The organism is Methylobacterium sp. E-046 (genome assembly GCF_022829625.1).
Lineage (GTDB): Bacteria > Pseudomonadota > Alphaproteobacteria > Rhizobiales > Beijerinckiaceae > Methylobacterium > Methylobacterium longum.
In genome coordinates, this window is the sequence record NZ_JAKSYP010000180.1 from 1 (window position 1) to 56,321 (window position 56,321).

49 protein-coding genes, 1 other RNA gene and 2 pseudogenes (1 of these 52 running past the window's edge) are annotated in these 56,321 nt (G+C 69.8%); 16 read left to right on the forward strand and 36 right to left on the reverse strand.

Translation table 11 applies throughout. The annotated features are described in order from the left end of the window. Positions 1-456 precede the first annotated feature (456 nt). From MKK82_RS17950 to MKK82_RS17975, 6 genes are all read right to left on the reverse strand, one after another. Positions 457-921 carry a MarR family winged helix-turn-helix transcriptional regulator gene (locus tag MKK82_RS17950; RefSeq protein WP_243986405.1) on the reverse strand — a complete coding sequence of 155 codons (465 nt, stop codon included), beginning with the start codon at positions 919-921 and terminating at the stop codon, positions 457-459. 224 nt (positions 922-1,145) lie between these two features. Further along, positions 1,146-2,282 (reverse strand): alpha/beta hydrolase, encoded by a 1,137-nt coding sequence (locus tag MKK82_RS17955; RefSeq protein WP_243986406.1) that lies wholly within the window; start codon positions 2,280-2,282, stop codon positions 1,146-1,148. A gap of 179 nt (positions 2,283-2,461) precedes the next feature. Next, positions 2,462-3,562 (reverse strand): NAD(P)-dependent alcohol dehydrogenase, encoded by a 1,101-nt coding sequence (locus MKK82_RS17960; protein ID WP_243986407.1) that lies wholly within the window; start codon positions 3,560-3,562, stop codon positions 2,462-2,464. A 46-nt stretch (positions 3,563-3,608) separates the two neighbouring features. Next, positions 3,609-4,025, reverse strand: coding sequence for an ester cyclase (locus MKK82_RS17965; protein ID WP_243986409.1), 417 nt, complete (start codon positions 4,023-4,025; stop codon positions 3,609-3,611). A gap of 25 nt (positions 4,026-4,050) precedes the next feature. Continuing rightward, positions 4,051-4,347, reverse strand: coding sequence for a hypothetical protein (locus tag MKK82_RS17970; RefSeq protein ID WP_243986410.1), 297 nt, complete (start codon positions 4,345-4,347; stop codon positions 4,051-4,053). A gap of 14 nt (positions 4,348-4,361) precedes the next feature. Then, positions 4,362-5,438 (reverse strand): catalase family protein, encoded by a 1,077-nt coding sequence (locus tag MKK82_RS17975; protein WP_243986412.1) that lies wholly within the window; start codon positions 5,436-5,438, stop codon positions 4,362-4,364. 165 nt (positions 5,439-5,603) lie between these two features. Between MKK82_RS17975 and MKK82_RS17980 the strand changes: the two genes are divergently transcribed. The 4 genes from MKK82_RS17980 to MKK82_RS17995 all read left to right on the forward strand — a co-directional run bounded on the left by MKK82_RS17980 (position 5,604) and on the right by MKK82_RS17995 (position 8,976). Next, positions 5,604-6,173: a type 1 glutamine amidotransferase domain-containing protein gene (locus tag MKK82_RS17980; RefSeq protein WP_243986414.1), complete on the forward strand. Its 570-nt coding sequence runs from the start codon at positions 5,604-5,606 to the stop codon at positions 6,171-6,173. Between the two features lie 77 nt (positions 6,174-6,250). After that, the gene (locus MKK82_RS17985; RefSeq protein WP_243986416.1) at positions 6,251-7,333 is read left to right on the forward strand and encodes a catalase family protein; all 1,083 of its coding nucleotides are present in this window, start codon (positions 6,251-6,253) and stop codon (positions 7,331-7,333) included. Between the two features lie 51 nt (positions 7,334-7,384). Next, on the forward strand, positions 7,385-8,290 hold the full coding sequence (locus MKK82_RS17990) for an alpha/beta fold hydrolase (RefSeq protein WP_243986417.1): 906 nt from the start codon (positions 7,385-7,387) through the stop codon (positions 8,288-8,290). After that, positions 8,290-8,976, forward strand: a complete 687-nt coding sequence (locus tag MKK82_RS17995; RefSeq protein WP_243986419.1) for an alpha/beta fold hydrolase — start codon at positions 8,290-8,292, stop codon at positions 8,974-8,976. Before MKK82_RS17990 ends, MKK82_RS17995 begins: the two co-directional genes overlap by 1 nt. 912 nt (positions 8,977-9,888) lie before the next feature. On the opposite strand, the gene MKK82_RS18000 is transcribed toward MKK82_RS17995, so the two are convergent. Then, positions 9,889-11,457 carry an alpha/beta hydrolase domain-containing protein gene (locus MKK82_RS18000; RefSeq protein ID WP_238285767.1) on the reverse strand — a complete coding sequence of 523 codons (1,569 nt, stop codon included), beginning with the start codon at positions 11,455-11,457 and terminating at the stop codon, positions 9,889-9,891. 660 nt (positions 11,458-12,117) lie between these two features. On the opposite strand from MKK82_RS18000, the gene MKK82_RS18005 reads away from it, so the two are divergent. Then, complete coding sequence (locus MKK82_RS18005) at positions 12,118-13,113, forward strand: helix-turn-helix domain-containing protein (RefSeq protein ID WP_238285765.1); 996 nt, start codon at positions 12,118-12,120, stop codon at positions 13,111-13,113. Positions 13,114-13,341: 228 nt separating this feature from the next. Here MKK82_RS18005 and MKK82_RS18010 read toward each other — a convergent pair whose 3' ends face one another. Together MKK82_RS18010 and MKK82_RS18015 are read right to left on the reverse strand one after the other, a co-directional pair. Then, positions 13,342-14,328: an NAD(P)H-binding protein gene (locus MKK82_RS18010; RefSeq protein ID WP_243986421.1), complete on the reverse strand. Its 987-nt coding sequence runs from the start codon at positions 14,326-14,328 to the stop codon at positions 13,342-13,344. A 79-nt stretch (positions 14,329-14,407) separates the two neighbouring features. Continuing rightward, complete coding sequence (locus MKK82_RS18015) at positions 14,408-15,526, reverse strand: metallophosphoesterase (protein WP_238285761.1); 1,119 nt, start codon at positions 15,524-15,526, stop codon at positions 14,408-14,410. 680 nt (positions 15,527-16,206) lie between these two features. Between MKK82_RS18015 and MKK82_RS18020 the strand changes: the two genes are divergently transcribed. The 3 genes and pseudogenes from MKK82_RS18020 to MKK82_RS18030 all read left to right on the forward strand — a co-directional run bounded on the left by MKK82_RS18020 (position 16,207) and on the right by MKK82_RS18030 (position 21,077). Further along, positions 16,207-16,524 carry a hypothetical protein gene (locus tag MKK82_RS18020; protein ID WP_238285759.1) on the forward strand — a complete coding sequence of 106 codons (318 nt, stop codon included), beginning with the start codon at positions 16,207-16,209 and terminating at the stop codon, positions 16,522-16,524. A 23-nt stretch (positions 16,525-16,547) separates the two neighbouring features. Next, entirely contained in the window at positions 16,548-17,756 is a 1,209-nt protein-coding gene (locus tag MKK82_RS18025; RefSeq protein WP_279603102.1) for an efflux RND transporter periplasmic adaptor subunit, read from the forward strand. Positions 17,757-17,903: 147 nt separating this feature from the next. Further along, positions 17,904-21,077 (forward strand): annotated as a pseudogene (locus tag MKK82_RS18030) (efflux RND transporter permease subunit). 28 nt (positions 21,078-21,105) lie between these two features. Here the strand turns inward: MKK82_RS18030 and MKK82_RS18035 are convergent. The 7 genes and pseudogenes from MKK82_RS18035 to MKK82_RS18065 all read right to left on the reverse strand — a co-directional run bounded on the left by MKK82_RS18035 (position 21,106) and on the right by MKK82_RS18065 (position 27,513). Further along, on the reverse strand, positions 21,106-21,843 hold the full coding sequence (locus MKK82_RS18035; protein ID WP_238285756.1) for a hypothetical protein: 738 nt from the start codon (positions 21,841-21,843) through the stop codon (positions 21,106-21,108). A 251-nt stretch (positions 21,844-22,094) separates the two neighbouring features. Next, positions 22,095-22,619, reverse strand: coding sequence for an HAD domain-containing protein (locus tag MKK82_RS18040; protein ID WP_279603103.1), 525 nt, complete (start codon positions 22,617-22,619; stop codon positions 22,095-22,097). 360 nt (positions 22,620-22,979) lie between these two features. Continuing rightward, positions 22,980-23,357: a hypothetical protein gene (locus MKK82_RS18045; RefSeq protein ID WP_238285754.1), complete on the reverse strand. Its 378-nt coding sequence runs from the start codon at positions 23,355-23,357 to the stop codon at positions 22,980-22,982. 288 nt (positions 23,358-23,645) lie between these two features. Next, positions 23,646-24,372: pseudogene (locus tag MKK82_RS18050) on the reverse strand (lyase family protein); the annotation flags it as partial. Next, positions 24,345-24,584, reverse strand: coding sequence for a hypothetical protein (locus MKK82_RS18055; protein WP_238286004.1), 240 nt, complete (start codon positions 24,582-24,584; stop codon positions 24,345-24,347). The gene MKK82_RS18055 and the pseudogene MKK82_RS18050, both read right to left, overlap by 28 nt. 97 nt (positions 24,585-24,681) lie before the next feature. Then, a complete protein-coding gene (locus tag MKK82_RS18060; RefSeq protein WP_238285753.1) occupies positions 24,682-26,448 on the reverse strand; it encodes a monovalent cation:proton antiporter-2 (CPA2) family protein in 1,767 nt (588 codons plus the stop codon). A 126-nt stretch (positions 26,449-26,574) separates the two neighbouring features. Continuing rightward, positions 26,575-27,513 (reverse strand): pirin family protein, encoded by a 939-nt coding sequence (locus MKK82_RS18065; protein ID WP_243986424.1) that lies wholly within the window; start codon positions 27,511-27,513, stop codon positions 26,575-26,577. Positions 27,514-27,998: 485 nt separating this feature from the next. Between MKK82_RS18065 and MKK82_RS18070 the strand changes: the two genes are divergently transcribed. After that, positions 27,999-28,250 carry a hypothetical protein gene (locus MKK82_RS18070; RefSeq protein WP_238285986.1) on the forward strand — a complete coding sequence of 84 codons (252 nt, stop codon included), beginning with the start codon at positions 27,999-28,001 and terminating at the stop codon, positions 28,248-28,250. Between the two features lie 72 nt (positions 28,251-28,322). Here MKK82_RS18070 and MKK82_RS18075 read toward each other — a convergent pair whose 3' ends face one another. From MKK82_RS18075 to MKK82_RS18090, 4 genes are all read right to left on the reverse strand, one after another. Further along, complete coding sequence (locus tag MKK82_RS18075; protein ID WP_238285751.1) at positions 28,323-28,505, reverse strand: hypothetical protein; 183 nt, start codon at positions 28,503-28,505, stop codon at positions 28,323-28,325. 736 nt (positions 28,506-29,241) lie between these two features. Continuing rightward, positions 29,242-29,874: a TadE/TadG family type IV pilus assembly protein gene (locus tag MKK82_RS18080; protein WP_243986425.1), complete on the reverse strand. Its 633-nt coding sequence runs from the start codon at positions 29,872-29,874 to the stop codon at positions 29,242-29,244. A 15-nt stretch (positions 29,875-29,889) separates the two neighbouring features. Then, positions 29,890-30,513 (reverse strand): TadE/TadG family type IV pilus assembly protein, encoded by a 624-nt coding sequence (locus MKK82_RS18085; protein WP_243986426.1) that lies wholly within the window; start codon positions 30,511-30,513, stop codon positions 29,890-29,892. 50 nt (positions 30,514-30,563) lie between these two features. Next, entirely contained in the window at positions 30,564-31,655 is a 1,092-nt protein-coding gene (locus MKK82_RS18090; RefSeq protein WP_238285746.1) for a pilus assembly protein TadG-related protein, read from the reverse strand. Between the two features lie 345 nt (positions 31,656-32,000). Here MKK82_RS18090 and MKK82_RS18095 point away from each other — a divergent pair, with 345 nt between their 5' ends. Further along, complete coding sequence (locus tag MKK82_RS18095; protein WP_238285744.1) at positions 32,001-32,519, forward strand: DUF2059 domain-containing protein; 519 nt, start codon at positions 32,001-32,003, stop codon at positions 32,517-32,519. 115 nt (positions 32,520-32,634) lie between these two features. Here the strand turns inward: MKK82_RS18095 and MKK82_RS18100 are convergent, their stop codons facing one another. The 7 genes from MKK82_RS18100 to MKK82_RS18130 all read right to left on the reverse strand — a co-directional run bounded on the left by MKK82_RS18100 (position 32,635) and on the right by MKK82_RS18130 (position 36,505). Beyond that, complete coding sequence (locus MKK82_RS18100; protein ID WP_238285743.1) at positions 32,635-32,928, reverse strand: hypothetical protein; 294 nt, start codon at positions 32,926-32,928, stop codon at positions 32,635-32,637. A gap of 81 nt (positions 32,929-33,009) precedes the next feature. Further along, positions 33,010-33,379: a transfer-messenger RNA gene (ssrA, locus tag MKK82_RS18105) on the reverse strand. A gap of 261 nt (positions 33,380-33,640) precedes the next feature. After that, entirely contained in the window at positions 33,641-33,856 is a 216-nt protein-coding gene (locus MKK82_RS18110) for a hypothetical protein (protein WP_238285741.1), read from the reverse strand. 5 nt (positions 33,857-33,861) lie between these two features. Next, positions 33,862-34,278 (reverse strand): thiol-disulfide oxidoreductase DCC family protein, encoded by a 417-nt coding sequence (locus MKK82_RS18115; RefSeq protein WP_238285740.1) that lies wholly within the window; start codon positions 34,276-34,278, stop codon positions 33,862-33,864. 22 nt (positions 34,279-34,300) lie between these two features. After that, the gene (locus MKK82_RS18120; RefSeq protein WP_238285739.1) at positions 34,301-34,753 is read right to left on the reverse strand and encodes a cupredoxin domain-containing protein; all 453 of its coding nucleotides are present in this window, start codon (positions 34,751-34,753) and stop codon (positions 34,301-34,303) included. 165 nt (positions 34,754-34,918) lie between these two features. After that, entirely contained in the window at positions 34,919-35,173 is a 255-nt protein-coding gene (locus MKK82_RS18125) for a hypothetical protein (RefSeq protein ID WP_238285738.1), read from the reverse strand. 228 nt (positions 35,174-35,401) lie between these two features. Then, a complete protein-coding gene (locus MKK82_RS18130) occupies positions 35,402-36,505 on the reverse strand; it encodes an SMP-30/gluconolactonase/LRE family protein (RefSeq protein WP_243986427.1) in 1,104 nt (367 codons plus the stop codon). A 472-nt stretch (positions 36,506-36,977) separates the two neighbouring features. On the opposite strand from MKK82_RS18130, the gene MKK82_RS18135 reads away from it, so the two are divergent. After that, complete coding sequence (locus MKK82_RS18135) at positions 36,978-37,199, forward strand: hypothetical protein (RefSeq protein ID WP_238285736.1); 222 nt, start codon at positions 36,978-36,980, stop codon at positions 37,197-37,199. Positions 37,200-37,717: 518 nt separating this feature from the next. Here the strand turns inward: MKK82_RS18135 and MKK82_RS18140 are convergent. Beyond that, complete coding sequence (locus MKK82_RS18140; RefSeq protein WP_238285735.1) at positions 37,718-40,528, reverse strand: hypothetical protein; 2,811 nt, start codon at positions 40,526-40,528, stop codon at positions 37,718-37,720. A 524-nt stretch (positions 40,529-41,052) separates the two neighbouring features. Here MKK82_RS18140 and MKK82_RS18145 point away from each other — a divergent pair. Beyond that, positions 41,053-42,465, forward strand: coding sequence for a peptidoglycan-binding protein (locus MKK82_RS18145; RefSeq protein ID WP_238285734.1), 1,413 nt, complete (start codon positions 41,053-41,055; stop codon positions 42,463-42,465). A 17-nt stretch (positions 42,466-42,482) separates the two neighbouring features. On the opposite strand, the gene MKK82_RS18150 is transcribed toward MKK82_RS18145, so the two are convergent. From MKK82_RS18150 to MKK82_RS18180, 8 genes are all read right to left on the reverse strand, one after another. Further along, on the reverse strand, positions 42,483-43,466 hold the full coding sequence (locus MKK82_RS18150) for an amidohydrolase family protein (protein WP_238285984.1): 984 nt from the start codon (positions 43,464-43,466) through the stop codon (positions 42,483-42,485). A gap of 191 nt (positions 43,467-43,657) precedes the next feature. After that, a complete protein-coding gene (locus tag MKK82_RS18155) occupies positions 43,658-44,857 on the reverse strand; it encodes a hypothetical protein (RefSeq protein ID WP_243986428.1) in 1,200 nt (399 codons plus the stop codon). 619 nt (positions 44,858-45,476) lie between these two features. Next, positions 45,477-46,289 carry a phosphonate ABC transporter, permease protein PhnE gene (phnE, locus tag MKK82_RS18160; RefSeq protein WP_238285732.1) on the reverse strand — a complete coding sequence of 271 codons (813 nt, stop codon included), beginning with the start codon at positions 46,287-46,289 and terminating at the stop codon, positions 45,477-45,479. After that, positions 46,286-47,092, reverse strand: a complete 807-nt coding sequence (gene phnE, locus MKK82_RS18165) for a phosphonate ABC transporter, permease protein PhnE (RefSeq protein WP_238285730.1) — start codon at positions 47,090-47,092, stop codon at positions 46,286-46,288. The genes phnE (MKK82_RS18160) and phnE (MKK82_RS18165) overlap by 4 nt, the downstream gene beginning before the upstream one ends. Beyond that, entirely contained in the window at positions 47,089-47,907 is an 819-nt protein-coding gene (gene phnC / locus MKK82_RS18170) for a phosphonate ABC transporter ATP-binding protein (protein WP_238285729.1), read from the reverse strand. Before phnC ends, phnE (MKK82_RS18165) begins: the two co-directional genes overlap by 4 nt. Then, positions 47,907-48,929, reverse strand: coding sequence for a phosphate/phosphite/phosphonate ABC transporter substrate-binding protein (gene phnD / locus MKK82_RS18175; RefSeq protein ID WP_238285728.1), 1,023 nt, complete (start codon positions 48,927-48,929; stop codon positions 47,907-47,909). Before phnD ends, phnC begins: the two co-directional genes overlap by 1 nt. 202 nt (positions 48,930-49,131) lie before the next feature. Continuing rightward, complete coding sequence (locus MKK82_RS33970) at positions 49,132-49,263, reverse strand: hypothetical protein (protein WP_279603105.1); 132 nt, start codon at positions 49,261-49,263, stop codon at positions 49,132-49,134. A 197-nt stretch (positions 49,264-49,460) separates the two neighbouring features. Further along, positions 49,461-51,215 carry a DUF3369 domain-containing protein gene (locus tag MKK82_RS18180; RefSeq protein WP_238285727.1) on the reverse strand — a complete coding sequence of 585 codons (1,755 nt, stop codon included), beginning with the start codon at positions 51,213-51,215 and terminating at the stop codon, positions 49,461-49,463. A 134-nt stretch (positions 51,216-51,349) separates the two neighbouring features. On the opposite strand from MKK82_RS18180, the gene MKK82_RS18185 reads away from it, so the two are divergent. The 4 genes from MKK82_RS18185 to MKK82_RS18200 form a co-directional block, all read left to right on the forward strand. Then, on the forward strand, positions 51,350-52,120 hold the full coding sequence (locus MKK82_RS18185; protein ID WP_238285726.1) for a response regulator: 771 nt from the start codon (positions 51,350-51,352) through the stop codon (positions 52,118-52,120). 420 nt (positions 52,121-52,540) lie between these two features. After that, positions 52,541-52,756: a hypothetical protein gene (locus tag MKK82_RS18190; protein WP_238285725.1), complete on the forward strand. Its 216-nt coding sequence runs from the start codon at positions 52,541-52,543 to the stop codon at positions 52,754-52,756. A 164-nt stretch (positions 52,757-52,920) separates the two neighbouring features. Next, positions 52,921-55,248 (forward strand): sensor histidine kinase, encoded by a 2,328-nt coding sequence (locus MKK82_RS18195; RefSeq protein ID WP_238285724.1) that lies wholly within the window; start codon positions 52,921-52,923, stop codon positions 55,246-55,248. Next, positions 55,245-56,321 carry the 5' portion of an ABC transporter substrate-binding protein gene (locus MKK82_RS18200; RefSeq protein ID WP_238285723.1) on the forward strand. It continues 549 nt past the right edge of the window, so 1,077 of the gene's 1,626 nt are visible here — the first part of the coding sequence; the start codon lies at positions 55,245-55,247; its stop codon lies off the right edge, out of view. The genes MKK82_RS18195 and MKK82_RS18200 overlap by 4 nt, the downstream gene beginning before the upstream one ends.

The window sequence follows — 56,321 nt, forward strand, 5'->3', positions numbered from 1 at the left end:
CTCTGGCCCTGTGAGATCAGCACATCCGCCTGCCGTAGCTTGGCAACGATCTCCTCAGGCTTCGGGTGTTTTGCCATCTTGTCCGTCCTCCTAGCTCAAAAGCCATACCAAAGGGCGGACCACTTCAATGGGGGCTGATCAAAGCCATGTTGGAGCTCGGGCTATTGCTCTCTCTTGCCGTCGCCGCGGCGGGCATCCGTTCCGGTGGTATAGGCTTATGTTGGGCGAGATCGACCCGGCGAACGTCGGGGCAGTGTAGACGCTACGCTCGGCAAACGCTTGGTCGGCGATCTCGACCATCACAGCTCGGATCGGCCAGTGGCGGGAGGCCGAGGCGCCGACATCGGTGTCGTTCTGGACCAGCAGGATACCAGTGCCATGGGCGTCAACAAGGGGCTCCGGATTGATGGCCTCCCCGGAGGGCGTAGTCTGAGCACCGGTCGTGCAAGCCTGCCGTCACGTTGCCTCGTTCTCGCGTGCCTCGCCAGTGGCAGTAAGGCGGTCGGTCAGATCCTGTAATTCCTTACGAAGGGCGGCTAGATCCCGGTCGGCAAGACCGACACGGCAGACGACGGATTGCTGCGCCACCGACACCTTGGCCTCAAGCCCGATACCGGTCTTCGTCAGGGCGACGAGCACCACACGCCGGTCGGTACCCCGCGCGCGGGTCACGAAACCTGCCGCTTCAAGCCGGTCGACGAGCGGGGTAATGGCATTGGGGCCGAGCCGTAGCCGTTCGGCCAGTGCATGAACTGACCCGCTCCCATCCTGCCACAAGGCCAGCATTAAGAGGTACTGCGGGTAGGTAAGGCCGAGTTCTGCAAGCATGGGGCGGTAGGCGCGCACCACCGCGTTGGTTGCGGCATAAAGCGCGAAGCAGAGTTGGTCGTTCAATAGAAGCCCGGGCGTCTGGGAAGCCATCACCCAACTCCGTTCAAGTCCGAATGATCAGGACGAGGCCCAACGGCCACCCCGACACAGTCTCAGGGAAATCGCCATGAATGTATCGTACGACCATCAGCGCAGATCGCATCCCCCTGCAAAGACGCGTCTTACGTTTGTTCAATGCGGGGTCAGCCCGGATATCATCTGAGCCGACCCCGATGTCACCTCCAAACCTGCTCGCCGGCTTTCTCCACGTCGACCTAGCGAGGCGCCGTCGTACCCGTGACGGTTCCGGCGAAGGCCGTTTTGAGGTCGCCGATCACGGCGTCCTCGGCCTGCTTGGCCTTTGCGACTACGTTGCCCATCCCGAAGAACTCGTGGGTGACGCCGGGATAGTCGCGATAGGTCACCTGCCCACCGGCCGCCTTGAGCTTCTCGGCGAGCATCTTGCCGTCGTCGTGGAGCGGGTCGATCTGCGCGGTCACAACGGTGAACGGCGGCAGCCCCTTGAGATCGGCCTTGCCGACGATGTCGATGCGCGGGTCCGAGCGGTCGGCGTCGTTGCGGACCGTCTGGTCGTAGAACCAGCCCATCATCGGCTTGTCGAGCGGCTTGGCGGACGCGTTGTCCTTGTAGGATGGGGTGTCGAGGTTGGTTCCGGCCATCGGATAGACCGCCACGACCCGGAGCGGCTTCTCGACGTTTCCGTCGCGGGCCGCGATGGCGACGTTGGTCACGAGGTTGCCGCCGGCGGACTCGCCCAGCAACGCGAGCTTCGAGGGGTCGCCGCCGAAGCTGTTGGCATTCGCCAACGCCCATTTGTAGGCGGCGAAGGCATCCTCCTGCTGGGCGGGGAACTTGGCCTCGGGCGCGTGGCGATACTCGACCGAGACGACTACGGCCTTCGCGCCCTTGGCGATGGCGCGTGGCGTCGCGTCGTAGGTGTCGATGTCGGCGATCACGAAGCCGCCGCCATGGTAGTAGACCACCACCGGCAACGGACCGGTGGCACCGTCGGGCGTGTAGATCCGGACCTTCTGCGATCCGCCCGCGGTCTCGTAGGCCAGTTCCTTCGTGCTCACGCCAGCCTCGGGGGCGGTGCTCTTGCCCTGCTCCTTGAGAAGCTCTTTCACGCCATCGGCGGCGCTTGGCTGCTTGCGGGCCTCCTGGGGCGACAGCTTCGGGATCGGCTTCGGGTCGAGCTTCTTCATCGCGTCGAGCACGTGCTTCATGTCGAGGTCGATGTCGGCCATCGGAGACCCCGTCACCGTCGAGACGGCGCCGTCGAGGCGATCCTTCATCGTTGGCGTCTCCTGCGCCCAGGCCGAGGACGCCGTCAGGAGGGCGGTGCCGGCGAGGAGCGCGGCGATGCGATGCGTCTTGGTGCGTACCTGCATGGAAATTCCTTGTGTTGAATCGGATGAATTGGGATCGCTGCTCGATCCTCGACCGCACCGACCACCTCTCTTACCTGCCGTTCCCCAAACCGAGGTCTGGAAAGGAGGCAACATCGGAAGCCGGAACGATGGCCGTTTCCCGCCCGCGGGACGGGCGTGGATTTCGTTGTCCGGCAGCCTCAGGCGGCTTCCATCTCTTGCTTCAGGCTGGCCATGTCGATGACGTAGCGGAAGCGCACGTCGCCTTCCTTCACCTGCTTGTAGGCCTGGTTGATCTCCTGGATCGGGATTACCTGGACGTCCGGGGCGATGCCGTGCTCGGCGCAGAAGTCGAGCACCTCCTGCGTCTCGGCGATGGAGCCGATCAGAGAGCCGGCGAGGCTCTTGCGCTGCATGACCAGCTGCATGTTGTTGTAGCCGGGGATCTGCGCGAGTGCCCCGACGGCGCAGTAGGTGGCGTCGCGCTTCAGGAGCGGCACGAAGGGGTCGACCTTATGCTTCTCGGGAATGGTCGAGAGGATGAAGTCGAAGGTGTTGGCCAGCGCGGCGTAGGCGTCCTTGTCGCCTTCGACGACGCCTCTGGCGCCAAGCTTCCCGGCGCCCGCGACCTTCTCCTTGGAGGTCGTGAACACGGTGACCTCCGCACCCATTGCACGGGCGAGCTTCACGGCCATGTCGCCCAGGCCGCCGAACCCGACGATGCCCACGACGCTTCCGACCTTCACCCCCCAGTGCTTGAGAGGTGAGTAGGTCGTGACACCCGCGCATAGGATCGGTGCCGCTGCCTCCACGGGGAGCGCCGCCGGGATCCTGAGGACGAAATCCTCCTTCACCACGACCACGTTGGAGTAGCCGCCGTATGTGTTGTCGCGGCCATACGAGTTCTCCCCGTCCGGGGCCTGGGCGGCGGGCTTCATCGGACCGTTGTAGGTCGCAAGCCAGCTGTTCGGTCCCTGACAGTAATGCTCCTCGCCCTCCGTGCACGGCTCGCACTTGCGGCAGCTGTCGATCATGCAACCGACGCCGACGAGGTCGCCGACCTTGTGTCGCGTGACGCTCGACCCTGCCTTCGCGACCCGTCCGACGACCTCGTGACCGGGCATGCATGGGTAGACGGTGTTGCCCCAATCGTTCTCGGCTTGGTGGATGTCGGAGTGGCAGACGCCGCAGTACAGGACCTCGATCTCGACCTCGCTCGGCCCCGCCTCCTCACGCTCGAACGCCAGCGGCTTCAGCCCGGTGAAGGAATGCTTGGTGGCGTAACCCAGGGCCTTGATCATGCGTCGTTCCCTCGTAACGGTTCGTGGTCTCGTGGGGCAGGCGGCCTCAGGCGGCGACCGCGCCGATCTGTTTGAGCATCGTCAGGTTGTCCATGAGCGCCCAGTGCTCGGCCAGCATGCCGTCCGCGATACGGAAGTAGTCCATCACCACGATGTCGACCGCCTTGCCGGTCGCCGGGATGCCCTGGAACTCACCGGTGTGACGCCCTTGGAAGCGCAGGCGGGCGAGCACGCGGTCTCCCTCGGCGATGACTTCGTCAATGGGCATCTCGATGTTCGAGAGGCCGCCATGCAGCACCTTGCCGAGCTTGGCGACGCCGGCCGGCCCGCGGACCTCGAAGTCGAGGCCGGGGTCGTGCCGCACGAAGTCCGGGGCAATGAAGCGGTCCCACCACGCTTCGTCCCGGTCGCGGAACGCGACGAAGTACGCCCGCACGAGATCCTTGTTCGATTTCGTCGACATCGTTTTCTCCCCGCCCATCGTCGCCTCAGCGCGCCTCGACCCTGATGCAGGTGAAGGCGATCGGCAGGGCCTTTCCGCCCTCCGCCTTCCGCGTGAACGAGGCGGCGTTGGCGGTGGTCGAGGCGATGGCGTGCTCGACGTTCGGGCTGTCGACCGGCAGCACGTAGTCCCGGCCGCTCCCCACGCCTTTGGTCGGGTCGAACACCCGGATGGTGACGTTGTACGGCTTGAGTTCCGTCTTCATGATGTCCCCTGCCTGGAGTTGCGTGGATCCGATGACGGCGAGCGCCGCCAGGACCGCGCCCGAGATGAGGCCGCGCATCGTCGTCTCCGTTCTCAGCGCCCGGTACCCGGCTCGTGGATCGGGCAGCCGTTGAAGCGCTGGCGGAACTCGGCCGAGTGCTTGTAGGGGGCATTGCGGGCGCGGTTGATGTTGCCGAGCGGGCGGTGCGCCGCGAGGCCGGTCCAGATCGAGAAACGCATCTCCTCGTTCACGGCCTGCACGCGGGCCTCGTCCCAACTGTCCTGGGGACGGGCGGTGATCAGGCCGACCCGCTGGAACGGCGCCTCCTCCTCGTTCCACTCGACGGTGGGGTCCTCGACGGGCTGGCGTTCGAGGTCGCGGCAGAGCTGGACCCGGAACTCCCAGACGCCCTCGATGGCCTCCATCTCGGACTGCACCGTCTCGCGGATCGCATTCGGTCGGCCGGAGGCATCGATCTCGGTGCCGGTCAGCGCGGTCAGGCCCGGTGCGACGGGGGCGACCGAGAACTTGGCGATGTGGTCGCCGTACCGGAACGGCGTGACGCTGTAGTAGGTCTCGCCGAGCGGATCGACGTTCGGCGCGCCGCCGAGCGCGCCGATGGTCGGGCTTTCGATGCCCACGGCCGTCAGGGCCTTGTTGACGCCGCGTAGCACGGTGGAGGCAGCGACCTTCAAGCCCTCCACCCGGTCGGTCGTGCCGGCAAGCATCTTCAGGCTGCCCAGGAATTTCTCGGCGTTCGGAGCCTGGAAGACCTTGCCGTTGACCATGATGAAGTTCTGCGTGGTGCCCTCGGCAACGGGCAGGCGCTCGCCCTTGACGTCGAGGACCTTCAGGGCGAGGCCGCGCGGCAGCGAGACGGCGTCGGGAAGGATGTCGCCGGCGTTGGTCGACATCCGCATGTAGACCTTGTGCTCGCCGGGCTTGGCGAACAGCCCCTGCGCCAGTTCCGGCGGCAGATTGGGATCGATCTGCAGCACGCCCTCCAGGATGCCGTGCGCCTTGGCATGGACGGAGCGGACGGCATGGCCCGAGTCGTCCGCGACCGTCTGCAGGATCGTGTCGAAGGTCTCGTTCAGTCCCTCGATGGTCTTACCTTCGTCAGGCTTCACGACCTCGACGTCGGGGCTATAGCGGACAGGGGCTTGCAAGGCTCGGAACTCCGTTTTCTGCAATTCGGAAATGAACCTCCTTCGTCGTTCCCCGTTCCATCACGCGTGAATGAATTGCCGGTGACGTACCTCCGATGGGGTTCGCCGAGCCGACGGCCGCCACACCGGGAGCGGGTCCGATCCGGCCAGGAAACGGAGAGAGACATGAGCCTGCAAGGACGAAAGATCGCCATCCTGATCGCCCCGCGCGGGACAGAAGAGCCGGAGTTCGTTCAACCGCGCGACGCGGTGACGAAGGCCGGGGCGAGCGTCACGGTGATCGGATTGGAGGGCGGGGAAGCCGAGACGATCAACAACGACCTGGACCCGGCAGGCCGCTACGCCGTCGACGCGACCATCGAGGGCGCCTCGGCCTCCAATTACGACGGGCTCGTCATCCCGGGTGGCTGCGTCGGCGCCGACAAGCTTCGGGCGAGCAAGGCGGTGGTCGCGTTCGTCAGGGACTTCTTCGCCCAGGGCAAGCCGGTCGGCGTGATCTGCCACGGCCCCTGGACGCTGGTCGAGGCTGATGTCGTGAAGGGCCGTACGCTCACCTCGTTCCCGACGCTTCAGACCGACATCCGGAACGCCGGTGGCAACTGGGTCGACCGGGAGGTCGTCACGGACAAGGGCCTAGTGACCAGCCGCAACCCGAAGGACCTGCCGGCCTTCTGCGCCAAGATCGTCGAGGAGTTCGCAGAGGGACGCCATCCCGCACAGGCCCGCAGCGTCTGAGGGGTTTCCTTCCAGAGGTCGGTCGCACGGTTTTGCGGCCGACCCGCGTTGCCCCTCATCAATCACGCGAGGTGACCATGACCTACCTTCGATACGCCCCCGACATCGAGAAGCCTGCCGAAGGCGAGCAGGAGACTATCGACGGGATCATCAAGGGGATGACGCAACAATCCGAAACGGTCGAGGCTCGCGAGCACCATGCCGTGCGCGCCAGCCACGCCAAGAGTTCGGCCTGCGTCACCGGCGAGTTGACGATTGCAGCGGGCTTACCTGCCGAACTGGCGCAAGGGCTCTTCGCTAACCCCGGCACCCACCCCGTCGCGGTGCGCTTCGCGCAGGGGCCGGGCGAGACCCTGGGCGACCGCGTTTCGACCCATCGAGGCATGTCGATCAAGGTGTTCGACGTCCCCGGCGAGAAGTTGCCCGGCCACGCCGTCGAGACCCAGGACTTCGTGCTCGCCACCGGAACCACCTTCCCCTCCGGCACGGCGGCCGGGTTCCTGCGCGACGGCACGGTCATCGGCAAGTCGACCGGGCTTCCGGAAGGGGTCAAGAGCGCGGTCTCCTCGACCATGCGCAACCTCAACCGTGCCTTGCACGCCTTCGGGACGGAGAGCGCGCTCGCCGACTTCTTCGGCCATCCCTACAGCCATCCCCTGGCCGACAGCTACTTCAGCCAGGCGCCGGTCCGCTACGGCGACTACGTCGCCAAGCTCGGGGCCGTTCCGTCGACGGAAAGTCAGCGCGCACTGTCCGAATGGCGCCTCGACCCGCACCAGGACGAGGACGGCTTCCGCCACGCCACGGTCGCCTTCTTCCGAGACCACGAGGTGGTCTTCGAACTGAAGGCCCAGCTCTGGGCCGATGCCGAGCGGCAGCCCATCGAGGACGCCTCGGTTGACTGGCCGGTCTCGATCAGCCCCTACCGCACCGTCGCGACGCTGCGTCTGCCGCGTCAGGATGCCTACGCACCGGACCGGGTTCGATACTTCGACGAGGTGATGACCTTCCGGCCCGCCCACAGCCTCGCAGCACACCGGCCGCTCGGATCGGTGATGCGCGCGCGGCTCCAGGTCTACCAAGCCCTCAGCGCCTTCCGCCATCGCGAGAACGGCGTGGCGGAGGAGGATACCGCGAGCATCGACCGCATCCCGGCCTAGGACCGGCGTTTCGGACGCCGGTGAGCATAGCCCTGCCGAAGGAGGCTCCGCGTGAGCGAGCAACAGGTCAAAACCACGCTTCTGGATGTGAACGTCGACATGGCGGGGCCGGCGGACGGACCTACTGTCCTTCTGCTCCATGGCTGGCCGGACGACGCCACGGCCTGGACGACCGTGGCCGGGCATCTGAACGAGGCAGGCTTCCGGACGGTGACGCCGGAGTTGAGGGGCTTCGGATGTACGCGGTTCCGCTCGTCCGACACGCCGCGCACCGGCAACTCCGGCATCCTGGCCCATGACGCCGTCGACCTGATGGACGTCCTCGGGGTCGAGACCTTCATGGTCGCCGACCACGACTGGGGCTCGAACGCTGCTGAGGCCATGGCGGTCGGCTGGCCCAGGCGTGTGACCCGGATGGCAATGCTCTCGACCCCGTCGCGGCTCGGCGGCATGCCGACCCCGCCGTTCCCGCAGTGCCAGCGCCAGTGGTACCACTGGTTCCAGGCAACCAAGCGCGGCCAGGACGCCGTGCGGGCCGATCCGAAGGGGTTCGGCCGCATCATGTGGAACAACTGGAGCCTGCCCGGCTGGTACGACGAGGCGACGTTCGCGGCGGTCGCCGCGTCCTGGGAGAACCCGGACTTTGTCGACGTCACGTTGCACTCCTACCAGGCGCGCTGGGACGAGGCCGAACCGGACCCGCGCTCGGCCGAGCTTGAGGCGCAGGTGAAGGCGACCAAGACCCTGTCGACCCCGACCCTCTACATCCAGGGCGCCGTCGACGGCGTGAACCCGCCGGAGGCGAGCAAGGACGTACCGTCGAAGTTCTCCGGACCCTTCGAGTTCATCACCCTGGACGGGGTAGGCCACTTCGCCCCGCGGGAGGCTCCGGACGTCGTCGCGGCGGCGCTCGTCCGGCACTTCCGGTCCACGGAGGGCAACGAGGGAGCCCGGTGATGCGTGACGTATGGGACGGCGCGGCGGTCGAGTGGGATTCGGCTGAGATCGAACCCGGCATGCGCCTGCACTACGGCGTAGCCGGCGAAGGCGAGCGTGTTATCGTGCTGGTCCATGGCTATCCCGAAACGGCCTACGCGTGGCGTCGTGTCGTGCCGCTGTTGGTCCGCGCCGGCTTTCGTGTCGTGGTGCCGGACTGCCGCGGCGCCGGGGGGGCCTCGAAGCCGCCGGGAGGCTACGACAAGCATACGATGGCCGGTGACCTGCACGCGTTGCTGTATGGCCATCTCGGACTGACGCAGCCGGTGACGATGGTCGGGCACGACATCGGCATGATGGTCGCCTATGCCTTTGCCCGCCGCTTCCAGGAGCAGACCGAACGGCTCGTCGCGATGGAGGCGCCGCTTCCGGGCACCGATGCCTACCAGACGGCGCTGGGTGATACCGACCGGCTTTGGCACTTCCAGTTCCACCGCGCGCCGGACGTGCCCGAGTTGCTCACCGCCGGGCGCGAACAGCTTTACCTGAGCGTTTCTACCAGGATCTCGCCTACGACACGGAGGCCATCGGTCCGGACGCGATCCAACGCTACGTGCGAGCCTTCTCGCGACCGGGCGCGATGCGGGCCGGGTTCGAGCTCTACCGCGCCTTCCCGGCCGATGACGCGCACAACCGAGCCGAGGTGAAGCGCGACGGGAAGCTCACGATGCCGGTTCTCGCCCTGGCCGGCGTTCAGTGCGCCTTTGCCCCATTCACCGAAGCGATGATGCATGAGGTCTCGGAGGACGTGACGTTCCGGATGACGATCGGCAGTGAAGCGGGACCCTCGACCAAAGTTAAGACAGCGCGTTGTACTTGCTTGGGAAATCGAAGAGGGAGCACGGTCCCGGTCGGCGCCGACCGGGACCCCGCCACCAGACGAAAAACGGTCGTTGGTTGAGAACGTTACCGTCCTTTAGCGAGGGACCCGGTTCGGCGCTTATTCACAGTGATCGCATCCACCTTCAGCCGGCGCGATGGATCGCGGTCCATGCTGATCAGATCTTAGGCTCAGGACGGCGAACCCGGTCCGCATCCGCGATCTGCCCGCCATTCATGTCAGCTGGCAGGCCCGCGTCGGTGACCGGCAGGGCGATGCGCGGCCGGGGGTTACATCGTCGATCGCTTTGCTGAAAATCCCAGGCATATCCCAGGCTCAATCCCAGCAAGCTGTTGGCTTACAAGACTTAGTAGCTTCCGCAGGTACTTGAGCGATACGAGGGTTACTGTCCCCTCAGCTCCACCAGGCTTTCCTGGTGAAAAGTCAGCGCCCGACGCTCGGCAGCGATAGTGCTGCGGCGGCCGGGACTTAGCGGGGCCCACGGGGCTTCCTGCGATCCTCCGGGGCGATCTCGCGACCGGCTCGGGGCCGAGATCGATCGCCGATCCGCAGCCGCCATCGTCGCTTCCCGGGACGTCCGCCCGCGGCCGGTCGGAGACTGGTTCTGTCGTGAGGACGCGGCGCGGGTTCGATGCCCGCGACGGGCGGTGGCCGCCCATAGGTTGGCCTCGCATCGCCATGGCTGAGGCCAGCGTCGCGCGTCCAACAGGGGTGCGGGTCAGCGGGGCGGCCCGGCCTGCGCCTTCTGCTCGACGACCGGGCTCTCGGCAGCCGCGTTGACGATGACGGCTGCATCCTCCGGCAGCAGGAAGCCGTCCGCGACCGCCGCGCGGGCCGCGACGCGGACCTTGTTCACGTAATCCTGCTGATCCGCGTACCGTTCGGCCAGGGACGGGTGCCTGCCGTCGCGCGCCGCCTGAGTCGACGCGAACGGCTGGTACGCGCCGACCAGCGAACACGTGAAGGTCGTCAACGGCGCGTTCTGGCCGCCGTGCACGCCCAACGGTACCGCGATGTCCGGCAGACGCACGCCGCCGATGGGATTCCCGTCCGCGTCGCGCTGCGGCACCTGGACGACGGCCGCGGGGAGGTTTTTCGGCGCCTGAAGGACGCTTGGGTCATCCCTGGCGGGCTGGAGCGGCATCAGCCGCGTGGCGGGGGGCGCCTCGTTGCGTGCGGCCCAGTCGTCCAGCCGCTGCAGCGTCGCGCGGGCGACGGGCGCCCAGTCGAGCCGCCCCGGCGGCAGGTCGCAGGCCGGAGCCTTCACGACGGTGACGTGCGAGGCGCCGGCGACATCGTACATCCGCACGCTCGGCGGGAGCGGCAGGTCGGCGGTGCCGTGCGCGCCGCTCCGGCCGAGGGAGGCGCGCAGCGAGCTGTAGTCGACCGTCGAATTGAGCAGCATCATCTTCGGGGGGACCTCGCCCCGGGCCTCCACCGCGGCCACGATCGCGCCGATTGTGAGCGGGCCGTCATGGACGCCCGGGTAGTCCGGATCGGCGAAGTTCGGCGTCTTGTCGGCGCTCGAGTCCGGCCCGGTGCCCGATCGCAGGATCGGCAGCAGCCCGGCGCCGGAGACGAAGACGTGCAGGCCGTCGAACACCCGGCGCCCCTCCGCGACGTTGAAGCCGTGGAGCAGGAACGTCTTCAGGAAGCGGCCGTCCTGCGACTTGCCGGTGGCCAGCGTCCGGCTGATCGTCCCGGCCAGCGGGTTCGGCGTCCCGGCCGTGTCGGCCGCGGCATGTGCCAGGAAGTCGGCGGCATCGCGCACGATGGCGAAGCCGACGCCCTCGACGAAGCGCCGCGTCCCGTCGGCGTCGGTGAAGGCGGGCAGATCCGCCCCCTGTCCAAGCTCCCAGTACACCTCGGCGACGGCGAAGCCGCGATCCTCCAGGAAGCCGGTGCCGGCATCGAGGGTGCCGGACGGCATGGGGCGGGTGCGCGGGCTGTTGTAGAGCGCATTAGCGTAGGCCTTGCCGCGATTGGGCACGTCGACGAGCAGCGCGCCATTGCCTGCGGCGGGGTCCACGGGGATGAACAGGATGATGCGCGCGCTGTAGGCGACCTGACCGGCGGCCGTGCGGGTCGCCTTGCCGAGATCGGGAATGTCGGAGGCGTCGGGCGCGAGCTCCCCGGCGATGCGCCCATCCAGGCGCACGTAGTCGCCGGCCTTGAACGAACCGTAGGCCTGCCGAGAGGCGATCTCGAGCCGTGTAACCTTGGCCTGCGCAGCGCCGCCGGCGAACGCGAGGACGAGCAGCGCGGCCGCGCGCAGAAGGCTTTTCATGGCGTTCCCCTGTTCCGCACAGCTTGGCGCGACGGCTCGCCGATGGCCAGCGGTTACCGGGCGACGGTCGAGAGGGCCCTGGGCCGGTGATGGCGGCGCCCTGGCGAGAACCGGCCTCGAAGCCCCGGCGGCCGACAGGCCGGTTCGGGCGTCCCAGGATCCGGTCCCGGCCCATGTCCGGCATCGTCGACGGCGCCCTGCCCTTCGAGGAGGGATCAGAGGGCGAGCACGCCGTGAGGGCGAGCCGTCTTCAGGGACCGAGCGCCCGGGACGGGCTTGCCGCTCGGAGCTCCCGAACGAATGTCGCGTCGGTCTGCAATCTGCTCCGGCTTCGTCACAATCGCGCGAGCGCGCCCGCCATCGACTGAGCGCGCACCCGTCTCCGCCCCGAAACGATCCCGGCCGTCGCACCCCGGTCGAAGGGCCGGCCGCAGCGCAACCCCGCAGGGGAGCGGCGCGGGCCCTGCCCCGCCCTCGCCGCCGGTACGGTCGTGCAGATCAGGCCTCCGGGCGGGGCGGCATCCGCAGAGGGGATGAGGACGGGCGCCCCAAGGGCGGACACTGGCGGACGCGACGGGATTGTCACTGCAGATTATATACAATCTAAGGCGGGAACGGCCCGCGCTCCCGCGATCGGGGCAAGTGGGTTCCGGACTGTCGATGCACACGCTCTTCACGACCGCTGGGCTTCATCCACGAAACAGCTTCACGCTCTGGCGGGAAACACTGTTCGACCAGTGCGAGCCCATCGAACAACAGCGTCTCGACGACTCCCCCTTCGCGGCGCGTCTGGAGATCGCCGAAATCGGCCCGCTCGTCATCAGCCGCATCGCGCAGAGATCCGTCCGGAGCGAGGCGACACCCACCACGCTCCGGCGTCGGCGGTCTGAGGGCATGGTCTGCGTCGCCTTCGTGATCGCCGGCGGCACGACGAGCCTTCAGGACGACCGGTGCTCGGTCCAGGGGCCGGGCGACATCGTCGTGCTCGACCAGCGACCCGGCGTCGTCGCGTCGGACGCCGACAGCCAGTACCTGTTCTTCGAATTGCCCCGTTCGCGCCTGGAGAGCGTCCTGGGCCCGACCCGGCTCTACACGGCGCTCACCCTCGAAGCCGATGCCGGCTCTACATTCCTGGCGCAAACGTTCTTTCGCGACCTGATCGGCGTTCGCGACCGGCTCGACGCGGAGGCGGCCGCCCGCATGGCCGAGATCGGCACCGACCTGATCGTGGCCAGCTTCGCCGATCGACTGGCCCGGGAGGTCCCCCGTACCGTCCACGGCAGCGCCACGGTCCAGCGCGCCAAGGCCTTCGTCGAGGCGAACCTCGCGGACCCGAGCCTCGATCCACCGCAGCTTGCCGCCGCGGTCGGCGTGTCGCTGCGCCGGCTACAGGAGTTGTTCCACGAGCGCGGCCGGCACATCTCCGAATACATCTGGGACCGTCGTCTAACGGTCGCCGCCGAGCGCTTGGCCGATCCGGACGGCTTCGCAGTCCCGATCGGGGTCGTGGCGTACGAGTGCGGCTTCACCACCCAGGCGCACTTCTCCCGTCGCTTCAAAGCTCGCCACGGCCTGAATCCGCGTGACTACAGGAGCGCTGCCGTGCTGGCGGATCGCTCAGGCCGCGGCTCCGCGAGCGGTCTGGGCGCGGCCTGAGCGATCCGTCATCGAGGAAGGCACGGCCCGTCGGCCGGAAGCCGCGGGCAGCCGGCCGATGCCCGTCCCTGGACAGGCCCGACGCCGTTCAGCCGGCCCGGCCTGGGATGAGACCGGGCCGGACGACCCCGTCCGCTCGGCGCGCATGCCGCTCGGAGGCGGGCCGGCAGCACTCCAACCGCATCGGAAGCGCGCCGAGGCCACGGGCGTCCCCAGATCGGAGCATCGTCAGAATACCGCGTGGTCGCCACGCTCCGCGGCCGCCTCGCCGCGGATCACGCGGGCGTAATAGTCGAACAGCGTCTCCGACCCCGTCGAAGGGGTGGCCTGGGCATCGTATCGCCCCGTCACCGGATCCAGCACGAGCATGGATTCGGTCGCGTAATAGCGGCCGATCCGCGCGAGTTCGGCCTTGGCGGCCAGGGCCGGCACCCATCGTCCGATCGTCGCCAGCACCGTGACGATCACATCCAGCAGCCTCACCGGGACGTGCGTGAAGCGCGGCTCGCGCCCCAGGAGGGCGAAGAGCCGCTCGCCCTGCGCCTTCGGCGTGATCGCTTCGCCCGGCCCGCCGATCGGCAGCACGCGGTTGCGCCGCTCCCAGTCGTCGAGGCAGTCCGCGAGGTAGCGGCCCAGATCGTCGTCGCTGATCGGCTTGCAGGCCGTCAGAGTTCCGTCGCCGAACACCAGGAACGGCTTGCCGCGCTTCAGGCGATCGATCTGCCCCGAGAGCGATTTGAAGAAGGCCGTCGGCCGTACGATCGTGTAGTCGAGCCCCGAAGCGATCAGCACCGCTTCGAAGGCCAGCTTGGCGTGCTGAAAGGCGAGGCTCGGCTTCTGCACGCAGATCGCCGACAGGAGCACGACCTGCGTCACACCGGCCGCCCGGCCCGCGTGAAGGGCGTGCACCTGCGCGCCGTAATCGATCGCCCAGGCGTCGTCGGGCAATCCGGTTCGCGACGCGAGGCACGAGACCAACACGTCGAACCGCTCGCCGCGGATACCGTCGCGCGCCAGGGACAGGGGATCGGCCAGATCCACGATCCGCTCGGTGGCGCCCGCGACGCCGGCGGTGCCGGCAGGACGCCTGACGAGGCAGACGACCGCATGACCGCGGGACACCAGCGCCCGCACGGTTGCCCGACCGATCGTGCCGGTCGCCCCCAGAACGAGGACGCGGCGTTGTCCCGCCCCCTCCGATCGCTCCGCCGTCATGATCGCTCCATCCCGACGCTTCGCCCTCCGCGCGCGGCGCCCCCACCCTGCGGCGCCCCGCCGGAGGGCCCGGGCGGGGCTACGCGGAGGCCCGCAGGGTGATCCGCGTCAACTCCGAGGGGCGGCCGAGCCGAAGCGCGAAGCCCGGCCACAGCGCGGTGCCGTTGCTGACGTAGAGTAGCATGCCTCCGACCCGGTACGCCCCGGAGACGAACCCCGCATTGCCCCGCGCCACCAGCCTGTCCAAGCCGCGGATCATGCCGCCATGGGTATGCCCGGACAGTTGCAGCCTCACCCCGTGGGCGGCCGCCCGCGCGGCGTTCGCCGGCTGGTGGTCCAGGAGCACCACCGGCGCCTCCGCGGGCGCGCCCGCCAGCGCGGCGGCGAGGTCCGGCCTCGGGTGGCCCGTGGCGCGTGCCGAGCGGTCGGTGACGCCGGCCACCACGAGCGCACCGCCACCGCGCCTGAGGACCATGTGGGCGTTGGCCAGCACGCGGATCCCCAGGCCGGCGAGGTGGCGCATCCAGGCCCCGTAGTCGAAGAAGTACTCGTGGTTGCCCGGCACGGCCCAGACGCCGTCCCGGGCCCGCAGGCCGCGCAGCGGCTCGACGTCGGTCCGCCGGGCCGCGAGCGAGCCGTCGATGAAGTCGCCGGTCACCACGACCAGATCGACCCCGAGGGCGTTGGCACGCGCGACGACGGCCTGCGCCCATCGCATCGGGAACAGGCGGCTGATGTGCAGATCGGAGAGGTGGAGGATCGTGTAGCCGTCGAAGCCGAGGGGCAGGTCCGGTATCGTCACGGCGACCTCCTTCAGCGGCGGCACGCGCACGGCCTGCGACACGGCCGCTGCCGCCAGCGCCACGGCCGCGAGGGCCGCCGCGTAGCGCGCTTCGAGGGGGATCGCCCATCCGCTTCCGGGCAGGACCCCGCAAACCAGCGCCGCGGCATCGAGGGCGAGGAGCATCGGCGCCGCCAGGGCGAGCGCACCGAACGCCCAGTTGAACAGGATGACGACGGGGCGCGGGAACTCCGGCGCGAAGACAGACCCCGAGGAGAGGCGGCTCCAGAGGTGATACTGGGACGCCGCGAGCAGGAGAAGGGTGACGCCGAGCTTGAGCGCGAGCGGCCACGGGCTCGGCCACACGACGCGTGCGGCGACGTAGAGGGCAGGCAGGCTGGGGATCAGTCGGATCATGGGCCGCTACATGGCGAGCGGCATCCGTAAAGCAAAGCTTGCGCCCTGCCCCCCCGGGCGCGGCTTCCATCGCGTCTGCCGCGGTACTCATCCGATGTCGGACTGTCCGGACGGCACCGGTGCGTCGTCCGCCGCGACGCCGAGGCGGCCCACGATGCTCGGCCGTTCGGCAGGACCAGGACGCCGACAGGCGCGAAGGTTGTCGGTTCCCCGGCCGGTCAGGGCGACCTTCGTCCGGCGCAGGCTGCGGGTGCCCTGGCCAGCGGGCTCCAGGCCGGACGACGCGCGTTCCGATCGAAACCGTATACATTGTTATAAGCCGCAGTGTAGATTTACAGCACTAATTCGAGAGTAAATCTTGATCCGGCGCCATAGGAGTGCTCAAGACCATCCGGACATATGCCGACCGAGTTCCTGTCTTTACGGATCATTGAACGCGTAGAGCCATCGGTCGCATGACAAACTACGAGAACAGACGTCGGTAGAAAACCACTGTGAAAAAATATCGTTCACCCTGAGACAAACCGGAAGTTGTGATACCGATACTGAGCGGAGACCGAATCAGGCCTGTCTTGCGCCGAGAGACCGCGACATCGCGGAGCGCAGAAGCTGTCACGGGCTGCCGCAGCTCGGATCGATCGGATTGCCCGATCGGCGTGCGACTCGAAGGCGTATCGACCATGATGATCGCTTTTCCCGCCCTGCTGATGGAGCTGACTTTGGCGGTGCCGGTGGCCGACCGGATGCCGGTCTTCGATGTCGGACCAAGCTGTCGGGCGGCCACGACGCTGATGAGCCTCGATCCCCGACGGCAGAAACTCTGCCTCGCCGACGAGGCGTCGGCGCGCGCCCAGGTGGCCAAGCAATGGGCGCGCTTCCCGTCCGGCGACCGGACACGCTGCACGGCGGAAGCGCAGCTCGACGGCCTGCCCAGTTATGTCGACCTGCTCGAATGCCTGACCCTCGCCCGGGAGGCCAAGGCCGAGGACACGTGGTAGCCGCGGCGGAACCGCGACCCAGGATGGTCCCGCAGCGATCTCAGGGTAAGGGCCAGCCCGTGCCGATCGTGCCACAGCTTCCAGGACTCGCCCGCCTCCTGCTCGGGGCCGCGGTCGCGGCGCTGGCCGCCGGGTGTCGCGACGCCAACCAGTACGTCCCGCCGCCGCCGCCGAGCGTCTCGGTCGCGCAGCCGGTGGTGCGCACGGTGACGCGCTACTTCGAGCTCACCGGCAACACCACGGCGTTCGCGGCGGTCGATCTCGAGGCGCGGGTCCAGGGTTTTCTGGAGGCGATCACCTACACGGACGGCGCCGTGGTGAAGAAGGGCGCGCCGCTCTTCTCCATCCAGCGCAACACCTACGAGGCGCAGCTCAAGCAGGCGCAGGGCGCCCTGGCGGCGCAGCAGGCCGCCCTGGCGAACACGCAGTCCGAGTACCAGCGCCAGTCCACCCTGGGACGGCAGGAATTCGCCTCGCAGGCCCGGGTGGAGGACGCGAAGACCAAGATGGACCAGGCCAGCGCCGCCGTCATGGAGGCGCAGGCCAACCTCGACATCGCCACCATCAACCTCGGCTACACGCAGGTCTCCGCACCCTTCGACGGCGTGGTCACCAACCACCTGGCGGATGTCGGGGCGCTGGTCGGCATCAGCGGGCCGACCAAGCTGGCGCAGCTCGTGCGCATCGATCCGCTCTACGTCTACTTCAACGTCAGCGAGCAGCAGGTGCTGCTGGTCAAGCAGCACCTGCTGGCGACGCAGCGCGGGCTGGGCGACCTGTCCAGGATCCCGGTCGAGATCGGCCTGCAGACCGAGACCGGCTACCCGCATACCGGCAAGCTCGACTACCTCGCGCCGCAGGTCGACCCGTCCACCGGCACGCTGATGGCCCGGGCGCTCATCGAGAACGGCGACCACGCCCTCCTCCCGGGCCTGTTCGTGCGGGTCCGGATCCCGGTCGGCCGCGACGACAAGGCCCTGCTGGTCCGCGACGACGCCATCGGGACCAACCAGCAGGGCAGCTACGTGCTCACGGTCGGAGCCGACGACACGGTCGCCCAGCGGGTGGTGACGCTCGGTCCGCGGGACGGCCGCTACCGGGTGATCGCGACGGGGCTCGCGCCCGGCGACTGGGTCGTCACGGACGGAATCCAGCGGGCCATCCCCGGGGCCAAGGTCGCGCCCCAGAAAGTGGCGGTGGCCTCGTCAGACCCGGCGCCGCCTCAGCGGTGAGGCCTCGGCCCACGGTCCCGGCAGAGCCGAGGCGGCCGAGGATCCGAGGCGCCGATCCTCCCGGCGACCGGCGATCGGCATGCAGACAACCGCAGTCCGCCGATCCGGCGGGCCGCTCCTGAGGGGCCGGCACCGAGGGCCAACGGCATGATCTCGCGCTTCTTCATCGAGCGGCCGGTCCTGGCCAACGTGCTGGCCCTGGTCATGGTGCTGATCGGCGCGGTGTCGCTGCTCACCCTGCCGGTGTCGCAGTATCCCGACGTCGTGCCGCCGACGGTCCAGGTCACCACCCGCTATCCGGGCGCGAGCGCCCGCACGGTGGTCGACACGGTGGCGCTGCCGATCGAGCAGCAGGTCAACGGCGTCGAGGGCATGCTCTACATGCAGTCGACCAGCGCGAGCGACGGCACCTACACCCTCACGGTCACCTTCGCGATCGGGACGGACGGCGATCAGGCGCAGGTCCTGGTGCAGAACCGCGTCGCGATCGCGATGTCGTCGCTGCCGCAGGCGGTCCAGGTCCAGGGCGTCACGACCCAGAAGAAATCCACCGCGGTCCTGCAATTCGTGACCCTGTTCGCCCCCGACGGGAAGTTCGACAGCCTGTTCCTGTCGAATTACGGCGTCATCAACGTTCAGAACGAGCTGGCCCGGCTGCCCGGCGTCGGCAACGTCACGGTGTTCGGCGCCGGCCAGTACGCCATGCGGATCTGGCTCGACCCCGATCTGGTCCAGGCCCGGGGGCTCACCCCCGAGGCCATCATCAACACCGTGCAGCAGCAGAGCCAGGAGGTCACCGCGGGTGCCGTGGGGATGCCGCCGGTCCCGGCCGGCCAGGATTTCCAGTACACCCTCAACGTCAACGGGCGGCTCAACAACGCCCCGGACTTCGAGAACATCGTCATCAAGGCGGACGCGCAGGATGGCGGCCGCATCACCCGCCTGCGCGACGTCGGCCGGGTCGAGCTCGGCGCGCAGACCTACAGCCAGTCCTTCACGCTGAACGGACAGCCCGCCGCCGGCATCGGCATCTACCAGCTGCCCGAAGCGAACGCGCTCACGGTGGCGAGCGCGGTCCGCACCCGGATGACCGAGCTCGCGAAGACCGTCCCGCCGGGCCTCGTCTACGCCATCCCGTTCGACACGACGGCGTTCGTGCAGGCCTCGATCCACGAAGTCTACAGGACGCTGTTCGAGGCCGCCGTCCTGGTCCTGATCGTCATCCTGGTCTTCGTGCAGGACTGGCGCGCCATGCTGGTGCCGGCGACGACGGTGCCGGTGACCATCATCGGCGCCTTCGCGGCCATGGCGGCGATGGGCTTCAGCGTGAACCTCTCGACGCTGTTCGCCATCGTGCTGGCCATCGGCATCGTGGTGGACGACGCCATCGCGATCGTCGAGGGGGTGTCCCACCATATCGACGAGGGCCTCTCGCCCCGGGCGGCGGCCGAGAAGGCGATGGAGGAGCTGTTCGGCCCGATCATCGGCATCACCCTGGTGCTCATGTCGGTCTTCGTGCCGGCCGCGTTCCTGCCCGGCCTGACCGGGCAGCTCTACAAGCAGTTCGCCCTGGTGATCGCCGCCACCGCGCTGATCAGCGCGGTCAACGCCGCCACCCTGAAGCCAACCCAGTGCGCCCTGTGGCTGCGCAAGCCGGTGCCGCCGGAGAAGCGCAACGCGTTCTACCGCGGCTTCAACCGCGTCTACGGCGTCCTCGAGAACGGGTACGCCCGGCTGATCGCCCACATGGTCCGGCGCAGCGGCCTCATGGTCGCCCTGGCGCTCCTGCTGATCGGGCTCGCCGGATGGGGACTGACCCGCCTGCCCACCGCCTTCCTGCCCACCGAGGATCAGGGCTACGTCCTCATCGGCGCGCAGCTGCCGGACGGGGCCTCGAAGGAGCGCACCGACGCGGTGATGCAGCGGATCAGCGCGCAGGCGAAGGCGATGCCCGGCGTCGACAACGTGCTCACCATCAGCGGCCTTTCGGTCCTCGATTCCAACGCCACCCTGCCCAATGCCGGCGTCGCCTACGTGGTTCTCAAGAACTGGGACGTCCGGGCCAAGGCGAAGGGCCAGGACCTGCGCAGCCTCTACGAGCGCTTCAACACGATGCTGGAGGGCGTGGAGGACGCCGCGACCTTCGTGCTCATCCCGCCGCCGATCCAGGGCATCGGCAATGCCAGCGGCTTCACCCTGCAGGTGGAATTGCGCAACGGCGACTTCGACTATCCCCTGCTGGAGAGCCTCGCCCGGACGATCGTCGCCAACGGGAACGCGCAATCCGGTCTGCGGAAGCTCAACACCTCGTTCCGGGCCGGCGTGCCGCAGATCGCGATCGCGGTGGACCGGATCAAGGCCGAGGCGCTCGGCGTGACGGTCGGGCAGGTCTTCTCGACGCTCTCGAGCTATGTCGGATCGTCCTACGTCACGCAGTTCAACAAGTTCGGCCGGACCTTCCAGGTCTACGTGCAGGCCGCGCCGGATTACCGGCTCCGCCCCGAGGACGTCGAGAACCTGAAGGTGCGCGCCGGCAACGGGGCGATGGTGCCGCTCGGCACCGTCGTGGAGATCAAGTCCGTGCAGGGCCCGTCCCTGATCAGCCTCTACAACCTCTACCCGACGGCCACGATCGTGGGCGGGGCGGCGCCGGGCTTCAGTTCCGGGCAGGCGCTGGACCTGATGCAGCAGATCGCCGCCAAGGTGCTGCCGCCCGGCACGGGCTACGACTGGACGGCGATGTCGTACCAGGAGAAGGCCGTCGGCGCGCAGATCTACCTCGTGTTCGGGCTCGCCATCCTCCTCGTCTACCTGGTCCTGGCCGGCCAGTACGAGAGCTGGATCCTGCCGCTGGCGGTCCTGCTCGGGGTGCCGCTGGCGCTCCTGGGCACGGTCGGGGCGCTGCTGCTGCTCGGCGTCGCCAACAACCTCTACACGCAGATCGGCCTGATCCTGCTGATCGCGCTGGCGAGCAAGAACGCCATCCTGATCGTCGAGGTCGCCCGCGAGAAGCGGTAGGCCGGCCTCGACATCGCGGCCGCTGCCGTGGAGGCGGCGCGGCTGCGCTTCCGCCCGATCCTGATGACCTCGTTCGCCTTCATCCTCGGCGTCCTGCCCCTCGTCACCGCCTCCGGGGCCGGGGCCGCGGCCCGCAAGTCGATCGGCATCACCGTCTTCAGCGGAATGCTCGCCTCGACCTGCCTGGCGGTGCTGTTCGTGCCGTCCTTCTACGTCATCCTGCAGCGCATCGAGGAGCGCCGCGCGCGGGGCCGGCAGCCCCTCCAGGGCGGCATGCCCTCGTCGGCCGCCGAACGCATCTGAGGGCGATGGGACCGCGCGGCCGGTGCAATCAGGCGGCCGCGGGCGTCCGGCCACGCAGCTCGCCCCGCACCCGACGCAGGGCATTCGAGAACCGCGCCGTCAGGCGCGAGAGCGGCGAGCGCCACAGGCCGAACCCGTCGTCGCACAACGGGTCATTGACGACGGGACTGCCGTCGCGGCCGACCAGCACGTTGCCGACATTCGGATCCAGCGCGCGCGGAGACGCGGCGCGCAGGCTGGCCACGTAGGCCTCGTAGCCGGGCCACGCAGCCCTGAAGCTCTCCCGGACGCCGTCGAAGCTCGCATGGTCGACCGCGGGTTCATGGGCAGGCCACGCCGCCTTGAACCGGTCACGGACGCCCTCGTCCAGCACGACGCCCGGATGATCCACCAGGACGGCGTGGGCGTAGGCCAGCCACCACGTATCGGGCGTCGGATCCGTCAGCCGTGCGCTGACCGTCATCAGCGCACCGCAGCGGCTGACGTGGAGGTCGTGGACTCGGGGCGCGTGCGGGCCGTCGGAACCCGCGAACCCTCTGCGGAGGAGGGCCACGTAGTCACCGAAGCCGTCGGCCTTGCGGGCGAGGCGAACGACGATGTCCGGGTGGTTCGGGTGCGCGTGGACGGAGCCATGGTAGCCGTAGCCGATCTCGGCCCAGCCGGCGGCGATGAGCGAGGCGTGCGCCTTCGCGGCCGAGCGTTCGACAATACCCAGGGCGGCCAGCGAAGGGCTCGACATCCGGAGCCGGTTTCTGAAACGAAGCATCGCAGCCCCTCCTTCCTGCCGATCGGTGATCCGACGCGACGCGCCCTCAGAGGCTGCACAGGCGCAGCGTCACGGGGGCGGCCGGACGGGCAGGTCCGGCGCAGGTCGGGACGACCCTGTCGATGTCGGGAGCGGCGTGACGCGACCGTCACATCACCGTCATGCAATGAGCTGTGCTCGTCAGAAGTTCAAGTGCTGAGCAAGTTTAAACCGTGGGACGACTTCCGTGCGCCGTCCTGACGCATCGTCCATCAAGCTGCTTTCGCCCGCGCGATGAGTTTTCGCGCGAGGATGCAATCGGCTTCGCGCAGTCCAAGTTCCGGGTCGGGTCGGACATGCCGGCCGGCATGAGCGGCGCCGACCTCGACGTCGTCGAGGACGAGGTACTCCGTGATGCCGTTCCGGCCTGCGTGCTCGGCGATCTCGTCGCCGCGTCTGGCCTGCTCGGCGGGAAGCATTCCGCCCGTCCCGGCATCCCGACTGGTGGGCAGGATCGCGGTCCGCCAGTCGGGGTGGAAGCAGTTCACCGGCAGGCCGGCTTCCACCAGGGTCGGACGACAATCTGCGATCCGCCAGGTCGAGGACACGACGACCCACGCGTCGAACTCCCGCACCAGGGCGGCCACCCGTGCAACCTGGACCGGATTCAGTCTGTCCGTGCCCGCCTGCCGCTGATAGCCGACCGTCGTCACGACGCCGTCCACGTCGAGATAGAGTGTCGGTCGTTTCCCGCCCCTTCGTTCGTCCAAGAGGCCGATCCCGTCCGCTGCAGCCATCCTGTGCCGCCGCTGCACGGCTACAGCGCAACGCTGTGGCCGTCCAGGGCGGATCGGGCCGACCCGCGGGCGGACCAGGACCTCTGCGCCAGCAGCCGGCGCGACGCGTGGCCCCGGTCCCGGGGCGAACGCCGGCACGCCCGCGGCTCCAAAGGCGGACGCGCTCCTTCCGGCCCCGGCCGGCCGCGCGGCGGGTCTTCGGGGCTCGCCGGAGGCGGGGCCATGCCGGCCTTCCGGGACGCTCGGCTCGGGGCCGGAACCGGACGCCGGCGAAGCCACCGTCGCGCCGTGCCCCCTGCGTCCCACGGGGGCCGCGAAGGGCCGCGAAGGGCCGATCGTCAAAGCCCTTGCCGCTGCGCGCTACGCGGCGACGGGCCTGACCACGACGTCCTCGGGGTAGACGAGGGTTGCCATGACGCCGGACCGGATCTGAGCGAAAACCTCGTCGAGATCACCGATCCTCTGCATCAACACGGCACACGACAGGGCGACGACCTGCGGGGTGCACTCGGCCCCGTCCGCCAGGAACTCGCGGATCGCATCCATGTAGGACGCGTTCGCATCCGCCTGCCGCGGGGCGCTCAGGACATGCGCGCAATCCTGCCGCAAGGAGGCAAGCTTGCCGTCCACGACCGAGACCCATTGCCGATCATGGTCGTAGATGAGCCAGCGCACGGATCCCGCAGCCACGGGGGCGAGACCCGCGAGATAGCGCCGAGCGGCCGCGTCATCGAACATGGCGTGAGCCTTACCGTCCGCCGTCCGAAACACCAACGCGTGGTGTAACCGTTTCGGAGCCCGGCCGATCTGCCTCGATCTGCGCCGAACGGGTCATGGGCAGGCGGAGCAGCGACGTCGGCGCCCGCCGCATCGCGGCTCGACGACCGGCAGGCGGGCACCGCGCAACGGCCGAGGCCGGTCGATGGCGGCCCGCCCGCCACCCCGTTCGAGGTCCGCGGACGTCCGGCTCCGGTCGCCAGGTCTGGTTCGGGGCCGGAAGCGGACCTGGCGGCGCCGGCCGCCCCATCAGACGGTCGTGGCGGCCCGTCGCCGTCGGGTCGGCTGGATCATCGCTTCCAGCTCCAGCAGCCTGTTGAGTTCCGCCTCGGTGAGCAGCCCCTCCTCCAGCACGAGGCCGGCCACCGACCGGTTCTCCTTCAGCGCGCGCTGCGCGACCCGCGAACTCGCCTCGTAGCCCAGGGTCGGAGCGAGCGCCGTCACCAGGCCGATCGAGCCCTGAACGAGGGCGCGGCAGCGTTCCCACAGCCGCCGTGAGCATCCGCAGGGAGGAGTGCACGCAGTAGCCGATCGTGGGCTCGAAGGCGTTGAGCTGGAGTTGCCCCCCCTCGGCGCACAGCGTCACGGTGAGGTCCTGCCCGATCACCCTGTAGGCGACTTGGTTCACAACCTCCGGGATGACCGGGTTGACCTTGCCCGGCATGATCGAGGACCCGGGCTGCACGGCGGGAAGCCGGATCTCCCCGAAGCCGGTGCGCGGTCCCGAGGATAGCAGCCGCAGATCGTTGCAGATCTTCGAGAGCTTGACCGCGACGCGCTCGAGGGTGGCGGAGAACAGCACGAACGCGCCGAGGTCCGAGGTTGCCTCGATCAGGTTCGAGGCGAGCACCATGGGCTGGCCGCAGACGCGGCCGAGCTCTTCGACGGCCAGCGCCGCGTAACGCGGGTCTGCGTTGATGCCGGTTCCGATCGCCGTGGCCCCGAGGTTCAGCTCGCGAAACAGCCCGACGATCTCACCGATGCCCCAGAGCGCGTCGGCCGGAACATCGCCGTCACCGAGCAGGTCGTGCTCGGAACGGTCCTGGCGGTCTCCAGCTCCACGGTCCGCACGGTGGCGACCGCGAGCGCGGTGGGCGAGCCCGTCCGGACCGACGCCTCCGCGGCCGTCGTCCCCGTGTCCTGGGTCGTCCCCGTGTCCTGGGTCGTGCTGGGACGCTTCGTGGCCATGAGATCGCTCCCTCACGGAACGCTCGGCCTGTCGTCGCCGGGACCGGCTGGCCCGACCATTGTCACGTAGGCCGGGCTGCACATCCAGAAGGTCGCGCTAACCGGCCCGATGCGCCGAAACGGCGCTGTTGCCATGGATGAGATCGCGGCCGGCGTAGATGCCGCCGACAACCTCGAGGTCGAGCCGCTCTGCGTCGCGGCGGCGAACCGCGTCCATGATCGTGCCGGCGATTTCCGGATCGGCCCCGACCGTCAGGAGCGCCCGCTCGCCCAGGGCCAGCGCCGACTCGGCCGTCTCGCGGATCTGGTAGGCCACGCCCGCCTGGATCAGCGCGACCGCGTGTTCCCGGTCGCGGGCACGGGCGAGGACGGGTACCAGGGGAAACTCAACCTTCGCGATCTCGGCGATGCGCCTGGCCATCGCGGGGTCGTCGACGCAGATCAGGATCGCCCGGGCCGTCTCGGCACCGGCCGCACGCAGGATGTCGAGCCGCGTGCCGTCGCCGTAATAGACCTTGAAGCCGAATCCCTCGGCGATGCGGATGTTCTGGGCGTTCGTGTCGATGATCGCGACGGCGCATCCCTGCGCGATCAGCGGCTGGCTGGCGATTTGCCCGAAGCGGCCGAACCCGACGATCAGGGCGCTGCCGACGAGATCCTCCGGGGCCTCGAGGCCGGCGGTCGACAGCGCAGCCTTGGGCCCGAGCCGGTCGAAGGCAATGACCATCAGCGGCGTGAGCGCCATCGACAGGATGACGGTGGCGGTCAGGACCGCGTTGGTGGTGCCATCGATGATGCCCGCACCCGCCGCCGCCGCATAGAGGACGAAGGCAAACTCACCGCCCTGCGCCATCAGGGCCGCGCGCTCCAGCGACTCGGCGTGCGACGCGCGCAGGGCCCGCGCCACGCCGTAGATGAGCAGGGCCTTCACTGCCATGTAGGCGACGACGCCTGCCAGGATCAGGCCCGCGTTCGCGGCGATCACGGTCAGGTCGAGGGACATGCCGACGCCCAGGAAGAACAGACCGAGCAGGATGCCGCGGAACGGCTCGACATCGGCCTCCAGCTGGTGGCGGAAGCTGGATTCGGACAGGAGGACGCCGGCCAGGAAGGCGCCCATCGCCATGGAGAGGCCGCCGAGCTGCATGGCGAGCGCCGAGCCGAGCACGACGAGGAGCGCCGCCGCGGTCATCACCTCCCGGGCCTTCGCGGCGGCGAGCAGGCGGAACAGGGGGTTGAGCAGCCAGCGCCCTGCGGCCACCAGCGCGGCGACCGAGGCCAGGGCGATCACGACCGCGACGGCGCGCCCCGTCCCGCTCGCCTCGGCCCCGCCCGGCGCCAGCAGCGCAACGACGGCGAGGAGGGGGACGATGGCGAGATCTTCCAGGAGCAGGATCGCGACGATCCGCTGCCCCTTCGGGGTGGCGAGGGCGCCGCGCTCTTCCAGAAGCTGCATGACGATCGCGGTCGACGTCAGCACGAAGCCGGTGCCGGCCACGAAGGCCACGGTGACCGAAAAGCCCAGGGCGATCCCGACCAGCGTGAGGGCGGCGATGCAGGCGCCGACCTGGGCGAGACCGAGCCCGAAGATCGCGCGGCGCATGCCCCAGAGCCGGGAGGGCTCCATCTCCAGTCCGATGATGAAGAGGAACATCACGACGCCGAGTTCGGCCACATGGAGGATGGCGTGGGCATCCGTGAACAGGCCGAGCCCGAAGGGGCCGATGGCAAGCCCCGCCACGAGGTAGCCGAGGACCGAGCCGAGCCCGACCCGCTTGAAGAGCGGAACGGCGACGACGCCCGCCGCCAGAAGGGAGACGACTTGGACGAGATCGCTTCCCGGGCCGGATGCGTCGACAGCCATGGTGTGTTCCGTTCTCTGGACGGGCGACGCCGCCGCCGGGCAGGCGGCGGGACGAGATCAGCCGTGTGCCCACGGAGCCGGCCCACGGGACCGGAAGCGAAATCCGGACCCGACCCCTCGGGGCCTTCAGGGATAGCGGACCGGCTGGGGATCCTCGGGCAGCGGGATGAACTCGGCGTCGTTCGGCACCGTGTCGAACCGGCCCTGGCGCCAATCCTCCTTGGCCTGCGCGATCCGCTCGGGTCGCGAGGAGACGAAGTTCCACCAGAGGTGGCGTGGCCCGTCCATCGGCTCGCCGCCGAGCACCATGAAGCGGGCCGCCTCAGTCGCGCGGACGCTGATGCGGTCGCCGGGCCGGAACACCAGCAGCTGGCCAGGGCCGAAGCCGTCGCCGGCGATCTCGATCACCCCCGCGACCGTGTAGATCGCGCGCTCGTCGTAGGTGGGATCCAGCGGCAGCACGGCGCCCGCCTCAAGGGCCACGTCGGCATAGACCATCGGGCTGGAGGCGCGCACGGGCGAGCGCGCCCCGAAGGCCTCGCCCGCGATCAGTCGGACGGTCTTGCCTTCGCCGGTCAGGACCGGCAGCGCCGCGGCATCGTAGTGCTCGAAGGCTGGCGCCGTCTCCTCGTCCCGGGCGCTCAGGGCGACCCAGCTCTGGATGCCGAACAGCTTCGAGCCGGTCTGCCGGAGGTCCGGCGCGGTGCGCTCGGAATGCGTGATGCCGCGGCCGGCCGTCATCCAGTTCAGCTCGCCCGGCCGGATCGGCAGTTCGGTCCCGAGGCTGTCGCGGTGCATGATCTCGCCGTCGAACAGGTAGGTGACGGTGGACAGCCCGATATGCGGGTGGGGCCGCACGTCCATCCCGGTACCGAGCAGGAACTCCGAGGGTCCCATCTGGTCGAAGAAGATGAACGGCCCGACCATCCGGCACTCGGTCGAGGGGAGCGCGCGGCGCACCGCGAAGGAGCCGAGGTCGCGCGATCGCGGCACGATCAGGGTCTGGATCGCGTCGCAGCTGAAATGGTCGCCCGGGACCGGATCGTCCGCACTGTGCCAGCTCATCGCTCTCGCTCCTCGTTCGACCGATCCCGGCCCGGTGAGACAGGATGCGCCCCGACGGCGCGTCGATGGAAGCACCTTGCGCGATTCCATGTGTCGCGGGAATGGAAACCATCGAAACGCAAGGTTTCCATTTTTGCGTATCATGCCGGCATCCGGCCGTCTTCGGACGCGTTTCGGCCCGCCCCCGAAGGAGCGCCTCCGGGATCTTCCAACGCGTGCCGGGCCGTCAGTCTGCGTCCGGCGACGGCCCGTTCTCGAGGGACTGCGGTCCTGCAGCCTCCACATCCCGATCCTCCGGGATGCCCTTCCTGCGTCGTCCGCGACCCTGATCGCACAGGCGGGGCGCGGGGGGCCGGCCCGCGAGCCGTCGCGAACGCAGCACGCCGAACCCGTCCTGCCGACGCGCGGCGGTGTCGCCTGCGCGCCGGAACATGGATCCCAGCGGTGTGCTCCGGACCCACTCTCGGATCGGCGCGTTGATTGAGATGCACGCCCAGCCCTCCTCCGCTTCCGACCCCGAACGCCTCGCCCTGACGGAGTCGGCTCTGACAGCGGCGGATAGCCTCTGGCGTGCCGAGATGCGCCGGACCTACGGGCCGGACGGGGTGCTGATCTACGCCTTCGCCCCGGAGGGCCAGGGCGATCTCGGCACGCCGCTCCGGCGGACCTATGAGGCGCGCCGGGTCGCGGTCGCCCTGTGGCGGCACGAACGGCAACGGCCGGCGCGGTGCTCCTGAGACGGGGCGTCCGAAAGGCCGGCGGTCGCCGATACCCTCAGGCACAGTTCCGGAGACGCGCTCGGCGCACGCCTACTTGTCGGGCCGCTTGAGCAGTGAGGGACCCCATACGAGGCAGAAGGCCTGCGCGAGGTAGGCGCCCTGAAACGTGGCGTTGATCTCGAGGCCGCGCTTCAGGACTTTGAAGAGGGGTCGCGTCTCGACGGCGCCTTCGAGCCCGACCGCGACGGCGAGAATCACGGAGACGACAATCACGCTGAACCATCCGAGCCAGCGCGCGCAGACCATGCCAATGGTCGCGACGACAATAAAAATCATACCCGCGCTGCCGGCCCCAGACTGCTTCCCCTGCACCTACCTACGCAGTTCAGATGGGGCCGGAAAGGCGCGATCCGCGCACGCCCTTGAATGCTGCGCTGCAGCAATAAATTTTCGCGGCGCGCCTTCAGCTCAAAACAAGTGTAGCCGCGAGATATGAAACGACCGTCAGCAGTGTCGATCCGAGCAATACGACACCGATGCGCGCAGAAAGCGCAGAGGACGGAGGCAATGCTTTGTACCTCCGGCCGACCGCGCGAAGGAACGAAAGAAGAGCGCTCGGATCGGAGGGATCTTTTGCAAGCATGGCAAAACAGAAGCGAAGAGGTTGCGCCGCTCGGTTTGTTTCGGGCGAAATCAAACCTGAGGATAGGCGTAACCGCATGACCCCACGATGAATGCGACAATTCGCACATCCGGATACGGTTCTGAGCATCCGGCTCGCGCCTGACGAGCACCCGGCACGGCATCGGTGTCGCCCCGAAAGAGACGGCTGACCGGGCGAAAGGGTTCCCGATCGGGCGTGCGGTTGACCCGGCACGGGTGCCCTCGGCGCCGCGCGGCATCCCGGTACACCGGGAGCGCGGTCTGTGCCGGCCGCAGAAGGCGATTCAGGAGGCGATCCACCGTCGTCCCGGGCCGGCAGGGCGCGCCCCCCGGGCCGGCGCGGGCATCAGCCACAGGCCTTGCCATTCGGGAGGACCACCTCGTTGTAGGTCGATTTGGCCGTCTGGCCGCCCCGCACCGGCCAAGGCACGGCGGCCTTGAACGTGAACTGGTTGTTGGCCCCGCCCACCAGCCGCATCACGCCGCTCCCGAACAGGGCCGGGTACGGCACGCTCACTTCGGCCAGGACGTAGCGCATCCCGGCGAGTTGGAAGCCCTCCGGCACCTTCAGGTCGGTTGCCGCCCCGACCGATCGCGCGGTGCCGGTGGCCGTGGCGTAGCTCGAACAGACCTGGGGCTGCTGTCCGGCCCCGTCGGCGGCCACACCGAGCGCGCTGACCACGATCTTGGCCGCGGTGCTGGGATAGGGTGCGAGGACGAGCTTGGCCGAGGCGACGATGTCGGTCATCGTCGCCGCCGCCATCGGAGTCTGCGCGTCGCCCTGGGACGTGAGGTCCGCCACCGCGCGCGCCAGCAGCGTGACCTTGCGGTAATGGTCGATGGCCCGCCCGAACTCGGTCACGCCGAAGAGCAGCGCCAGCATCACCGGCAGAACCAGCGCGAACTCGATCGCGGAGGCGCCCCGGACGTCATCGCGGAGGGAGGACGGCCTGCGGGGGCGACAGAGCCCGCGGTGCATCGGCCGCGTCATGGATCAGCAGCCCTGCCCGGATGCGGTGTCGTACGGCTCCGTCCGGAACACCGCCGTGGACTGGAGCAGACGCGCCCCGTCGCTGAAGCCGGGCAAGCCGGCATAGAGGAAGCTGAACGCGACGCGGTACTTCACCGCCGCGGTGAAGACCACGATCGCACCCGGCTGCGCGCACGCGTAGCTCGTCCCGAACCCCTTGGCCCAGTCACCGGTCTTCGAGTCCAGGGGCGTCGGCATGCTGCCGCCCGCGAAGGAGCCGCTCAGGGCGACGTTGAGCTTGAGCGTGCTGCAGTCGAACGCGGTCGCGGCCTGGGCGGCGTTCGCGCCGCACATGGAGGTCTTCATGGCGGCCAGCAACGTGCCGGCATCCGTCTGGCCGGTATTCGCCTTCTGAAATTGGCCCGTGTAGATCGTCCGGCCGGCGCGCTGGAGCGCGTCGTCGAGGTTGCGCGCGGTCCAGACCATCATGGCGGTTTGCAGGATCACGGCGAGCAGGCTGAGGAACGGCGTCGCGACCAGCGCGAACTCAACCGCCGCCGCACCGTCCTGCTTCCGGGCGAGGCAGGCGAGCGCCGAACGCGCCCTCGCGGCCGCCCGATGGTCCGAATCTCTGCGACGGGGCGTCATCCGCGACACTCGACGGTGAAATTGTTTCCGGGACGGGGGCCGCGGGGGCTCTACTCGACGATCCGGAGCTTCTTGTCGGACACCTTCACCAGGGTCGGACATGAGACGACGACGCGGATATCGTCGTAATCCCTGTCACTGCCCGCACTGGGCGGCCGGTCCTCCCAGCCATAGTACATGTACTTGCCGTCGCTGCAGCTCGCGGTCGCCGTGGCGGGATCATGCGTCGTGTGGCTGTTGGGCAGGATCCCGCCATCGGACTTGCTCTTGCACTTGCTGAGCGTGTCGCAAACGATGGTCTCCAGGATCGGGTTGGAGGCCATGTCCATGGTGGTCAGGCTACCGTTCGTATTGATGCGGTACCCTTTCATGTTCATAGACTGCACGCGCAAGCCGGTATCGATCTTCGTGTCGGTGTAGTACTCGTAGGTCTCCTGTTTCGGATCATCCCAGAGCGATCGATTGCTGCGGGCATTGCGCACGTTGTGCAGCATGTAGCTCGGAGCCTCGTTGGCGCCGCAGGTCGGCAGAGCGGCCTTCGTGTAGTCGGTGGGCGGCGATCCGTTGTCGGCGATCGCCACCACGCCGCGCCGCCCCTTGTCGGCCTCCGCCTGCCGTTTCGGATCCGATGAGTAGCAGTACATGTAGATGCGGTTGTAGTCCGCGGCCTCGGGGGACAGCTGACTGAAGGTCGGCGGGTTCGTCTGGAAGACCGGCGCGACCCGGTTGACGGTCGTCGCGGTGCCGACGGTGATCTGCCGGGGCATCCCGGGCAGAAGATGCAGCAGGTTCGTCTTGAGCGTCGTCGAGATCGTCACCCGGTAGTTCGCGCCATCGATCCAGGTGCCGTTGACCTGGAACCCGGTGGTGGAATTGGCCGAACCCAGGCGGGCGGTGAGCTGCGCCCCCGCGAGGCGCAGGCCCTCGGTGGCCGCCGCCACCGTGTCGGCGTTGGCGACGAGCAGTGCGGTCGCGTCGGCGACGCTGGACTCGACCGCACGGACGCGCACGGCATTGCCGTAATCGATGACGAGCCCGCCCGCGCCCAGGAGCAGCGGCAGGCTGAGGCCGAAGATCATCACGACGTTGCCACCATCGCCCTCGGCGAACGGATGGAGCCAGCGCGGCATGCGTCCCCGCATTCGAGACCTCCCGGCACATCCGCCGCTCCACGAGCTGGCGCACGGCACGCGACATCACGTAGGCGCGATCAGATTAAGGTCAGGTTGTATTGTTGTTTTAGGCTCGCTTTCCGAGACGAGATCTGCCTTTATTAGGTTATATTTGGTTAATAAAGATCGGCTACGTACAATAATAGACACTGAATAGACCACCACAGAAGCCTCAGCGATCCAATACCCCGTACCGGCCGGCCGCCACCCCGGGATCGCATCCCGGCGGTCGACATCGCGCGCCCGCGCCGTATGGTGCCGCGCAAGCGGACGGCGACGGCGCCGGACCGCATCCCCGATGCGACTGGATTGCGCATGCGCCTCGCGACTCTGCTCTTCGCCTTCTGCCTCGTGCAGCCGGGAGCCGTGCTGGCTCAACCAGCTCCCAACGCGGCGCCGGATCCCGCCCTTCTGAAGGTCGCCCGCGAGACGGTGGCCCAGATGCAGGGGGACCGCGCGGCCACGCTCAGCTCGATGGCCGCGCCGATGGTCGGCATGATGCAGCAGATCGGCATCAAGGAGGCCGAGAAGGCGCAGGTGCTGGTGCAGGAGGTCGTGATGCCGACCCTGGCCGCGCATTACGATGAACTGCTCGACATACAGGCCCGCGGCTTCGCCACGGTGCTCGGCACGGACGACCTGCAGGCGATCGCCGCGTTCTACGCGACGCCGGCCGGCAAGCACCTCGCGGCGGCCCAGCCGCAGCTGGCTCAGATCCAGCTCGCGGGCATGCAGCACTGGATGCAGTCGGTCGCACCCGAGATGCAGGGCAAGCTCGTCAAGGCGGTCCAGGATCACGGATGGGGTCCGGGCAGCCCGGCCAAGCCGCGCTGATCGGCCCGGGTTCAGGATCCGGGCGCAGCGGGCCGCACGACGGTCCTGCACCGCCGGGCCGGTTCGAACGTGGGCGCGGGGGACTGGCGGCGGTGCGCGCCGCTGGCGCGTCGCCTCAGTCGCGTGCGGCTTCGGTGCTCGCGCGTTCGACCAGCGCCCGCAGCGCGGCGCGCCCCTCCACGGCGAACCACGCGCGCAGCATGCTGGTGGTCTCCGGCTGGTCCTCCGCCCGCTCGCGGAACAGGTCGGCGCAGCGCGCAAGCTCGCGCTCGACGAACAGATCGAGGTAGGAAGCGCCCCTGGTCCGCGCGAGGTCGGCCAGCGCATCTTCGAGGACACGCTGCATCATCTCGCCGACCATGGCCGAGATGTAGACAGCCTCCGCGCTCCCCTGCTCAGGCTCCGTCAAGCCGTCCTCCAGCCTGCCCGGCCGCGACCCTGATCATACCGCGCGGATAAATGAGATGGGCCCCGAGGCCGAAGCCCCGGGTTCTGTTGCTAGGCGCGCCCACGCCCCGGAAGATTACGCCGCGAGGCGCATCTCCATGCCGACGTTGTCGTTGGCATTTAGAGTTTTGGTCAGGTGCCCGGAACAGGGGTTGCCTGCGCCGAACCGGTCGAGTCCTTACCGAAAGTCGCATCTTATCCTGCCGAGGCAGGACAGAACTCGCGATCCCTTTACCGTCCAGTCGAACCTGTTTCGCCCCCAGCAGAAGCACCCCGGTAGCGCGCCGTCCGCAGAGCCGGACGCTCGCCCTCATCCCCACGCGGTATCGGGGCAGGATGCTTCTGGTGGAGGCGCCGGGTACCGCCCCCGGGTCCTGAAACGTTATTATGAACCGGTCATCAACCTCGCGATCATCCTACTCCAGAAACGGCGCCTGGGTCTACAGGCCTGGGGGCCATTTCCTCCGGCCCGGGCCGCAGCGGCACCGTCCGCGGGGCGGCGGTCCCGATTCTGAACGCCGGTCCCGCCGCCGGTGAACGGCTCGCTCATCCGGACGGGCTATCCCGGTCACGAGCCGCGTTGCGTATCGGCTCGGCTCACCGCTGGTGAGATCGGACGCTCCCCCGCCCCGTGAGCAGATCGGGGCGGGGCCGAGCAGCGCAGGCACGTGCCGCTACAGCCAGCGCTCGTCGACATCGGTGGCGTTACGATCGGCCAGGGGCTGCGTCTCGTCGCCGTGGGCGAACACCACGACATCGCCCGGGCCGACGTCGCGGGTCGCGTAGAAGTCCCAGCGGCGATGGATCACCCGCGGGCCGCCGAAGATCCGGTAGGCGTTCCAGTAGCGGTCGTCCCGGAAGCCGACGTAGTGGACGCAGCGCACCGCCATTGGCCTCAGTGCCGCCGCGCGGCCCACCGGCCCGCGACACGCCGGGCCAGCCAGGGCCGGAGGGGCAGGGACAGCCGGTAGGCCAGTTCGGCGAAGGGCAGCACGGGTCGGACGCCGAGCACGCGCAGACCGACCACGCGGCCGAGCCAGCGCCAGCCGGGCAACGCCAGCCAGAGGCGGGCGAACGCCGCCGCGCCGGAGACCAGCCGCCCGTCCGCGGCCCGCACGTGGAAGCGCCGCAGGGCAGCCTCGCGGTCCAGGCCGGGCCCGAGCGTCGGCGCGGGCGCGGCCCGTCCGACATCCACGAAGTGGAGCCGCTCGGCGCCCGCACATTGGCGATAATGGTCGATCTCGGCCCGGCAGAGCGGGCAGCCGCCGTCGTAGTAGATGCTGAGAGGCTGCTCGGACGGGCCGTCACTCATATCCGCACCGGAGTCCAAGGCCTCACTGGGCGGGCGCGCTCAGGACCAGCTTGCCCTTGAACGGCGCATCGGCGTTGCGGTTGCTGGTGCAGGCATACTCCTCCTGACCCGCCTTCATCGTCCGCAGGCGCAGCGTACCCTTGCCCTTCTGCTTGACGGTGTATCCTTTCTCGCTGGCGACATGCACGAGGTCGCCGTCCGCGTGCAGCACCAGGCCGTTCTCGAACTGACCGGGTGCGGTGATCGTCACCGGTGCGTCGGCGCTGCTCACGATGTTCAGCGCCACGTTCGTGTCGGCGGGGAGGCGCAGTTCGGCCGGCTCGCAGATCGGCTTGCCGTCCTTCATGCTGATCGTCAGCTCCACGGGCGGCATCGCGTCGCTCGCGGGCGGCGCCAGGGGCTTGCCCTGTGCCAGGGCCGGCCCGGCGACGAGCAGCGCGAGCAGCGTCGCCGATCCACGAAAGACGTTCAGCATATGAGACAATCCCGACGAGGTGGGTCGGCGCCGATGGCCGACCGCATGGTCAGGAATGGCCGGGCGCGGGGCGTCGTTCCGGGGCGCAACGCCGCAGCGGCGCGGCGGAGGCCCGCCTCGCGCCGGTCCCGCCCGCGTTTCGCCGGACCACCGGACGGCCGAACGTCAGCCGCCCTGCAGGGTCTCGGCGAAGTCGTCCGGGATCTCGCCCCACTGGCCGAGGATCGTGACGCCTTCGAGTTCGCCGGTCTCGTCGTCGGCCACCACCTTCAGCGCCGCCGCACCCGGCATCCGCTTCGCGAGGTTCTCGGCCTTCTTCAAGGCGCCGCTCTCGGTCTGCGCCGGCTCCTGGCGGGCCGGCCGCAGCCGCTTCCGATGCAACTCGAAGGGTTGCACAACGAACGCCGTCTTCATCGCCATCTTGGCCTCGCCTCCGAAACGGTCGCCGCAGGGAGCGGCGACCTCGCGCCCCGTGTCCGGTCGTCACCCGCGCCGGGCACGTCCACCGAGGGCGCCCGGACGGACCGAATCGTCGCCGTGCGCCGCCCGGTCTTCATCGGTTCTGACACGGCGGAGCCCTGGCTTCACCATTGCCGGATTGTCGCGCGACCGATGGCGGACACCCGAGCACGGTCGCGGGAGCCTGGATCAGTTGCGCAGCGGCTGGGCGTCGATCTGTAGCCGATAGATCGTCGTTGGGAACTTCACCGCCGACGTCTCGCCCCCGTTCATCGTCGGCGTGCGGTTCATCTGCGCCGCCGGGATCCACAGGCCGCCCTGCTCGTCGATCCACATGGCGTCGACCCAGACCAGGCGCGGATCCTCGATGAGGGTGCTCGTGGTCCCGTCCGGCGCGATCTTGAGGATGCGCAGCCCGTCGGTGTCGCTCGCGTAGATCGTCCCCGCGGCGTCGATGGCGGTTCCACCGGTCGCCACGGTGGGGGCGAACAGCCTCACGTGCCGGGCGCGCTCCGCATCGCTCACCGCGGCGTCGTCCAGGAAGCGCGTCTCGATGCTGTAGAGCGGTCCGGTGCAGGCTTGGTAGTAGAACGTCTTCCCGTCCGGAGAGACCTCAAGCTGGTCGGCGTGGATGAAGAGCAGCTTGCCCTTGTCGTCCCGCAGCACCCGGCCCTGGCCCGTGAGCGGGCGCTGCGCGATCGTCGACCGATGGCCGTCGAGCACGCGCCTGAGGCCACCGGTGTCGAGGTCGAGCACGAGCAATCCGGGCTGGCCGGCATCCGTCAGGTAGACGTTGCGGCCGTTGAAGCGGAAATCGTCGATGAAGCTTCGATCGGTGGTCGCCGCCTGCAGGGGGTAGACGCGGCGCACCGCGTTGGTGGCGAGGTCGATCTGCACGAGCTTCGCCCCCCCGGGAAGCGGGGCCTCGCCCATTCCGGGCGCGCCCTTGTCGACCACCCAGAGGTCGCCCTCAGGGCCGATGCGGATGGCGTTGACCGCCACGAACGCCTTGGCCGGGTCATCGCCCTGCTTCCACGCGTTCCACGCCGCGTCGGGAAACGCGACGGGCTTGCCGTCGCGCCACTCGCCCAACTCGATGCCCTCGCCCTTCGTCTGTCGCTGGAACGGCGAGAACAGGCGGCCGTCCTTCGACCGCGTGAAGCCGTTGAAGACCAAGCTGTCCGATTGCAGCATCGGCTTGAGCGCGTCGGGACCGATCCGGGCGTCGGCCGCGCGGCCGGGCGACGCCAGGCACCCGGCGAGCAAGAGAGCGAGGATGGAGAGAAGAGCCATGGGATCACGCGCGTGCGAAGGCGGGGTGCTCCGCTGCAAGACGTGAAGCGCCGACGGTGTTCCCGATCCGCGCGTCCGGCGGGATGATCCGGTGCGGGATGACTGACGCGGGATGAACCGCGCGAAGGCCGTCCGCGATTTGCCGACCCCGGCCTGCGACGACGGGTCCGCGGACGCGGGGTCGCCCAGCGCCTGCGGCGCGGCACATGGCGGCAACAGCCGCGGGCCCCCTAACGCCCGACCGCGTCAGGCCTATTCGTGCGCCATTCACACCCATCCACCGCACTGGGAAAAATATCCCGCATCGAGGTTGAACCGATACACCTTAAAGGCTTTGTTCTCTATCTGTTCCGATGCGATCGTCGGGCAGCTCCACTCCGTTCGCGCCCCGTCGGCAACGCATCATCGCGCCATCCGAAACCGTTCGAGATACAGGACTATTTTCTTGCTTCGCGTCCTGAGGAGGGTTGTCATGAGCGATGGGGGCAATGAGTTGCGGCGCCTGTCGGCGACGTGGTTGAACACCATCGCGTCCGGCGTCGTCACGGCGGGGTCCTGCGGCTCGCTGATCGCCTACAGCTTCGGGCCGCGCCCCGGCATCACCGCCCTTCAGGTCCTCGCGGTTCTGGCGGTTACCCTGACCACGGGGGCAGTCCTGCATCTTCTCGCTCGCGCGCTCCTCAACAGGTGTTGAAGCGCGGGCGGAACAGGGATGCCCCATCATGGAGGACGGGGTCACGGGACGCATCGGATTCGGCCGGGGGAACAGCGCGATCGCGGATCCCGTTCGGTCGGCCGGGTTCGCCAGCAGGGGTACCGCCCGGACACCGCAGGTGCCAGCCCGTGTCCCGGCCGTCCCCGCGACGGGCAGGCGCGTGCGACGCCGCGCAGTTGGGGGACGTGCCCGGGCCGTGACGCCGGACACCGGACGCGGGGGAACGAACCGGGCTGCCGCGGAGCGGACCGACGCGGGGTCGAGGCCGACGGATGCCGCATCCGGGCCGTCCGGATCCCGCCCAGCGCGTCGACCGCGGTCGTCAGGGTCCGGCGCCAGGCAGGGCGGAGCCGTGGCGGTCCGAGGGGTTCTCGGACGTGTTGACGAGGGAGCTCTCCGGCGCCGGGCAGGCCGCCGGCATCGGCCGCGGAGCCCGGAGCGCAGGCGGACGGGCGTGCCCGCCCCGCGGCGGCGCGCTCCGGCGTCCGGATCGGCCCTCAGGCGCAGGGATGGCGATTGGCCTCGCTGTCGAGATAGGTCGACCATTCCGAGAGCGTCGTGAGCTGCGAGCCGAACATCCGGCTGACCTGATGGAAGCCGAGGGCGCGGTAGCTCTCGAACTGGCTCTCCGAGAACCACTGGTTCGCGGTGCTCTCGTGCGGGAACGCGGGGCTGGTCGCCCCGTAGGCGCGCACCTCGGCGGGAATGTCGTCGAGGAAGCTCGGCTTGATGTAGATCAGCGAGGCCGGATCGCGGGCGTCCGGGTAGATGATCGTGCCGCGGGCGTAGCCGAGCGCCCCGGCCCGCTTCCCGTCCCGCTCGATCGTCGCGCGGGGCAGGATGCGCATCTCGCCCATCTGCACCTTCGCGAGCCCGTCGACCTCCGCCTTCCGGATCACGTTGCCGAGGTCGAAGAACGTGCAGGCCTCGTCCTGGCCGGCATCGATCACCACGATCCGGGCGCAGCGGCGCCGCAGCATCTCGTAGAGGCCGAGATTGTCGAAATGGCCGCCATCCGACAGGTAGATGGCCTGCCGCACGTCGGTGCTGCGGCCGCCGAGTTCGCTCAGGAGCGCCAGCACGGAGTTCCTGGGCTTGGCCAGCCGGAGATCCTCCCGCCGCGCGACGGCGGGATTGGGCAGCCAAGCCCCGAGCCGGACGTTGAACAGCGTCATCAGGAACGCGATCAGGCGCGAGGAGTGGTAGCCCCAGTTCGGGCTGACCGCAGCCCCCGAGATCGTCAGAAGGCCACCGAGGAGCGGTCCCCGGCCGTCGCTCACCCGGTCGCTGCCGGTCTCCATGCCGGCATACGCCGTGGTCCGGATGTAGGCCCCGCGCGGGCCGTCCCGGCGCGGCGCGGCACGTCCGGCCTCCGCGCGATCGAGGATCGCCGAGCCGCAGGCGAACGGGGTCGCGGTGAACGGGGCGGCCTTCCGCTCCGCCCACTCGGTCCGCAGGATGTCGGTGAGGTTCAGGGTCATGTTGACCACGGGCAGCAGCCGCCGCTCCGTCCCGAGCTCGGCGATGCGCGGACTGTCGTCCTCGTCGAAATCCGTGAACGGGTCGGCGTCGCGGCGCGCGCGGGCGGAGCCCAGGAAGCCGCGGGTCAGGCGGTTGCGGTAGACCCCGTGCATGGAGAAGCGGTTGACGTTGACGCGGCCGAACAGGTGGACCGCACCGGCGAGTACGATCGCCACCCCGAGGTTGAGGATCAGGATCATCCCGTAGGGATTGATGGCGCACTGTGCGGCGGCCTCCGCGCGGTCGTAGGCCGCCCGGGGGATCGGGCAATCGCCCCACCAGTCGTGGGTATCGCCGAGGAAGCGGCCCAGGCACCACCCCAGCAGCGCGAACAGGCTGATGCCGAAGACCGCCGCCATCGCGCTCAGGCCGATCATCAGGAGGTCGTCCATCCGCCCCTTCGCGGCGAGCGCCTGCGTCCGGGCGAACACCTGCTTGCCCAGGAAAGCCGCGGCCGGGCCGGTGGCGAGGGCGCCGAGGGCGCTGAACAGGGCCGGAAGCTGTGCATCCTCGCGGCCGAGGGCGACCGCCGACACGATCAGGCAGCACAGGCACAGGACCGTCCAGCCCGCGGCGGCGAGCAGGAGTTGCCCGTCGATCCGCGCCACCCACTCCCTGTCGAGGTCGGCCCGTTCGGCGCTCCTGCGGAAGCCGATGAACACGACGCTCTGGAAGAGGTGGATCAGGATCAGGATCGGAGGCGCCAGCACGGTCAGGGTCTGCGAGACCTGGGCCTCCCCGGGCTTGAAGGCGGTGACGTCGCCGCCCACCAGCCAGCCGATGCTCGATCCGGCGCAGACCATGACGAGGGTGGTCGAGACGAGGCTGGCGGCGATCCACGGACCCATGTTCCGCTCGTACAGCCACTGACCCGGATGGCCCTTGAGCTTCTGCCAGCCCATTCCGCAGAGGTAGCCGGCCGCCTGCACGACGAAGTACGCGATGCCGAGGATGTACAGACTCTCGTTCGGGACCGGCAGCCCGTGCTCGAACAGCGCGCGCAGGGTGAACGGCAGGGCCAACGCCCACAAGCAGGTCGGCGCGAGGATCCAGCCCGCGATGAAGGCCGGCGACGCGTAGGCCGTCACGCCGCCTCTCAGCGGCCGGTGGCTCGGCAGCATGCGGCAGGCGTTGAAGGTCGCCACGAGGAGGGCGGCGCTGCCCAGGATCAGGGGCAGCCACAGCGTGCTCCGGCTCGCCGCCTCGAGCGCCGTCCGGTAGGTCAGCAGCGCCAGAGGGATGAACAGCAGCAGCGGGAAGATGATGAGCCAGTTGAGGAACGTGTTCCTGACATAGAGGACGATGCCGGCCCAGGTGTCCCGGGACAGGAGCCCGACCTCCGGCGTCAGGTAGTTCGTGTAGCGCCTCAGCTTGGCGAAGACCTCCCGGCCCGATCCCGCGAGGCGGCGCTCCGCCTCCGCGAGGCCCCCGCATTCGCGGATGAAGGTCTGCAGCCAGCCGCCGGCGAAGCCGCCGCCCGAGACCGTCGACAGGTAATGGAACTCGCCGAGCATGCGCCGGGCGGCCAGAGCCTGCACGGCACCCAGGCAGAAGGTGGCACTGCGGATTCCCCCCCCGGACAGGCAGAGCGCGGACAGCCGGGCCTCGTCCGCCCGAGCCCGCAAGGGCGTGGCGTCGCCGGGCGGGCGCGGCCCGCAGAAGTGATCGAGCTCCTCCTGGAGCGCCTGCTCCGTATCCAGCAGCCAGCCCCCGTCGCGCGTCGTCAGGGCCGGCAGGCCGTAGGTCGGCGCCTCTGCGCGGCCGGCGCCTCCGAGATCCGCGTCCATCGTTCCTCCGACCACGCGCGCCGGTCCCTGACCTTGCCAGGAGCCGCCAGACCAACGGGACGTCCAGAATAGATTCTCAATTTTCGTCTTTGCGGTATTTACGTCTCTCGACCTCTATTCATCCGTATAAGTAGCCATATGTAATAATTTGTTCGAAATTTTATAGCGCCTTCGATGCGCAATCATCGGATTTCAAAATTTTGGTTGATGACATCTTCGCATTTATCGGCCGCATCAAAGGATATGGGCCCGCAGCATGGTCCCGCAAATCAATTCTCGGATCATCATCCATTTGAAGGACGCGCCAATCTCGGCCGTAGCCTACTTAAGTCGCGAAGCAACTCGGCAGGTGTCGGTTTCGGCCAGGCCCAGGATGCGTCCGGGACCTGCGTCGGGGGGCATGGGGCGGCGCGCCCGCCCGGCGGCGCCCTGCGCGCGGGCCCGCACGCGTCCGCGCCCCGGAGGGCTCCGCCACCGGCGCCGGGATCGTCTCCGGACCCGCCCCTCCCGCCTGGAGCACCGACATGGCGTCGTTCAAGGAGTACCGGGACGATTACGAGCGGATCTGGGAGTCGCTCCAGATCCGCCCCGAGAAGGCGGAGGCGGCCCGCAAGCTGGCGCAGCGGATCGCCGCCGGAAAGCCGCGCTACCAGGAGGTCGAAGCCCGCACCGGCGTGCCGTGGTGGTTCATCGGGCTCTGCCACTACCGGGAATCGTCCCTCGACTTCGAGACTTATCTCGGCAACGGGCAGCCCCTCGACCGGCGGACCACCATCGTCCCCAGGGGACGCGGCCCCTTCGCGGGCCCGAATGCGTTCGCGGACGGGGCGGTCGACGCCCTGCGCCTCGAGGGCTTGGTCGGCGTGAGCGACTGGAGCGCCGCGCGGGTCCTGTATCGGCTCGAGGGCTTCAACGGCTACGGCTATCACGGCAAGGGAGTGAACTCCCCCTATCTGTGGGGCGGCTCGACCGCCTACGGGCCGCCGGGTGCGCGGGGCGGCAAGTTCGTGCGCGACCACGTCTTCGACCCGAACGTGGTCGACACGCAGCTCGGCACCGCCGTGATCCTGAAGGCGCTCCTCGACCTGGACCCGACCATCCAGATCGACGGACGGAGCGCCGGCCGGAGCGCCGGACCGCACCCCGCCGAGATCGACCCGACGCGCGAGCCGGACGACGAACTCGCCGACAGCACGCTGTGGGTCCAGCAGGCCCTCAACCGCCTCGGCGCGGCGCCCCGCCTCGTCGAGGACGGGCGGAACGGGCGCCGGACCATGGCCGCCGTGGCGCAGTTCCAGGCGCAGCGCGGCCTCGACGACACCGGCATCGCGGACGCCCGTACCGTCGCGGCCATCCAGGAGGCCCTGCGGCCAGCGGCGGATACGGGGGTGCTGGCGCGCATCGAGGCGCTCGAGCGGCAGGTTGCCCGGGGCACGGCCGCGCCGGCGCAACCGGCGCCGGTGCAACCGATGATCGTGACACCCGCGACCGTCGCACCGTCCGTCGACCTCGCGGCGCGGCTCGAGGAGCCGTTACAGGCCCTGCGCCAGCAGATCGACGCCCTGCGCCGGCAGTTCGACGGGGCGCGGCTCACCGCGGGACCACCGCTTCCCGGGACGGCGCCGCAGCCGGTTCCGGGGGCGGGCCTGGGGCCGGTCAACGGCGCGCTCGGGCAGACGATCGGGCACCTGCTCAACGGCAAGAAATCCGCCCTCGGCATCATCGGCGCCGTGGCGACGCAGATCCTGGCGCAGGTCCCCGCGACGACGGGCCTGGGCCAGGTTCTCGCGCAGCTCACCCCGGCCTTCGGGCTCAGCCCCTACACGATGCCGATCTTCCTCGGCCTCACCGCCTGGGGGGCGCTCGGTAAGCTCGAGAAGTGGACCGCCGCGGCGGCCAAGTCCGCACCGCAGCGCGCACCGCAGCCCGCGCCTTAGCCCGATCAGAGTCCGGCCTACGGCGTGAGGCCCGCGGCGGTCAGCGTGCCCCCGAGGCGCGGATAGACCCTGAGAGCGTTGCCGGCGTAGATCTTCGCCCGGTCGCCGTCGGGGAGCGCCGCGGCCTCGACGTAGCGCTTGGTGTCGTCGTAGGCGTGGCCCGTCTCGGGATCGATCCCGTTCACCGCGCCCACCATCTCGGAGGCGAACAGCACGTTGTCGTGCGGCACGACCTTGAGCAGCAGGTCGATGCCCGGCTGGTGGTAGACGCAGGTGTCGAAGAACACGTTGCGCATCAGCTCCGACAGCGGCGGCCGCTTCAGGTCCTGCGCGAGCCCGCGGTAGCGGCCCCAGTGGTAGGGCACCGCGCCGCCGCCATGGGGGATGATCAGCCGCAGCGTCGGGAAGTCCTTGAACAGGTCGGAGGTCACGAACTGCATGAAGGCGCTGGTGTCGCCGTTGATGTAATGCGCGCCCGTCGCATGGAAATTGCGGTTGGCCGAGGCGCTAACATGGACCATGCCGGGCACGTCCAGCTCGACCATCTTCTCCCAGAGCGGGTACCAGAACCGGTCCGAGAGCGGCGGATCGGACCAGTAGCCGCCGGACGGGTCCGGATTGACGTTGCAGCCGACGAAGCCGAGCTGCGTCACGCACCGCTCCAGTTCGGCCGTGCAGTTCTTCGGCGACACGCCCGGCGTCTGCGGTAGCTGGCAGACCCCGACGAAGTTCCTGGGATGCAGGCTCACGACGCGGTGAATCATGTCGTTCGACACGATCGACCAGTCGAGGCTGGTGCGGGCGTTGCCGATATGGTGGCCCATCCCGCCCGCCCGGGGCGAGAACAGGGCCAGCGAGATGCCCCGCTCGGACTGGAGCGTGAGCTGCCGCGCGCGGACGCTGTCGCGCACCGCGTCGTCGCTGACCTTGAGGTCGGCGGGGGACGGGGCCTGCGCGGGATCGTTGATGGCGTCGATCTGGCGCTTGCGCCACGCCAGCATGGCGGGCGGCTCGGTGGTGTAGTGTCCGTGGCAGTCGATCACGAGGCCCGCATAGCCCAAGGGCTCGGCCGCGGCGGCGGCGGGAAGGGCCGTGAGGGCCGCCGCGCCCAGGCCCGCGAGGCGGCGCATGAAACCCCTTCGCGGGAGGCAGCAGGGGCAGGCGGCCCCCGCGGCCGGGTCGGAATCGGCGATCATCGCGGGCTTCCTGCCGGCTGGCCCGCCGCTTGGCCGACCGCTTGGCCAACCGCTTGGCCCGCCGCTTGGCCGGCCGTCTGGCCCTCCTGCAGCGCGGCGCGCTTGCGCAGGACCATGTCGCCGCGGAAGAGGAATTTCTGGGCGCGCTTGCCGGTATCCACCTCGGTGGTGAAGACGTTGCCCTTCGAGTCCACCGCGAGGTTGTGGACCCAGTGAAAGTCGCCCGCCATCCGGCCGTTGCGGCCGAAGCGGCCGAGGATCTCGCCGGTGTCGCGGCTCAGGGTGCGGACCTCGTTGTTGGCCCCGTCGGCGTTGAGCAGGTAGCTCTGGCGCTCGTCCGGCCACAGGGCGAGTTCCCAGACCGAGCCGTTCGCCCGGGTGTTCTTCTCGACGAACATCTCCTTCACGAAGCGGCCGTCCTTGTGGAACACCTGCATGCGGTTGTTAGTCCGGTCGCAGACGTAGACCAGCCCGTCGCGGGCGATCTGCACGCAGTGGACCGGGTTGCGGAACTGGGTCGCCGGCTCGGCCGCGGGATCGTAGGCCCCGAGCTTCTCGTCGGTGGGCGGCTTGCCGTAGGCGCCCCACATCCGCTTGAACGCGCCGGTCTCGGCGTCGAACACGATGACGCGGTGATTGTAGTAGCCGTCGGCCACGTAGAGCTCGTTCGTCTCGGGATCGACCATCATCCCGGCCGGCTTGCCCAGGCGGGTGGTGTCCTGGCTGTCGGTCTGCGGTCCCTGCTTGCCGATCTGGAGCACGAAGCGGCCGTCCGGCGTGAACTTCAGGATCTGGCCGTCGGTGTCGCCGTTGCCGGCGAGCCAGACGAAGCCCTTGTGGTCGATCGTGATGCCGTGCTCGTTCTGGGGCCATTGATAGCCCTCCCCGGGCCCGCCCCAGGACCGGATCAGGGTCCCGGCCTGATCGAATTCGAGGACCGGGGGGGCCGGCTTGCAGCAGCGGGTGCGCGGCGGATCGAGGCTCGCCGCCTTCTCGTCGTCGGTGAGGGTGCGCGGGCGCTGGATCACCCAGACATTGTCCTCCGCGTCGACCGCGACGCCCGCGGCCTGACCCATGATCCAGTCGTTGGGCAGGCGCTTCGGCCAGGCCGGGTCGACCTCGAAGCGGAGCGGCTCCTCTGCGGCCGCGCCGACGGTGAGCCCGAGCAGGGCAGCGACGACCAACCCGCGCAGCATGCAAGCCTCCCTGATGATTCTGTATTCAGTTCTTGTGCCGGGATCAGACGCCGCGGGGCGCCACCCGTCCACCGGGTGGACGGGAGCGGCCGAAGCTTTGCGCTACGCTTTCGGCAAATTGTTCGCCGGCCCTGGTCAACGACGTGCAGGAGACAGAACGCGAGGACGCTGACCCCGCCGCGGATCGACCCGTCGCGTCCCGCCGCGGCGCACGGGGATGCGCGAGCGACGCGCGATCAGCGGACGCCGGCGACGCCTGCTCCCTCGCGCAGCTGCGCGCCGCCGAAGACCGGGGCCGAGCCGTCGCGGAACGCGGGGTCGAAGGCGTGCTCGGCGTTCATCGCCGGGGACGCGCCCTGCGTGGCGGTGATCCGGCCTGCCCGTCGGGCATCCCGAGCCGGAGCCGTCTTGGCCGGCGTTGCGGGTGTGGCGGAGGGGGCCGATCCCATCCGCGCCGGGCGGGGCGCTCTTGCGGCTCGTGCAGCGCTCCGGACTGCCCGGGCCGCACGAGTTCCCGTGGCCCGCGGGCGAGACCAGGGCCGTGCCGCGGGCATCGTGGCGTCCACCGCCCGCACCGCCCCCTCGGGGCCGGTCGGGACCCTGATCCTGATCGGCCGGATCAGAGCGTCCGCGACCGAAGCTGCGTGACCACGATCTCCGCCAGGATGACGACACCGAAGATCGCCGCGAGCACCACCGCCACCTGATCCCAGTAGAGCAGGTTCAGCGCGGTATCGAGGGCGACGCCGATGCCGCCCGCGCCGACCAGGCCGAGCACGGCCGATTCCCGGATGTTGATGTCCCAGCGGAACAGCGCGATTGACCAGAAGGCCGGCTTCACCTGCGGCCAGTAGCCGAGCAGCAGGGTCGAGAGCCGCCCAGCCCCGGCGGCCTGCAGCGCCTCGATGGAGCCGCGGTTGGCTTCCTCCAGCGCCTCGGCGAAGAGTTTGCCGGTGAAGCCGACGGAGCGCAGGGCGATGGCCAGCGTGCCGGCGAGCGGCCCGGGCCCGAACACCGCCACGAACAGCAGCGCCCAGACCAGGGAATTGACCGAGCGGGACGTCACGAAGACGAACTTCGCCAGCAGGTTCAGGGCCAAGCTGGACGTCACGTTCCGCGCCGCCAGCAATCCGATCGGGACCGCGATCCCGATCGCGATCAGCGTGCCGAGCGTCGCGATGTGCAGCGTCTCCACCAGGGCCCGGAGGGTCGGGCCGACATAGCCGAGATCCATCGGCCACATGCGGCCGAACAGGTCGGCGAGCTGGTCGGGGGCGTCGTAGAGGAATTCCGGGATCACCTCGATGGTGCGCAGGCTCGCCACGAAGGCGGCCACCGCGAACAGGGTGAAGGCGAGCCGCGCGAGACGCTTCAGCGGCGTGAAGCGCTGCCAGCGGCGGGGGGTCGGGGCGGCGGAGGCGGCGGCGCTCACTGGAACACCCTGCGTGCCCAGCCCGACACGATCTCGGCCACCATGATCAGCGTGACGATGACGATCAGGATCGCCAGCACGACGTCGTAGTCGAAGCGCTGATAGGCGGTGAACAGCGTCGCGCCGATGCCGCCGCCGCCGACGATCCCCACCATGGTGGAGTTCCGGAGGTTGGAATCGAGCTGGTAGGTGGCGAAGCCGATGAAGCGCGGCAGCACCTGCGGCTGCACGCCCATGATCAGGGTCGACAGGAAGCCCGCGCCCGTCGCCCGCACCGCCTCGACCTGCTTGAGGGAGATCTCCTCGATCGCCTCGGCGAACAGCTTGGCGATGAAGCCCACCGAGGCGACGATCAGCGCCATCACGCCCGCGAGCGCCCCGAAGCCGATCGCCTTCACGAAGAGGATCGCCACGATGATCGGGTGGAACGAGCGGCACAGGGCGATGAGCGCCCGCATCGGCCACGTCACCCAGGGCGGCATGAGGTTACGGGCCGCCAGGAAGCCGATCGGCAGCGCGACCGCGATGCCGATCACCGTCGCGATCACGGCGATCTGCAGGCTCTCGGCGATGCCGGACTGGATCAGCTCCCAGCGCGAGAAGTTGGGCGGGAACATCCGGGCCAGGAACTGGCGGCCGTGGCCGAGCCCGCTGGCGAGGCGCTCCGGCTCGAAGCCGAGCTGGGTGGCGGCGTAGAGCGCGTAGAGGGCGAGGAGCGCCCAGCCGGCGCGCGCCGTCCAGTTCGGGCGGAAGGCGACGTCGCGGGAGGCGCCCGAGGGATCCGGTCCGGTCCGCGCGCTCATTCGAGCCAGTTCTCGCCGCCGTAGATGCCGCGCAGGTCGCGCTCGCTCAGCCGGTCGGGCGGACCGTCGTAGACCACGTGCCCGCCCGACATGCCGACGATGCGTGCCGCAAACCGCTGGGCCAGCGCCACGTTGTGGATGTTGACGACCACCGGCACGCCGCGCTCGGCCGCGAGCCGCGACAGGATCTCCATGATCTCGACGGAGCTCTTCGGGTCGAGGGACGAGGTCGGCTCGTCGGCGAGCACGATCTCGGGCTCCTGCATGATCGCCCGCGCGATGCCGACGCGCTGGCGCTGCCCCCCGGAGAGGGCGTCGGCCCGGCGCGTGGCGAAGCCCGAGAGGCCGACCGCGTCGAGCAGCTCGAAGGCTCGGGCGATGTCGGCCTCGGGGAAGCGCCGCAGCCACGCGCGCCAGGCCGGCACGTAGCCGAGGCGCCCGCAGAGCAGGTTCTCCATCACGGTGAGCCGTTCGACGAGGTTGTATTCCTGGAACACCATCCCGATCCGGCGGCGCGCCCGGCGCAAGCTGCGGCCGGAGAGCTGGGCGAGGTCCTCGCCGCGGAACAGGATCTCGCCCGAGGTCGGCTGCACGAGCCGGTTGATGCAGCGGATCAGGGTGCTCTTGCCGGTTCCCGACGGGCCGATGATGGCGGTGAGGCCGGTGCCGGGCACCACGAGGTCGATGCCCTTCAGGACCGGCTGTCCGGGCCGATACTCCTTGGTGAGCCCGCGGATGACCAGGGCGCGCGGGTCATCCGCCCGGACGTCCGCGCCGGGTCCGGCGGCGGTCTCGCGCAGCGCGGATCCCGCCATCACGGCTTGCCCGCGCCGTCCGCCTTCTTGCGCGCCGCCTCGGCCTCGCGGGCGGCCTCCCGCTCGTAGGCGGCCTTGTTGTAGGGCGTGCCCGAATCCTCAGCGACCTTGCGGACGATCGCCCAGTCCTTGAGGTAGGTGATCGGCGCGAAGCGGTCGTCGCCCTCGAAGTCCTTCACCATGTCGGGCGGGAAGCGGAAATCGTAGAAGCACTGCTTCAGCTTCTCGGCGAGTTCCGGCTTGAGATCGTGGGCGTAGGCGAAGCCGGAGGTCGGGAACTTCTCGCTCTTGTAGATCACCCGGTAATCGTCGCCCTTGATCGTCCCGCGGGCGACCATGCGGTAGAACACGTCGGAGGCCACCGGGGCCGCGTCGTAGTCGCCGGTGCCGACGCCGAGCGCCGACTTGTCGTGGCCGCCCGAGTAGATGAGCTTGTAATCCTCGCCCGGCTTCAATCCCTGCTCCGGGAACAGCGCCTTGGGGGCGAGATTGCCCGAGTTCGACGACGGGGCGGTATGGGCCACGCGCTTGCCCTTAAGGTCGGTCAGCGTCTTGTACGGGCTGCTCGCCTTCACCACGACGATGAGGTTGTAGCCCTCGGAGCCCTTCTCGGTGCCCTTGGCGGCGAACGGGACCGCGCCGGCCATGTTGACGGCAAAGCCCAGCGGGCCCGTCGAGAAGCCCGCCACCGTGAGCCGGCCGGAGCGCATCGCCTCGATCTCGGCCGAGTTCGACTGCACGGGATAGTAGACCACCCGCTTGCCCGTGCATTGCGACAGGTAGGTGGTGAACGGCTTGAAGGAATTCTCGTAGACCGCCGGATCCTCGACCGGCGTGTAGGCGAACACGATGACGCTCGGGTCGCGGGTCTTGGCCGGCACGTCCGCGACGAGGTCCTTGTTGGCGTCGCAGTAGGCGTCGTCGAGCTGGCCGCGATTGGCGCACTCGTCGGCCAGGGCGGGCGAACCCGAACCCAGTCCCCAGAGCAGCGCCAGGGCTGCACCGCATCGGGCGAATGTCACGCGGTTTCCTCCATGCGGAGCAAGGCCTTGAGGCCCGCTCCGCGCCGTTGCCGCTCGATCCGGGCCGAGCTTGAGCCGGCAAGCTTGTAGGCGTCACATTCCGGCTCGCGCAAGGCCGCGGGCACCGGGGCCCTTGAGAGATGCGGCGCGGTGACAGGTCCTGTCACGCCGCCGCCCGACCGGCCTTCAGGCGGATCCGCCGTCAGACGAAATGCGTCGGCAGCGCCAGGCCCTGCGCGTACTGGACGAGCGCCAGCGCCAGTCCTGCGATCATGGTCCACGCCACGACGCGGTCCGTGCCGGTGAGTCCGGTGGTCATCATCTGAGTGGCCATGTGACGTCTCCCCATCGCGGCAACCGTCGCTCGGCTGCTTCGGAGCGGCGTTATGGCCAAGCTCATTTGCGCGATGATTGCGTCGACTGTTTCGTCCGCCACGCGCGGGACCGATCAGCCCCGCCGGGCGAGACGGCCGCGAACCCTTCGCCGCCCGACTCCCCGCCGGGCAATCCGCCGAGGCTCCGCGCGGACGGTCAGTACAGCCCGACCGCCTCTTCCGGGAAGCGGACCGAGAACACGGCCCCGAGGCCGGGCCCCGCGCTCTCGGCCGTCGCGCGCCCCCCATGCAGCTCGGCGATGCGCCGGACGATCGAGAGCCCGAGGCCCGTGGAGTTCTCGCCGCCGGTGGGCTTCGCCGAGAGGCGCTGGAAGCGCCCGAACACCCGGGTCGAATCCTCCGGCGACAGGCCGGGGCCGTGATCGGCGACCGCGCAGACCAGCTCCGCGCCCCGCGGGCCCGGCTCGCGGCTCACCCGCACGGTGATCGCGCCCCCCTCCGGGCTGTACTTGATGGCGTTGGAGACGAGGTTGTCGAGGGCCTCCCGCAGGCGCTCGGCGTCGCCGCACAGGAACAGCTCCTCCGGCCCCTCGCAGACGAGGGTCTGGCCCTTGGCGTCGGCCAGCGGCCGGTCGGCCTCGCACACCTCCCGGGCGAGGCCCGCGAGGTCCACCGGCTCGCGCCGCAGGCTGATGTCGAGGGCGTCGTTCATCGCGTCCGCCATGAGGCTGTCGATCATGGCGGTCAGGCCCTTGGCGCTGGTGCGCACGTGCTCGATCTGCGCGCGCATCTGCGCCCGGTCGCCCTGGAGGTCGATCAGGTCGGACAGCATCTCGGCGCGGCCGAGGATCACCGCCAGCGGGTTCTTCAGGTCGTGCGCGATGGTGCCGAGGATCTCGGTCTTGAGGCTGTTGGCCCGCCGCAGGTCCGAGCGCTGCAGGTCCAGCCGGCGGTTCGCCCGGATCAGCTCGGCGGTGCGCTCGACCACCCGCCGCTCCAAGTCGGCGTTGGTCTGCTGCAGCCGCTCGTAGAGGATGACGTTGTCGAAGGCGATCGACAGCCGGCTCGTGAACAGCGCGATGAGCGAGCGGTCCGTCTCGGAGAGCTGCCGGTCGGCCTCGATCAGCGCCACGATCTCGCTGCCGCTCGCGGTGTGCAGGTACAGGGTCGACCAGTGCTCGCCGAAGCTGTGGCGGCGCTCCGCGAAGGCCCGCTCGACGAGGGGCTGCACGCGCTCCTCCAGCGGCCAGGCCGGCTCGCGGCCCGCGTAATGTCCGTAGCAGCCGGACCCGGCCAGGACGCAGAAGCGCTCCTGCGGGGCCGCGGTCTCGCGGAGCACGAGGATGCCCGCGCAGGCCACGTTCAGGAGCGAGGCGACCTGGGTGAGAACGCCCTCGGCCAGCCGCTGCATCGACTTGTGGTCGAGGAGCATCGGCGCCGCGTCGATGATGATCTCCAGCCCGCGCCGGGTCTCGTCCAGGCGCTTGAGTTGCTGGTAGGCGCGCAGGGCCGCGGTGAGGCTGGTGAACAGCTTGTCGGCCGTCAGCTCGGTCTTGGCCTTGTAGTCGTTGATGTCGTAATCGACGATGATCCGCCGCTCCGGCGCCTGGCCGGGCTGGCCGGTCCGCAGGATGATCCGCACCGTCTCCTGCCGGAGGTCGCGCCGGATGTAGTCGACCAGCTCCAGCCCGGCATTGTCGGTCTCCATCACCACGTCGAGCAGCACCACCGCCACGTCGCGGCGCTCGGCGAGCAGCACCCGCGCCTCCGCGGCCGACCGGGCGGTGAGGATCTCCAGGCCGCGCCCGTCGAGGGTGTAGCTCGCCAGGGCGTAGCGGGTGCCGTCATGGACCGCCGGATCGTCGTCGATCACGGCGATGACCCACGCCCCCGCGCTCGGCGGCGCCTCATCGAGATCGTCGGGGATCAACGTGAGGGTATCGTCATCCATGGCTATGGCCTGAAATGCCGTTCGAAACCTGACGAGTACGCTAGCAATCGTGTTGAAAGCTTGTCACGCTATCGTATGCCGATACGATTCCTGCATTCGTTCCAAAGCGGAACCGGAAAGTGCGCGCAGCCGCGATGAGCATTCCAGAATGGCCAGCGCCCGCGGCCGCCCGTGGCGGCGCGGCGGTCCCCTCGATCGCCGTGGTCGATGACGAGGCGGCGACCCGCGAGATGGTCGGCGATTACCTGAAGCTCCACGGCTTCGGGGTGGTCCTGTGCGACGGCGGGCGCGCGTTGCGGGAGCACCTCGCCCGCCACAGCCCGGACCTGATCGTGCTCGACCTCAACATGCCGGAGGAGGACGGGCTCTCGATCGTGCGCGACCTGAAGGCCCGGACGGCGATTCCGATCATCATGCTCACCGCCACGGCGAGCGCCATCGACCGGGTGGTCGGGCTGGAACTCGGGGCCGACGATTACCTGCCCAAGCCCTGCGAATTGCGGGAGCTGGTGGCGCGGGTGCGGTCGGTGCTGCGCCGCGTTCAGGCACCGGGCCACGCGGTGGCCGCGGCTGCCCCGGGGCCGGAGCCGGGACGCCGAATCCGGTTCGGGACCAAGTGGCTGGAGCTCGACGCCCTGCGCCTGAGCGACGATGCCGGCCTCGAACAGGCGCTGACCCGCTCGGAATTCGATCTCCTGAAGGCGTTCGCCGACCACCCGCGGCGGGCCCTGTCGCGCGAGCGCCTGCTCGACCTCGCCGATGCCCGCGATCCGGACGCGTTCGACCGCGCCATCGACGTGCGGATCAACCGCATCCGCAAGAAGGTCGAGCCGGACCCCGGCAATCCGCGCTACATCCGCACCGTCCGGGGCCTCGGATACATATTTCGCCCCGAGGGCGACTGACGGGCGGCAGCGGAATGTTGCCTCGTTGCGCGAGAACGCAACATTTCAGCCGGCAGACCGGGCGGGACGCAATAACGGCGGCACGGAACACGTCTATCAGCGTGGCAGACTCGAGGGCCGCGGGCGCCCGGAGGACAGGCCATGCGACATGTGATCGGAACCTCTTCGGCCGCGGCAGCCGGCACGGTCTGCGTCCTGATGCTCGTCGGCCTGGTCGCCCCGGGCGGGGGCGAGCCGGCGGCGCGCGGGGCGCAGACCTCCGCCGCCTCGCCCCGTGACGGCGCTCCCTGTGCGGCGGCCTGGCCGTATCCGCCGGGCTCCTGTGCGGGGGCCGGCGCCGCGGAGAGTCCGGCGCCCCGCCGCGTCCGGCTCATCGCGGTCGATCCCGCGCCCCGTCCGCGGTGAAGGGCGGAGGCCGCCATGCCGCATTTCAGCGACGATCCCGGTTCCGGCGAAGATCCCGACCTGCTGCTCCGGCTGCAACTCATGCTGCGTGGCCGCCACGCCGCGCCGCGGCGCCTGCCGACCCGTGAGGAGCGGTTCGGCGTGCCGACGCCCCGCGATGGCGCGCGCGACCCGCAGGATGCCGTCCTGGCCGCCCCCGAGCCGCGACCCGCCGGATCCCGGCCCCGCTGAAACCGCCCGCCGGGGATGGTTCCGCCGCCCTCCCCGCCCGCGCGGCGCAGCGACCCGGCGGCGCCGAGCCGGCCGCCGACCGGGGACGCGCCGGAGCGCCGCCGGATTGCTCCGCGCAGGGGCACGGCTTTAAGTTGCTGCCGGACCCCTATGGCGGGACGCGGATGCGGGTTGGACCCAAGATCGCCCTGGTCGGAGGCGTGCCGATCCTCGCCGCCGGCGCGATCGCCATGGCGGGCTGGCTCCTCCTGGCCCAGGAGGAGCGCGCCCGCGGCGGGGCGGTGCTGGTCGCCGACGTGTACCACGACCTCGCCACCGCGCGCCTCGTCCGCGACCAGTACGCCGCCGCGGACGCGCAGGACCGCCCCCCCTACGCCGCGCGCTTCGCGAGCCTGACGGCGCGGGCCGAAGCTGGCCTGGGTCGGCTCGCGGGCTTCGCCCGCATCGACGCGCAGCGCGCGCGCATCGCCTCGGTGGAGGAGGCCCTGGCCCGCTACCGGGGCCAGATGGAGGCCTTCATCCGCCGCACCCAGGAGAATGACGGCCTGATCCGCGAGATGACGCAGCGGGCCGACACCCTGATCGACCTCACCGACCGGGCGCGCCTGCGACAGCAATCCTCGAACGCCGACCTCGCCCGCTCGCTGGCCGAGAAGGTCGAGGCGCTGCGAGTCGCCCGCGGCCTCGTCGTTCACCTCAACACGCTGCGGGCCCGGAGCGCGGAGAGCGCGGTGCTCGCCGCTCAGGCCGGCGCCCAGAACACCGGCCCGGCGGCAGACCCGGCCGGCCCCTCGGTCGCGGAGGCCGAGGCCCAGCGCGCGCAGGCCCGCGTCCGCACCGCCAGCCGCGACCTGGCGGCGGCTTTGCGGTTCGACGGCCGGGCGGCCGAGGCCGAGGCGCTCGACGCGCTGAGCGCGGAGACGGCGGGGCAGAGCCCGGATCGCGGCGCGAAACTCGACGGGTGGATCGAGCGCACCCTCAAGATCGAGACCTCCGGCCAGGAGAGCCTGCACGACGAGGTGGCTCAGCTCCTGGCCTATTCGGTGGAGGCCAACGAGATCGAGCAGGCCACCCAGAACGTCGCCATCGGCACCCTCAAGCTCGGCCCGCGCACCGCCGGCGCCCTGCTGCACCGGGATGCCGCCCTGGCGGAGCGGATGCGCGAGGCGGGGGAGCGCCTCGCCCGGAGCGCCAACGCCCTGCCGATCTCGCCGCTGATCCAGGCCGAGATGGTGCAGGCCCTCGACGGCTGGCGGGCACGCCTCACCACCACGATCGGCGGCCTGCGGCAGCAGAACGCGATGATCGTCGCGATGGACGGGCTCGCCGCGACGATGATCGACAGCGCCAAGGCCCTCAACGACGCCTTCGTGGGGGATGCCGACCGGTTCGGCATCTTCATCCAGCGGATCCTCCTCGCCGGCGCGGCCGGGCTGCTGCTGTTCGGCGCCCTGGTGGTGATCTTCGTCGCCCGCTCGATCCTGGTGCCCCTGCGCGCCCTCCAGGGCGACATGGTGATGCTGACCGCCAATCCGGCGGGCGCGGCCGTGCGCGGCACGGGGCGCCGGGACGAACTCGGCGACATCGCCCGCGCCACCGCGGTCTTCGTCTCGGAGATCACGCGCCGGGAAGGGGCGCTGCGCCGCGCCAAGGATCAGGCCGACGTCGCCCTGGTCGAGCTGCGCCGGACCCAGGACAACCTCGTCCGGGCCGAGAAGCTCGCCTCCCTGGGGCAGCTCGTGGCCGGCGTGGCGCACGAGATCAACACGCCGCTGGGCATCGCGCTGACCACCGGGACGCTCATGAGCGACGAGGCGCGCACCTTCCGGACGGGCCTCGCCGCCGGCACGCTGTCGCGCTCCCGGCTGAACCACTTCGTCGACCGGGTCGAGGAGGGCGCCACCCTGCTCTGCACCAACCTGACCCGGGCCGCCGATCTCGTCCAGGGCTTCAAGCAGGTCGCGGTGGACCGCGTCAGCGACGAGAGCCGCAGCGTCGAACTCGCGACCTGGCTCGACGATCTGCTGGCGAGCCTGCAACCGATGCTGCGCAAGGGCGGCCACGTCGTGGAGCGCGCCTGCCCCGCCGGCCTCGTCATCGGCACCAATCCCGGCGTGCTGGCGCAGATCGTGACCAACCTGATCGCCAACGCGGTCGTGCACGGTTTCCGCGCCGGCCAGGCGGGCCGGATCACCGTGGCGGTGTCGGAACGCGCCGACGGCCTCGTGCGGATCGAGGTCCGCGACACCGGTCAGGGCATCCCCCCGGAGCACCTCGACCGGATCTTCGATCCGTTCTTCACGACGGCGCGCAGCGCCGGCAGCACGGGGCTCGGCATGCACATCGTCCACAACCTCGTGACCGCCAAGCTCGGCGGCCGCATCGCGCTGACGAGCGAACCCGGCCAGGGGACCACCGTGCAGGTCGAGTTTCCCGCCCGGCCCGCGGCGACGGCGGCCCGGCCGCTCCCCGTCGCGATCGGGACGCCGTGAGACGCGCCGCCGGTCACCGGGCCGGGCTCCTCGCCCTCGCGGCCGGCCTGCTGGTCAGCCCGGGTCCGGCGGCGTCCCGCACCTTCGTGTTCTGCTCGGAGGGCAGCCCGGAGAGCTTCGATCCCGCCCGCGCCACGACCACCACCACGATGAACGCGGCGTGGCAGGTCTACAATGCGCTGGTGGAGTTCGCGCCCGGCACCACGACGATCCGCCCGGCGCTCGCCGAATCCTGGACGGTCTCGGAGGACGGCCGGACCTACGTGTTCACCCTGCGGGACGGCGTGCGCTTCCACGCCAACGCGCGCTTCACCCCGACCCGCCCCCTGAACGCCGAGGATGTGGTGTTCTCCTTCGCCCGGCAGCGGCGCCCCGGACCCGACGGCGCCGCGCAGGGCTTCACCTACTTCCACGACCTCGGCCTCGCCGACCTGATCGAGGCCGTCGACGCCCCGGACCCGCGCCACGTCCGCTTCCGGCTGCGCGAGGCCGACACCACCTTCCTGGCCAACATCGCGCAGGCCTTCGGCGCCGTCCTGTCGGCCGAGTACGCGGCCGCCCTCGCGGCCGGCAACGCGTCGGACGACCTCGCCCGTGCGCCGATCGGGACGGGCCCGTTCGTGTTCGAGGGCTACCGGCCCGACCAGGTCCTGCGCTACCGCGCCTTCCCGGATTACTGGCGCCGCGCGGCGGACGAGGGCGAACCGGGCGAGCGCCCCGACGGCCTCGTCTTCGCGATCACGCCGAACGCGGCGGTCCGGCTGACCAAGCTGCGGGCCGGGGAATGCCACGCCATGGCGTTCCCGGCCACCGGCGACCTCGACGCGATCCGCGCGGAGCCGGGCCTGAGGCTGCTCGCGCTCGCCGAGCTGAACGTGGCCTACCTCGCCCTCAACACGACCCGCGCGCCCTTCGGCGACGTCCGGGTGCGGCGCGCGGTCAACCTCGCGATCGACCGGCAGGCGATCGTGGCGGGCGTCTACGGCGATGCCGGCATCCTGGCGCAGGGCCCCCTGCCGCCGGGGATCTGGGCCCATGACGGGGACCTGCCGGATACCCCCTTCGACCGCGCC

Excerpts from the sequence above, each read along its gene's own strand:
- MKK82_RS17950 (WP_243986405.1), bottom strand. The coding sequence starts at position 921 with ATGGCTTCCCAGACGCCCGGGCTTCTATTGAACGACCAACTCTGCTTC.
- MKK82_RS17955 (WP_243986406.1), bottom strand. The coding sequence starts at position 2,282 with ATGCAGGTACGCACCAAGACGCATCGCATCGCCGCGCTCCTCGCCGGC.
- MKK82_RS17960 (WP_243986407.1), bottom strand. The coding sequence starts at position 3,562 with ATGATCAAGGCCCTGGGTTACGCCACCAAGCATTCCTTCACCGGGCTG.
- MKK82_RS17965 (WP_243986409.1), bottom strand. The coding sequence starts at position 4,025 with ATGTCGACGAAATCGAACAAGGATCTCGTGCGGGCGTACTTCGTCGCG.
- MKK82_RS17970 (WP_243986410.1), bottom strand. The coding sequence starts at position 4,347 with ATGCGCGGCCTCATCTCGGGCGCGGTCCTGGCGGCGCTCGCCGTCATC.
- MKK82_RS17980 (WP_243986414.1), top strand. The coding sequence starts at position 5,604 with ATGAGCCTGCAAGGACGAAAGATCGCCATCCTGATCGCCCCGCGCGGG.
- MKK82_RS17985 (WP_243986416.1), top strand. The coding sequence starts at position 6,251 with ATGACCTACCTTCGATACGCCCCCGACATCGAGAAGCCTGCCGAAGGC.
- MKK82_RS17995 (WP_243986419.1), top strand. The coding sequence starts at position 8,290 with ATGCGTGACGTATGGGACGGCGCGGCGGTCGAGTGGGATTCGGCTGAG.
- MKK82_RS18000 (WP_238285767.1), bottom strand. The coding sequence starts at position 11,457 with ATGAAAAGCCTTCTGCGCGCGGCCGCGCTGCTCGTCCTCGCGTTCGCC.
- MKK82_RS18005 (WP_238285765.1), top strand. The coding sequence starts at position 12,118 with ATGCACACGCTCTTCACGACCGCTGGGCTTCATCCACGAAACAGCTTC.
- MKK82_RS18010 (WP_243986421.1), bottom strand. The coding sequence starts at position 14,328 with ATGACGGCGGAGCGATCGGAGGGGGCGGGACAACGCCGCGTCCTCGTT.
- MKK82_RS18015 (WP_238285761.1), bottom strand. The coding sequence starts at position 15,526 with ATGATCCGACTGATCCCCAGCCTGCCTGCCCTCTACGTCGCCGCACGC.
- MKK82_RS18020 (WP_238285759.1), top strand. The coding sequence starts at position 16,207 with ATGATGATCGCTTTTCCCGCCCTGCTGATGGAGCTGACTTTGGCGGTG.
- MKK82_RS18025 (WP_279603102.1), top strand. The coding sequence starts at position 16,548 with ATGGTCCCGCAGCGATCTCAGGGTAAGGGCCAGCCCGTGCCGATCGTG.
- MKK82_RS18035 (WP_238285756.1), bottom strand. The coding sequence starts at position 21,843 with ATGCTTCGTTTCAGAAACCGGCTCCGGATGTCGAGCCCTTCGCTGGCC.
- MKK82_RS18040 (WP_279603103.1), bottom strand. The coding sequence starts at position 22,619 with ATGGCTGCAGCGGACGGGATCGGCCTCTTGGACGAACGAAGGGGCGGG.
- MKK82_RS18045 (WP_238285754.1), bottom strand. The coding sequence starts at position 23,357 with ATGTTCGATGACGCGGCCGCTCGGCGCTATCTCGCGGGTCTCGCCCCC.
- MKK82_RS18055 (WP_238286004.1), bottom strand. The coding sequence starts at position 24,584 with ATGGCCACGAAGCGTCCCAGCACGACCCAGGACACGGGGACGACCCAG.
- MKK82_RS18060 (WP_238285753.1), bottom strand. The coding sequence starts at position 26,448 with ATGGCTGTCGACGCATCCGGCCCGGGAAGCGATCTCGTCCAAGTCGTC.
- MKK82_RS18065 (WP_243986424.1), bottom strand. The coding sequence starts at position 27,513 with ATGAGCTGGCACAGTGCGGACGATCCGGTCCCGGGCGACCATTTCAGC.
- MKK82_RS18070 (WP_238285986.1), top strand. The coding sequence starts at position 27,999 with ATGCACGCCCAGCCCTCCTCCGCTTCCGACCCCGAACGCCTCGCCCTG.
- MKK82_RS18080 (WP_243986425.1), bottom strand. The coding sequence starts at position 29,874 with ATGCACCGCGGGCTCTGTCGCCCCCGCAGGCCGTCCTCCCTCCGCGAT.
- MKK82_RS18085 (WP_243986426.1), bottom strand. The coding sequence starts at position 30,513 with ATGACGCCCCGTCGCAGAGATTCGGACCATCGGGCGGCCGCGAGGGCG.
- MKK82_RS18090 (WP_238285746.1), bottom strand. The coding sequence starts at position 31,655 with ATGCGGGGACGCATGCCGCGCTGGCTCCATCCGTTCGCCGAGGGCGAT.
- MKK82_RS18095 (WP_238285744.1), top strand. The coding sequence starts at position 32,001 with ATGCGCCTCGCGACTCTGCTCTTCGCCTTCTGCCTCGTGCAGCCGGGA.
- MKK82_RS18110 (WP_238285741.1), bottom strand. The coding sequence starts at position 33,856 with ATGGCGGTGCGCTGCGTCCACTACGTCGGCTTCCGGGACGACCGCTAC.
- MKK82_RS18115 (WP_238285740.1), bottom strand. The coding sequence starts at position 34,278 with ATGAGTGACGGCCCGTCCGAGCAGCCTCTCAGCATCTACTACGACGGC.
- MKK82_RS18120 (WP_238285739.1), bottom strand. The coding sequence starts at position 34,753 with ATGCTGAACGTCTTTCGTGGATCGGCGACGCTGCTCGCGCTGCTCGTC.
- MKK82_RS18125 (WP_238285738.1), bottom strand. The coding sequence starts at position 35,173 with ATGGCGATGAAGACGGCGTTCGTTGTGCAACCCTTCGAGTTGCATCGG.
- MKK82_RS18130 (WP_243986427.1), bottom strand. The coding sequence starts at position 36,505 with ATGGCTCTTCTCTCCATCCTCGCTCTCTTGCTCGCCGGGTGCCTGGCG.
- MKK82_RS18135 (WP_238285736.1), top strand. The coding sequence starts at position 36,978 with ATGAGCGATGGGGGCAATGAGTTGCGGCGCCTGTCGGCGACGTGGTTG.
- MKK82_RS18140 (WP_238285735.1), bottom strand. The coding sequence starts at position 40,528 with ATGGACGCGGATCTCGGAGGCGCCGGCCGCGCAGAGGCGCCGACCTAC.
- MKK82_RS18145 (WP_238285734.1), top strand. The coding sequence starts at position 41,053 with ATGGCGTCGTTCAAGGAGTACCGGGACGATTACGAGCGGATCTGGGAG.
- MKK82_RS18150 (WP_238285984.1), bottom strand. The coding sequence starts at position 43,466 with ATGCTGGCGTGGCGCAAGCGCCAGATCGACGCCATCAACGATCCCGCG.
- MKK82_RS18155 (WP_243986428.1), bottom strand. The coding sequence starts at position 44,857 with ATGCTGCGCGGGTTGGTCGTCGCTGCCCTGCTCGGGCTCACCGTCGGC.
- phnE (WP_238285730.1), bottom strand. The coding sequence starts at position 47,092 with ATGAGCGCGCGGACCGGACCGGATCCCTCGGGCGCCTCCCGCGACGTC.
- phnC (WP_238285729.1), bottom strand. The coding sequence starts at position 47,907 with ATGGCGGGATCCGCGCTGCGCGAGACCGCCGCCGGACCCGGCGCGGAC.
- MKK82_RS33970 (WP_279603105.1), bottom strand. The coding sequence starts at position 49,263 with ATGGCCACTCAGATGATGACCACCGGACTCACCGGCACGGACCGCGTC.
- MKK82_RS18180 (WP_238285727.1), bottom strand. The coding sequence starts at position 51,215 with ATGGATGACGATACCCTCACGTTGATCCCCGACGATCTCGATGAGGCG.
- MKK82_RS18185 (WP_238285726.1), top strand. The coding sequence starts at position 51,350 with ATGAGCATTCCAGAATGGCCAGCGCCCGCGGCCGCCCGTGGCGGCGCG.
- MKK82_RS18190 (WP_238285725.1), top strand. The coding sequence starts at position 52,541 with ATGCCGCATTTCAGCGACGATCCCGGTTCCGGCGAAGATCCCGACCTG.
- MKK82_RS18195 (WP_238285724.1), top strand. The coding sequence starts at position 52,921 with ATGCGGGTTGGACCCAAGATCGCCCTGGTCGGAGGCGTGCCGATCCTC.